This window comes from Desulfovibrio piger ATCC 29098 (genome assembly GCF_000156375.1).
Classification (GTDB): Bacteria; Desulfobacterota; Desulfovibrionia; order Desulfovibrionales; family Desulfovibrionaceae; genus Desulfovibrio; species Desulfovibrio piger.
In genome coordinates this window covers 79,039-121,186 of sequence record NZ_DS996353.1, presented here as the reverse complement: position 1 = coordinate 121,186, position 42,148 = coordinate 79,039, and the positions used below count along the sequence as shown (strand labels likewise).

Annotated in this window: 37 protein-coding genes and 1 other RNA gene (1 of these 38 cut by a window edge); 13 read left to right on the top strand and 25 right to left on the bottom strand. The window is 64.8% G+C overall.

Annotated elements, in window-relative coordinates:
- Positions 1 to 652: 652 nt before the first annotated feature.
- From rny to DESPIG_RS02020, 12 genes are all read right to left on the bottom strand, one after another.
- Positions 653 to 2,212 carry a ribonuclease Y gene (gene rny, locus DESPIG_RS02070; RefSeq protein ID WP_040369052.1) on the bottom strand — a complete coding sequence of 520 codons (1,560 nt, stop codon included), beginning with the start codon at positions 2,210 to 2,212 and terminating at the stop codon, positions 653 to 655.
- Positions 2,213 to 2,383: 171 nt separating this feature from the next.
- A non-coding RNA gene (ssrS, locus tag DESPIG_RS13105) (6S RNA) lies at positions 2,384 to 2,561 on the bottom strand.
- Positions 2,562 to 2,578: 17 nt separating this feature from the next.
- Positions 2,579 to 2,854 carry a cell division protein ZapA gene (gene zapA / locus DESPIG_RS02065; RefSeq protein ID WP_040369051.1) on the bottom strand — a complete coding sequence of 92 codons (276 nt, stop codon included), beginning with the start codon at positions 2,852 to 2,854 and terminating at the stop codon, positions 2,579 to 2,581.
- 8 nt (positions 2,855 to 2,862) lie between these two features.
- Positions 2,863 to 3,108 carry a DUF904 domain-containing protein gene (locus tag DESPIG_RS13100; RefSeq protein ID WP_081446796.1) on the bottom strand — a complete coding sequence of 82 codons (246 nt, stop codon included), beginning with the start codon at positions 3,106 to 3,108 and terminating at the stop codon, positions 2,863 to 2,865.
- A 317-nt stretch (positions 3,109 to 3,425) separates the two neighbouring features.
- The gene (glmU, locus tag DESPIG_RS02055) at positions 3,426 to 4,781 is read right to left on the bottom strand and encodes a bifunctional UDP-N-acetylglucosamine diphosphorylase/glucosamine-1-phosphate N-acetyltransferase GlmU (RefSeq protein WP_006004439.1); all 1,356 of its coding nucleotides are present in this window, start codon (positions 4,779 to 4,781) and stop codon (positions 3,426 to 3,428) included.
- Between the two features lie 386 nt (positions 4,782 to 5,167).
- Positions 5,168 to 7,768 (bottom strand): ATP-dependent chaperone ClpB, encoded by a 2,601-nt coding sequence (gene clpB, locus DESPIG_RS02050; RefSeq protein ID WP_006004437.1) that lies wholly within the window; start codon positions 7,766 to 7,768, stop codon positions 5,168 to 5,170.
- A 215-nt stretch (positions 7,769 to 7,983) separates the two neighbouring features.
- Complete coding sequence (locus DESPIG_RS02045; RefSeq protein ID WP_006004436.1) at positions 7,984 to 8,286, bottom strand: chaperone modulator CbpM; 303 nt, start codon at positions 8,284 to 8,286, stop codon at positions 7,984 to 7,986.
- A gap of 17 nt (positions 8,287 to 8,303) precedes the next feature.
- Complete coding sequence (locus tag DESPIG_RS02040; RefSeq protein WP_040369093.1) at positions 8,304 to 9,227, bottom strand: J domain-containing protein; 924 nt, start codon at positions 9,225 to 9,227, stop codon at positions 8,304 to 8,306.
- 291 nt (positions 9,228 to 9,518) lie between these two features.
- Positions 9,519 to 10,619 carry a protein translocase subunit SecF gene (secF, locus tag DESPIG_RS02035; RefSeq protein WP_006004432.1) on the bottom strand — a complete coding sequence of 367 codons (1,101 nt, stop codon included), beginning with the start codon at positions 10,617 to 10,619 and terminating at the stop codon, positions 9,519 to 9,521.
- Between the two features lie 18 nt (positions 10,620 to 10,637).
- The gene (gene secD / locus DESPIG_RS02030) at positions 10,638 to 12,218 is read right to left on the bottom strand and encodes a protein translocase subunit SecD (protein WP_006004430.1); all 1,581 of its coding nucleotides are present in this window, start codon (positions 12,216 to 12,218) and stop codon (positions 10,638 to 10,640) included.
- A 154-nt stretch (positions 12,219 to 12,372) separates the two neighbouring features.
- Positions 12,373 to 12,708: a preprotein translocase subunit YajC gene (gene yajC / locus DESPIG_RS02025; protein WP_006004428.1), complete on the bottom strand. Its 336-nt coding sequence runs from the start codon at positions 12,706 to 12,708 to the stop codon at positions 12,373 to 12,375.
- Between the two features lie 479 nt (positions 12,709 to 13,187).
- Positions 13,188 to 13,946, bottom strand: a complete 759-nt coding sequence (locus DESPIG_RS02020) for an alpha/beta hydrolase (RefSeq protein WP_006004423.1) — start codon at positions 13,944 to 13,946, stop codon at positions 13,188 to 13,190.
- 78 nt (positions 13,947 to 14,024) lie between these two features.
- Between DESPIG_RS02020 and DESPIG_RS02015 the strand changes: the two genes are divergently transcribed.
- The 10 genes from DESPIG_RS02015 (at position 14,025) to DESPIG_RS01965 (ending at position 25,343) form a co-directional block, all read left to right on the top strand.
- Positions 14,025 to 15,353: an amidohydrolase gene (locus tag DESPIG_RS02015; protein ID WP_006004421.1), complete on the top strand. Its 1,329-nt coding sequence runs from the start codon at positions 14,025 to 14,027 to the stop codon at positions 15,351 to 15,353.
- Between the two features lie 176 nt (positions 15,354 to 15,529).
- The gene (locus tag DESPIG_RS02010) at positions 15,530 to 15,793 is read left to right on the top strand and encodes a PxxKW family cysteine-rich protein (protein ID WP_006004419.1); all 264 of its coding nucleotides are present in this window, start codon (positions 15,530 to 15,532) and stop codon (positions 15,791 to 15,793) included.
- Between the two features lie 156 nt (positions 15,794 to 15,949).
- Positions 15,950 to 17,212 (top strand): M20 family metallo-hydrolase, encoded by a 1,263-nt coding sequence (locus DESPIG_RS02005; RefSeq protein ID WP_006004417.1) that lies wholly within the window; start codon positions 15,950 to 15,952, stop codon positions 17,210 to 17,212.
- Positions 17,193 to 19,124 (top strand): tRNA uridine-5-carboxymethylaminomethyl(34) synthesis enzyme MnmG, encoded by a 1,932-nt coding sequence (gene mnmG / locus DESPIG_RS02000; RefSeq protein WP_006004414.1) that lies wholly within the window; start codon positions 17,193 to 17,195, stop codon positions 19,122 to 19,124. The genes DESPIG_RS02005 and mnmG overlap by 20 nt, the downstream gene beginning before the upstream one ends.
- A 374-nt stretch (positions 19,125 to 19,498) precedes the next feature.
- Positions 19,499 to 20,362, top strand: a complete 864-nt coding sequence (locus DESPIG_RS01995; RefSeq protein ID WP_006004410.1) for a hemolysin family protein — start codon at positions 19,499 to 19,501, stop codon at positions 20,360 to 20,362.
- Between the two features lies 1 nt (position 20,363).
- Complete coding sequence (gene lnt, locus DESPIG_RS01990; RefSeq protein WP_006004408.1) at positions 20,364 to 21,908, top strand: apolipoprotein N-acyltransferase; 1,545 nt, start codon at positions 20,364 to 20,366, stop codon at positions 21,906 to 21,908.
- Between the two features lie 5 nt (positions 21,909 to 21,913).
- Positions 21,914 to 23,027, top strand: a protein-coding gene (prfB, locus tag DESPIG_RS01985; protein ID WP_187119504.1) for a peptide chain release factor 2 whose coding sequence is annotated in 2 segments (ribosomal slippage) — positions 21,914 to 21,988 and positions 21,990 to 23,027 — 1,113 coding nt in all. Because the reading frame shifts where the segments join, the coding sequence is not laid out codon by codon here.
- A gap of 189 nt (positions 23,028 to 23,216) precedes the next feature.
- Positions 23,217 to 23,492: an HU family DNA-binding protein gene (locus tag DESPIG_RS01980; protein WP_006004403.1), complete on the top strand. Its 276-nt coding sequence runs from the start codon at positions 23,217 to 23,219 to the stop codon at positions 23,490 to 23,492.
- 37 nt (positions 23,493 to 23,529) lie between these two features.
- Positions 23,530 to 24,411, top strand: a complete 882-nt coding sequence (gene dapA / locus DESPIG_RS01975; protein ID WP_006004401.1) for a 4-hydroxy-tetrahydrodipicolinate synthase — start codon at positions 23,530 to 23,532, stop codon at positions 24,409 to 24,411.
- Positions 24,412 to 24,641: 230 nt separating this feature from the next.
- Positions 24,642 to 25,343, top strand: a complete 702-nt coding sequence (locus tag DESPIG_RS01965; RefSeq protein WP_006004397.1) for a LexA family transcriptional regulator — start codon at positions 24,642 to 24,644, stop codon at positions 25,341 to 25,343.
- 546 nt (positions 25,344 to 25,889) lie between these two features.
- Here the strand turns inward: DESPIG_RS01965 and argF are convergent.
- The gene (gene argF / locus DESPIG_RS01960; RefSeq protein ID WP_006004392.1) at positions 25,890 to 26,921 is read right to left on the bottom strand and encodes an ornithine carbamoyltransferase; all 1,032 of its coding nucleotides are present in this window, start codon (positions 26,919 to 26,921) and stop codon (positions 25,890 to 25,892) included.
- A 256-nt stretch (positions 26,922 to 27,177) separates the two neighbouring features.
- Here argF and DESPIG_RS01955 point away from each other — a divergent pair, with 256 nt between their 5' ends.
- Both DESPIG_RS01955 and DESPIG_RS01950 read left to right on the top strand, forming a co-directional pair.
- Positions 27,178 to 28,542 (top strand): histidine-type phosphatase, encoded by a 1,365-nt coding sequence (locus tag DESPIG_RS01955; RefSeq protein ID WP_050760240.1) that lies wholly within the window; start codon positions 27,178 to 27,180, stop codon positions 28,540 to 28,542.
- Complete coding sequence (locus DESPIG_RS01950; RefSeq protein WP_006004387.1) at positions 28,539 to 28,922, top strand: hypothetical protein; 384 nt, start codon at positions 28,539 to 28,541, stop codon at positions 28,920 to 28,922. Before DESPIG_RS01955 ends, DESPIG_RS01950 begins: the two co-directional genes overlap by 4 nt.
- Before the next feature lie 234 nt (positions 28,923 to 29,156).
- Here the strand turns inward: DESPIG_RS01950 and DESPIG_RS01945 are convergent, their stop codons facing one another.
- The 6 genes from DESPIG_RS01945 to modA form a co-directional block, all read right to left on the bottom strand.
- On the bottom strand, positions 29,157 to 30,002 hold the full coding sequence (locus DESPIG_RS01945; protein WP_006004385.1) for a tetratricopeptide repeat protein: 846 nt from the start codon (positions 30,000 to 30,002) through the stop codon (positions 29,157 to 29,159).
- Positions 30,003 to 30,108: 106 nt separating this feature from the next.
- Positions 30,109 to 31,050: a DUF4037 domain-containing protein gene (locus DESPIG_RS01940; protein ID WP_246118384.1), complete on the bottom strand. Its 942-nt coding sequence runs from the start codon at positions 31,048 to 31,050 to the stop codon at positions 30,109 to 30,111.
- A 2-nt stretch (positions 31,051 to 31,052) separates the two neighbouring features.
- Positions 31,053 to 32,030 (bottom strand): DMT family transporter, encoded by a 978-nt coding sequence (locus DESPIG_RS01935; RefSeq protein ID WP_081446794.1) that lies wholly within the window; start codon positions 32,028 to 32,030, stop codon positions 31,053 to 31,055.
- Between the two features lie 342 nt (positions 32,031 to 32,372).
- Positions 32,373 to 33,152: an ATP-binding cassette domain-containing protein gene (locus tag DESPIG_RS01930; RefSeq protein ID WP_006004379.1), complete on the bottom strand. Its 780-nt coding sequence runs from the start codon at positions 33,150 to 33,152 to the stop codon at positions 32,373 to 32,375.
- Positions 33,149 to 33,838, bottom strand: coding sequence for a molybdate ABC transporter permease subunit (gene modB, locus DESPIG_RS01925; protein ID WP_006004377.1), 690 nt, complete (start codon positions 33,836 to 33,838; stop codon positions 33,149 to 33,151). The genes DESPIG_RS01930 and modB overlap by 4 nt, the downstream gene beginning before the upstream one ends.
- Before the next feature lie 199 nt (positions 33,839 to 34,037).
- Complete coding sequence (gene modA, locus DESPIG_RS01920; RefSeq protein WP_006004373.1) at positions 34,038 to 34,820, bottom strand: molybdate ABC transporter substrate-binding protein; 783 nt, start codon at positions 34,818 to 34,820, stop codon at positions 34,038 to 34,040.
- Positions 34,821 to 34,973: 153 nt separating this feature from the next.
- Here modA and DESPIG_RS01915 point away from each other — a divergent pair, with 153 nt between their 5' ends.
- Positions 34,974 to 36,080, top strand: a complete 1,107-nt coding sequence (locus tag DESPIG_RS01915; RefSeq protein ID WP_006004371.1) for a TOBE domain-containing protein — start codon at positions 34,974 to 34,976, stop codon at positions 36,078 to 36,080.
- Positions 36,081 to 36,431: 351 nt separating this feature from the next.
- On the opposite strand, the gene DESPIG_RS13095 is transcribed toward DESPIG_RS01915, so the two are convergent.
- The 6 genes in view from DESPIG_RS13095 to trsM are tightly spaced (at most 1 nt apart) and all read right to left on the bottom strand, a layout consistent with a single transcriptional unit that may run on beyond the window.
- A complete protein-coding gene (locus DESPIG_RS13095; protein WP_006004369.1) occupies positions 36,432 to 37,175 on the bottom strand; it encodes a histidine phosphatase family protein in 744 nt (247 codons plus the stop codon).
- Position 37,176: 1 nt separating this feature from the next.
- Complete coding sequence (locus tag DESPIG_RS01905) at positions 37,177 to 38,415, bottom strand: DVU_1551 family NTP transferase (protein WP_006004367.1); 1,239 nt, start codon at positions 38,413 to 38,415, stop codon at positions 37,177 to 37,179.
- Complete coding sequence (locus DESPIG_RS01900; protein WP_006004365.1) at positions 38,397 to 39,656, bottom strand: DVU_1553 family AMP-dependent CoA ligase; 1,260 nt, start codon at positions 39,654 to 39,656, stop codon at positions 38,397 to 38,399. The genes DESPIG_RS01905 and DESPIG_RS01900 overlap by 19 nt, the downstream gene beginning before the upstream one ends.
- On the bottom strand, positions 39,643 to 41,103 hold the full coding sequence (gene trsS / locus DESPIG_RS01895) for a radical SAM (seleno)protein TrsS (RefSeq protein WP_040369049.1): 1,461 nt from the start codon (positions 41,101 to 41,103) through the stop codon (positions 39,643 to 39,645). The genes DESPIG_RS01900 and trsS overlap by 14 nt, the downstream gene beginning before the upstream one ends.
- On the bottom strand, positions 41,096 to 41,560 hold the full coding sequence (locus tag DESPIG_RS01890; RefSeq protein WP_006004356.1) for a DVU_1555 family C-GCAxxG-C-C protein: 465 nt from the start codon (positions 41,558 to 41,560) through the stop codon (positions 41,096 to 41,098). The genes trsS and DESPIG_RS01890 overlap by 8 nt, the downstream gene beginning before the upstream one ends.
- Positions 41,557 to 42,148, bottom strand: partial view of a DVU_1556 family methyltransferase gene (gene trsM, locus DESPIG_RS01885; protein ID WP_006004354.1) — the 3' portion only. Its footprint extends 113 nt past the window's final position; 592 of the gene's 705 nt are visible here — the last part of the coding sequence; its start codon lies beyond the right edge, outside the window; it ends in the stop codon at positions 41,557 to 41,559. The genes DESPIG_RS01890 and trsM overlap by 4 nt, the downstream gene beginning before the upstream one ends.

The window sequence follows — 42,148 nt, the reverse complement described above, 5'->3', positions numbered from 1 at the left end:
GAGGTTTTGTTCCATATTGACTGATTATTCAATCAACATACCGGAAAGACAGGCAAAATTGCTTACATTTTTTTGCGCACTGCCATGCATCTTCCACAAGGACTTTTGCCGCAGGCGAGTATCAGCCGTATGATTCCCTTTGAGGGTACGCACTTCTTTCCGTTGTTTCTCAGTTTTCTTCAGCTTGCCGGAGCATGCCGGACCGCGCTCCCTCCTGACGCGCTCCCTCCTGACGCGGTCCCCCAATCAGAAGAAGACAAACGGCCATCCAGCTCTTCCCGGCTGGCCAGGATGCAGCTGGCTGCCAGGCATCAGGCAAGGTGATGGATTCCCCTCCCTGCCGCTTTCATGATCCGCGAGACCATCCATGCATGGTCTCCGAGTGTTGGAACCTTAGAGCGCAAGACGGTTTTAGGAGTTTCCCTTCCAGATTTTTCTGTTGAAGAAGAAAGCTTTTTCCCTGTCACCAGGATGATCGTGTCCGGCAGACATGAAAAATAAACGAGACGCAAGGCTGTTCTTGCTCTGGGAACGCAGGCCAGGCCCATCCCGAAAGTGAAAGACCGCATCACCTGCGACACAACGATGTCTCCGTAAAACAGAAAAGGCGGTCACCGAAGTGACCGCCTTGAATACGCCTTGTTCCCCTGCCCTATTTGGCAAAGCCCATGGCACGGCGTTCGCGGATGACCGTCACTCGGATCTGGCCCGGATAGGTCAGGTTCTTTTCGATCTTTTCCGCGATGTCCTTGCACAGTAGATAGGTGGCATCGTCATCCACATTGTCGGGGTTGACCATGACACGGATCTCGCGACCAGCCTGGATGGCGTACGCCTTGGACACGCCCTCGAAGCTGGTGGCGATGCCTTCCAGCTCTTCCAGACGTTTGACGTAGTTCTCCAGCAGTTCCTTGCGGGCGCCGGGACGGGCACCGGAGATGGAGTCCGCCGCCTGCACCAGCACGGCCAGTGCCGTCGAGGGACGCTGATCCTCGTGGTGCGCGGCGATGGCGTGGACGATGTCCTTGCCTTCGTTGTACTTTTTGGCGATGTCGGCGCCAATGAGGGCATGGGGCCCTTCGACCTCATGGTCGACGGCCTTGCCGATATCATGCAGCAGACCGGCACGCTTGGCCTTTTTGACATCCATGCCCAGTTCCGCGGCCATCATGCCGCACAGGGCAGAGACCTCCAGGGAGTGCTGCAGCACGTTCTGGGTAAAGGACGTGCGGTAGCGCAGCTGCCCCAGCAGACGGATGATCTCGGGATGGATGCCGTGGACCCCGGCATCGAAGGTGGCCTGTTCGCCCACTTCGCGCACCTGGGCATCCAGTTCCTGTTCGCATTTCTGGACGATGTCCTCGATGCGGGCGGGATGGATGCGGCCATCCTGGATCAGACGTTCCAGAGCCATTTTGGCCACCTGACGGCGCAGAGGGCTGTAGGCGGACAAAATGACGGTCTCCGGTGTGTCGTCGATGATGAGGTCCACGCCGGTCGCGGCTTCCAGGGCGCGGATGTTGCGTCCTTCGCGACCGATGATGCGTCCCTTCATATCTTCGCTGGGCAGGGACACCGCCGTGACGGTCTGTTCGTTGACGTAGTCACCGGCATAGCGCTGGATGACGTTACACAGGATCTCCTTGGCCTTGCGGTCGGCGGTCTCCTTGGCTTCCGTCTCGATTTGGCGGATCATCTTGGCCGATTCATGACGGGTCTTGGCCTCCACCTCGGCAAACAGACGGGCCTTGGCTTCTTCCGCCGTCAGACCGGCGATCTCGGAAAGGCGCTGCTCTTCTTCATCGATGCGCGTCTGCAGGAACTCTTCCGACTCGGCCAGCTGCCGTTCCTTGCGGGCCAGATCCTTTTCAGCGGCGAGGAGCTCATGCTCCTTGGCGGTGGCTTTTTCCAGCTTTTCTTCCAGCCGGCCGCCCATCTCTTCAAGCTTGCGCTCACGCAGTTTGACTTCGCGCTCGCGTTCCTTGAATTCGTTTTCCAGCTCGCGCTTTTGGTTGAAAAGGTCATCCTGTCCCTGGATGAGGATTTCCTTTTTCTGCGCCTGGGCCTCCTTGCGCGCTTCTTCCACAATGCGTTTGGCCAGCTCGTCAGCATCGCCGATGCGTTTGGTGGTCACACTTTTGTGCACCAGCGCACCGACCAGCAGGCCGATCACAGCGGCCAGGGCCAGCCATACAATATCCATAAAATCCATAACCATCCTCTATAATCAACGGGGATCACCCGGGTATCATAAATGGCGGAAGCCAGCCTCCGCACGAGGTCGACTGGCGGAGGGCTGGCTTCTGACCGCAAAAACGGCATAAGGATGGCTGCAGACAAAGACCACGCCGAAGCGTGCAAGGAGTACGGTGCAGGACAGAAAAAAATCCCCAGAGCGCCGTGTCATGACTTCGATGCAGAACCTGGTTTCCCAGGGGGGGCCGTGTACTTTTCTACAGGCTTCCCGTAAACGGGCGTGCTCACAAAAAGCAGGGACAGCTCCCGATTTTATGCTTGTAAGGTCAGCACCGAGTCATAAATCACGCACACTCCAGGGAAATATGCTGTCATTGATGACTTAAACGGACTCTTCTATCTTTGAAAGCATGGTCTCGATGCGATTCTGCACATCGTCCAGCTTTTTTTGCGATTGCAACAAATCATCCGCCAGACCAAGAGCCAGAACAGTCAGCAGAATATCTTTGTTACTCTGCATACCGTGTGACCTCAGTTTCTGGTCTGCAAACCGTTCTTCCACAAGAGCGATGGCCTCACGCACACGCTCCATATCGGCACTGTGGCGGAATGTGACCGCAGTACCAAGAACGGTAAGGTTAAAGTGTTCTTGACTCACTCGAAAACCTACTCGGCGCTTTCATGCTCCTGAATAAGTCTCAGCAGAGCATCCATGCGGTTGATGGCATCGCCCCGCACCTGCTCTTCTTTGTTCAGGTTCTCGCGCAGTTCGCGGTTTTCTTCTTCCAAAGACATCTTCGCGGCGATAGTGGCCTCAAGTTCGGAGTGGAGACGACGAGTCTCCGCCAGAAGCTGGGCTTTCTGCTCCAAAAGGGCCAGTACCTGCGTTTCAAGTTGCTCTAGTGCTTCCATGATTCTGGGTATAGCACTGCCCCATGCCGATGGCAAGGCGGCCCATGCGGCAAATCACGATTTCATGCAAAGATAATCAACTGTTTTTCCTTGCCATTCAACGAAATTTCCCTTTCTGGAAAAAGAAAAAACTTTTCCTGCGCACCAGAAAAAAAGGGGGAGGCACAGAGCCTCCCCCAAAGGATTTTTTGCCTGGAACTCTCCCGCCGGGCGGACAGCATCAGGCAGATAGAACCTGGCTGACGCCTCCGCATGACCGGGCAGCCTTGCCCATGGCGGAAAAGTCCCCGGCGGAGCTTCCAGAGCTCCGCAAAGGACTAGACGGATTTGCGCGGCAGGTTCTTCTGCCGGCCGCGGGCGATGCCCATCTCGCCATCGGGCACGTCCTTGGTGATGACCGACCCCGCACCGATCAGCGCGCCGTCGCCCACACGCACCGGAGCCACCAGAGCCGTATTGCTGCCGATGAAGGCGCCTTCGCCGATGGTGGTCTTGAACTTGTGCTTGCCGTCATAGTTACAGGTGATGGTGCCCGCGCCGATATTGGTGCCCGCGCCGATCTCGGAATCTCCCAGATAGGTCAGGTGATTGGCTTTGGCGCCCTTGCCCAGACGGGATTTCTTGAGCTCCACGAAATTGCCCACATGCGAGGACTCTTCCAGCACGGCGCCGGGGCGCAGGCGGGCATAGGGGCCCACCAGAGCGGCCTCGCCCACCTGGGCATCCTCGAAATGGCAGAAGGAGCGGATCTCCGCCCCGGATTCGATGACGGTATCACGCATCACGCAATGGGAGTCGATGCGGGCGCCCCGACGCACCACGCTGCGGCCGTAGATCTCGCACGGGCCCGTGATCTCCGCACCCGGATCCACCGTGGCCAGGGGGCTGATCCGCACCAGCGCGGGCGCATGCAGCATCACGCCGGAACGCAGCAGGCCGTCCACCACACGCTCACGCAAAAATTCTTCACTGCGGGAAAGTTCCAGAGGCGAATTGACGCCCATCAGGCTCTCGTCCCGGCCGCACTGCACGCCCTGCACGTTGCAGCCTTCGGCCACAGCCAGGGAGATGAGGTCGGTGATATAGTATTCGCCGCTCTTGTTGGCATTGCCGATGCGCGGCAGCAGGCGGGCAGCCAGGTCCAGGCGCACGCAGTACATGCCCGCATTGACTTCGTGCGGTTCGGGCCCGTACAGCGCAGGATCGTAGTCCTTGGCTTCCACGATGGCACGCACGCTGCCGTCGGCGGCACGCACCACACGGCCATAGGCGGCGGGATCGTCCAGCTCGATGGTGGCAAAGGCCAGGTCGGCCCCCTCCGAAGCCTCCACGAAATGACGCACCACGTCCTCGGAGAGCAGCGGCGTATCGCCGTTGACCACCAGCACGCGCTCGCACTGCCCTTCCAGCGCGGGCATGGCCTGCATCAGCGCATGGCCCGTGCCCAGCTGCTGTTCCTGGTGCACGAAGGAAGCGTCCGGGAAGGCGGCCTCCACCATGCCCGCCTGATGGCCCACCACCACCAGCGCACGCCCGTCGAACACGGGGCGGACGGCTTCCAGCACGTAGCGCAACATGGGTTCGCCCAGAACGGTCTGCAATACTTTGGGTTTGTCGGAATGCATGCGGGTGCCCTTGCCCGCGGCCAGAATAAGGGCGGCTGTCTGCAACATGGTGGCTCCTTGCAAAAAAGATGGGAAGAAAATAGCCCCTCAGCCCGCAAAGGGCAAGCTGATGGATACGAGGGGGAAGGCAAGGATGTTTTGAAAAAGGCTCTTCCCTCCTCCCTCGCGCCCCCCTTCCCTGCTCGAAAACTTTTGCTCCGGAGGATGACGGTCGGGATGGGGGCCAGGGCAGACATGCGGGCGCAGGTCCCCGGTGGGGAAATGACTCTGCGGGATCGCGTGGCTATGCGTTGCCGGGAAGCTCTGCCCGCTGTGGTCACTTCAACGGACCACAAAGACGGGCAGGGACACGAAAAAGGCGGCCCCGAAGGGCCGCCTTTGCTGTGCGGGATCATACCGGCAGGCCGGAGCCATGCCGGGACAGTTTTTCAGGATCAGGCGTTCTGGAAGACCAGTTCGCCATCGCGGACGTCGATCCGGACAGCCTGACCATCCAGGATGCGGCCGCTGACCAGCTCGCGGGCCAGAGGCGTTTCCACGTACTGCTGCACGTAACGCTTGAGCGGACGCGCACCGTACACGGGATCGTAGGCCTCGCCGGCGATGAACTCGCGGGCGGCATCCGTGATGTCCAGGGTGATCTTGCGTTCTTCCAGACGCTTGCGCAGGCGATCCATCTGCAGATCCACGATGCGCGTCACCTGGTCACGCCGCAGGGGCAGGAAGAGCACGGTCTCGTCCACACGGTTCAGGAATTCCGGCCGGAAGTGACGGCGCAGCTCTTCCATCACCGCATCACGGGCGCCTTCCTTCAGGCTGCCATCCTCTCCGATGCCGTCCAGCAGATGCGGCGAACCGATGTTGGACGTCATGATGACGATGCAGTTGCGGAAGTCCACGGTGCGGCCCTGGCTGTCGGTCAGACGACCATCGTCCAGCAGCTGCAGCAGGGTGTTGAAGACGTCGGGATGCGCCTTTTCGATCTCGTCGAACAGCACCACGGAGTACGGCTTGCGGCGCACGGCCTCGGTGAGCTGGCCGCCTTCGTCATAGCCCACATATCCTGGAGGCGCACCGATGAGGCGGGACACGGAGTGCTTTTCCATGTACTCGCTCATGTCCAGACGCACCATGTTGTCCTCGGTATCGAACAGGGCTTCGGCCAGGGTCTTGCACAGTTCGGTCTTGCCCACGCCCGTGGGGCCCAGGAAGATGAACGACCCCGTGGGACGCGAGGGGTCGGACAGACCTGCACGGGCACGCAGCACGGCATCGGCCACGGCCTGCACGGCCTCGTCCTGGCCCACCACACGCTTGTGCAGCTGGTCGGCCAGATGCAGCAGCTTTTCGCGTTCGGATTCCATGAGCCTGGTCACCGGGATGCCGGTCCACTTGGCCACGATCTCGGCCACGTCGTCGGGGCGCACCTCTTCCTTGAGCAGGCGCGGGCCGTCGGCACCGGCGGCAGCGGAAGCATCGGCCAGCTGCTTTTCCAGGGCCAGCAAGGTGGAGTATTTGAGCTCGGCGGCCTTGTTGAGGTCATAGGCCCGTTCGGCCTGCTCGATGGCCAGCTTGGTCTGCTCGATCTTTTCCTTGATGCCGCGCACGCTGTCGATGGCGTTCTTTTCCTTTTCCCACTGCTGGCGCAGTTCGCCCTGCTGCACCCGCAGCTCGCCCAGTTCGCTTTCCAGCTTTTCCAAACGGTCACGGGAGGCGGCGTCGGTCTCGCGGCGCAGGGCCTCGCGCTCGATCTCCAACTGCATGACCTTGCGGTTCACCTCGTCCAGATCGGACGGCAGGGAGTCGATCTCGGTACGGATCAGGGCCGCGGCCTCGTCGATGAGGTCGATGGCCTTGTCCGGCAGCTGACGGTCCGTGATGTAGCGGTGCGACAGGGTCACGGCCTCCACGATGGCGGAGTCGCTGATACGCACGCCGTGGTGGACCTCAAAGCGTTCCTTCAGGCCACGCAGGATGGAGATGGCGTCCTCCACCGTGGGCTCGTCCACCAGCACGGGCTGGAAACGGCGTTCCAGGGCCGGGTCCTTTTCGATGTACTTGCGGTACTCGTCCAAGGTGGTGGCGCCGATGCAGTGCAGCTCGCCACGGGCCAGCATGGGCTTGAGCAGGTTGCCCGCGTCCATGGAGCCCTCGGTCTTGCCCGCGCCCACGATGGTGTGCAGCTCGTCGATGAAGAGGATGATCTTGCCTTCGCTCTTCTCTACTTCATTGAGCACGGCCTTGAGGCGTTCCTCGAATTCGCCGCGGTACTTGGCACCGGCGATCAGCGCGCCCATGTCCAGGGCGTAGAGCTTGTGGCCGCGCAGGCCCTCGGGCACGTCGCCCTTGACGATACGGAAGGCCAGGCCTTCCACGATGGCCGTCTTGCCCACCCCGGCCTCACCGATGAGCACGGGGTTGTTCTTGGTACGGCGGGACAGGATGCGCACCACGCGGCGGATCTCGGCATCACGGCCGATGACCGGGTCCATCTTGCCCTGACGGGCGGCTTCCACCAGGTCACGGGCGTACTTGCTCAGGGCCTCCACCGTGTCTTCGGGGGTGGGGCTGGTCACCCGTGCGCCGCCGCGCAGGCTCTCCATGGCCTGGCCGAAGCTGGCACGGCTGATGTTGTATTCCTTGAAGACCTCGCCCAGCGGCGTGCCGGGCGCGTTCTCGGCCAGCGCGGCGAACAGATGGTCCACGCTGACGTATTCGTCCTTCATGCGCCGGGATTCGTTCTCGGCGTCGCCCAGCACCTTGGCCAGACGCTGGGTGATGGAGATGCGGTTGGGGTCCATGCCGCCGCCGGAGACGGAGGGACGCTTGCGCAGTTTTTCCTCCACGGCCACGGCCAGAGCGGCTGTCTGCACGCCCATCTGCTCCAGGATGCGGGGCACGATGCCCTGTTCCTGACGGATCAGGGCCAGCGCCAGATGCTCGCTGTCGATATCCTGATGGCCCATGCCCACGGCGATGCTTTGCGCCTGGGTCACGGCCTCGCGGGCTTTTTCCGTGAATTTGTTGATGTCCATATATCCTCCACGATGCCGCTATGGACGGGGCCCGTGCGTACACGGGCCGCCCCACGGCGGAAGGTAAGCAAAATCAGTTTTTTGTGCGCGGGCTGCGCTGGCGGACGGAGGCGGGCTCCAGAGGGCCCGGAGTGTCCGGGCGGCGGCACAAGGCCGGGTGGGGTCTGCGGGCCGCCGCGACGGATCCGAATCCGCGGGCTTCCCGGCACGGGGGATCAGTCTTCCAATCCCTGCAGTTCACGTACCTTGTGCTCCAGAGCGTCGATGCGCTCCAGAAGGTCCACGATGATGGTGCCGCCCACCACGGGCAGCTCGAAGTCGCAGCAGATGCGTTCCAGTTTGCGCACACGGTAGATGTCCGCATCCCGGAAGAACTGGTCGGTGCCTTCCGTACGGCTTTCCAGCCAGCCCAGGGCCAGCAGCTCACGCAACCGCTCGGGCGCGACGCCGGTGCTTGCCATGAATTCTTCGCAAGCCATGACCACGGTGGTCATGTCGTCTCTGTCAGACGTGCTCATATCTCACAACCTCCATCCTAGCCGCGGGCCCGGAAGGACGACTTGTCCGCCAGCTGCTGCCACAGCGCCTTCTCTTCATCCGAAAGCTGCTCGGGCACCCGGATCATGACGCGGGCCAGCAGGTCACCGCGATGCTGTGCCGAGCCAAGGCCCTTGCCGCGCAGGCGGAACTTGCGCCCCGAGGACGAACCGGCGGGAATGTTCATCTCCACCTGCCCTTCCAGGGTGGGCACGGGCACACGGGCGCCCAGGGCCGCCTCCCACGGGGCCAGGACCACGTCGCACTGCAGGTTGTCGCCATCCACCTTGAACACGGCATGCGGCAGATAGCGAACCCGCAGGAACAAATCGCCGGGCGCACCGCCGGGAGCGGGCTCGCCCTGTCCGCCCAGACGTAGTTTGGCGCCTTCGCGGATGCCGGAAGGCACGTTCACTTCCAGCGTCTTGGGGCCGAAGGCCGTCTGCAGGCTCACGCTGCGGCGGCCACCACGGGCCACCTCTTCCAGCGTCAGGGGCAGTTCGGCCTCCACGTCACGGCCGCGGCGGGGCTGCTGCTGGCGGAAACCACCGAACGGATCACCGCCGAAGCGGCTGCCGCGCCCGCCGAACAGGGTCTCGAAAAAGTCCGAGAAGCCCGCGCCGTCGAAGTTCTGGCCGTTGAAGTTGAAGTGCATATTTTCAAAGCCCGGAGCGCCCTGGAACTGCTGGCCATGCTGCCAGTTGGGGCCGAGCTGATCGTACATACGCCGCTTTTCAGGGTCTTTGAGCACTTCGTAGGCTTCGTTGATATCCTTGAATTTGTCTTCGGCCTGCTTGTTGCCCGGGTTCAGGTCCGGGTGGTACTTGCGGGCCAGCTTCTTGTAGGCTCTGGCGATCTCGTCCGCACCGGCGGAACGCTCCACGCCCAGAAGTTTGTAATAATCCTTGTATTCTACTGCCATGATGCTCTCCCCCAATCGGGTCTTCTTGCCAATAGGTAAGACGTTCTTGCCCGGCGTCAAGAAACCGTCACACAAAAAATATTTCCCGGCGGCGCACTCGGGCCAGCCGAAGCCCAGAATCCCTGCGGAGCGGCCCGCCAGCAGGCCTGGAACCGTATCCGTCACGGGCATCTCTGTGCAGTTCCCTGCTCTCGCGGGCGCAAACACCGGCAGGCCGGAGCGCACAAAAAAAGCCGGGAAGGACCAACGTCCCTCCCGGCCATGGATCACGATCCGGTATGCCCGAAGCGGCTAGACGATGCCGTGCTCACCGGGCTTTTCGTACACGGGGCGTTCCTGCTGGTGCACGTAGAAGTCCGTGTCGCCCAGGGCCAGCAGAACGGCCGAGGACACATAGATGGACGACGCCGTGCCCACGAACACGCCGATGAGCATGGTCAGGGCAAAGTCGTGGATCACGCCGCCACCCAGCAGGTACAGGGCCAGGGTAGCCACAAAGGTGGTACCACTGGTCAGGAGGGTACGGGACAGGGTCTGGTTGACGCTGCGGTTGATGAGGAAGTCCAGGGGCTGCTTGGGCGCGGCACGCAGGTTCTCGCGCAGACGGTCATAGACGATGATGGTGTCGTTGAGCGAATAACCCACCAGGGTCAGCAGGGCCGCCATGACGTTGAGGTCGATCTCCACGTTCATGAGCGACAGCAGGCCCACCGTGATGAACACGTCGTGGATGAGGCCCACCAGGGCGCCCAGAGCAAAGTTGAGCTTGAGGACGAAGCAGACCACCAGGGTGATGCCCAGGGCCACCAGCACCAGCCAGCCCATGCTCAGGCCCGTGAGACCGGCCAGGTACATGCCGCCCCAAAGGACGGCGGCCATGGCCACACCGGCCATCCAGCGCTGTTCGAAGCGGCCGGAGATGTACACGGCGATGAGCAGGGTCGCGTAGTACAGGGCGCCCAGAGCCTTGTTGGTCAGGTCGTCACCGACCTTGGGGCCCACTATCTCAAGGCGCTGGATCTCCACGTCATTGCCGGGGAAGGCCTTGGCCAGGGCGGCCAGCACGTTGGTGCGCAGGGCCGCGGCATCGGTGTTCTCGGCCGAGGAGAAGCGCAGCAGGTAATCGCGCGTGCCCTCACCGAAGCGCTGGGTGCTGATGCCCGGCAGTTCGGGCACGTCCAGGCTCTTCTTCAGCACTTCGTCTTCCACGGGCTGGGCGAACTGCACCTGCACGATGACGCCGCCGGCGAAGTCGATGCCCATGCGCAGGCCATTGCCCCACAGCGCCGAGCCCAGACCCACCAGAAGCAGGAGGATCGAGATGACATAGGCGATGTGGCGCTTGCCGATAAAATCTATCTTGGTGTCATGCTTGATGAATGCGAAAGCCATGATTCTCTCCCGGCCAGCCTAGATGCTGATGCCCTTGGGGCCGCACTTGCGCGCCCAGTATTCAAAGATGGCCCGCGACACAAAAATGGCCGTGAACATGGAGGCCACGATACCCAGCGACAGGGTGACCGCAAAACCGCGGATGGGGCCCGTGCCGAACTGGTACAGGAGCACCGTGGCGATGATGGTGGTCAGGTTCGAGTCGGTGATGGAGATGGTGGCGCGCTCGAAACCGGCCTTGACGGCCGCCAGGGGCGAGAGCCCCAGATGCAGTTCTTCGCGTATGCGTTCGTAGATCAGCACGTTGGCGTCCACGGCCATACCGATGGTCAGCACGATACCGGCGATGCCGGGCAGGGTCAGGGTGGCGCCGAAGCCGGCCATGCCCGCCATGACGATGAGCATGGTGAAGCAGAGCATGACGTCGGCGATGACGCCGCTCATGCCGTAGTAGATGGCCATGAACACGACCACGGCGGCGGCACCCACCAGAGCGGCGTTGATGCCGCTGTCGATGGATTCCTGGCCCAGGGAAGGACCGACGGTACGTTCTTCCAGCACGGAGACGGGCGCGGGCAGCGAACCGGCACGCAGCACGATGGCCAGGTCCGTGGCTTCCTGCGTGGTGAACTGGCCGGTGATGACGGCACGGCCACCGGCGATGCGCTGCTGGATCACAGGAGCGGAATAGACCTTGTCGTCCAGCACGATGGCCATGCGGCGGCCCACGTTTTCACCGGTGACGTTCTCGAACAGGGTGGCGCCGCGACTGTTGAAGTTCAGGCTGACGCTGGCGCGGTTCTTCTCGAAGGTGGGCTGGGCATCGGCCACGTCCTCACCGGAGAGCATGGCGTCCTTTTCCACAGCGATCAGGCGCGTGGCCACCTCGCTGCCGTCATGACCTTTTTCCAGCAGGGGCAGGGCCATGACGCCGCTGGGCAGCACGGCCTTGTTGGGATCCACGTCGTCGCGGACAAGGTGGAATTCCAGATGGGCGGTCTGGCCCAGGATCTGCACGGCGCGGCGCGGGTCGGAAAGACCGGGCAGCTGCACCTGGATGCGGTTGCCTTCCTGCTTGCGGATGTCAGGCTCGGCCACACCGAACTGGTCGATACGGTTGCGGATGGTCCGCAGGGCCTGGTCCAGCGCCATGTCTTCGATGCGGTTGATCTCTTCGGGACGGAACTCGGCCACATAGCGCAGACCGGCTTCCGTGCGACGGGGCTCGCCCACATTCAGCTGGGGGAAATTCTTTTGCAGGATCTCCTGCAGTTTGGCTTCATCCTCCACACGGGGCAGGGCAAATTCCAGTTTGTCATTGCCCACCACACGGGGATGCAGCACGACGATCTTCTCGTCCTTGGCAAGGCGGCGGATATCCTGCCCGGCCAGCGCCAGCGAGTTGCTGACAGCCTTGGCCACGTCAACGCCCAGGGTCAGGTGGATACCGCCCTTCAGGTCCAGGCCAAGGTTGATTTTTTTGGATGGTAGGACGTTTTCCAGCGCCGTCCCGATATAGGGCACGCTGGGCAACGCGTAGACAAGGCACAGGCCGAACACGAGCAGGGCCACGGCCAAGCGCGAGCGCAAACCAATCATTTGGGATACCTTCCGCACTTGATGGAGATGTCCGTAAAAACGGAAAGAGGCGGCCAGCCGGAGCCAGAACCGCCCGACACGGCCCGGCGCCCCCCTGCGGACAGGATGGCGCCGGAGCCGCAACCATTACCGATTCCGAAACAAGAACGGAATGTTACTTCTTTTCTTCGGCCTTGGCTTCAGCCTTTTCGGCGCTCTTGCCGATCAGGCCGCCGATGGCGCCGCGGCTCATGCGCAGCTTGGCGTCGCCACATTCGATGACCACTTCTTCTTCGCTGATTTCCATGATGCGACCGATCAGGCCGCTGCTGGTCATCACGTGGTCGCCGCGCTTCAGTTCGGCCAGCATCTGCTTGTGGGCCTTGGCGCGCTTCTGCTGGGGACGGATCAGCAGGAACCAGAAGATGGCGAACATCAGGATCAGGGGAACAAACTGCATCAGCATGTCGCCGCCGCTGGGGGCGGCGCCGCCGGCCTGGGGGGTACCCATGGCGAAAGCAACGGATTCAAACAACAAGACGAACCTCCAAAGGGATGCTGTAGGCAGGCCGCTCACTATGCGCGGATGCCCGGGGTAACAAATTTTCAGCGCGCAAGCATATCCTGCCGCAAAAAAACTTGCAAGCCCTTCTCCTGAGCGAAAAAAGAGCCCTCCGTATGGCGGATGCGCCGGCAAGGGACATGCAACGACGTTCTTTTCAAAAAAGAGCTCTGGCCGATAGCGCTTGGCCCGTAAGGCAGGCCGCATCTTTATAAGGGAGCCCTGATGCCGGGAACTTGGTCACTTCCGGGAGCCACCTGCACAGGAGGACGACCCGGAACCGTTTTCCCGCGCGCAGCGGAAAGCCACGTGAAGACAGGCCCCTCCCCTGCCCCACCCACTGGGAAAAGGTTCGGCATCCCTGCGCTCTCTTCAGAGAGATGCCGCTTCCGGCCTCGCAAAAAACGCGATCAGGGGGAAACGGTCCTTCAGTTCTCCCGCACGGCCCGGACGAAATTGCAGGCGATGCGCACCATCTCGTCCCGGCTTTCCCTGTGCGACAGGGGCAGATGACCGCCGTGGCGGCTGACCGTGCGCAGCACATGGGTCTCGGCCCTGCGGGACGCCGTGCAGATCCACTCCACGGCATTGCGGCGCGGGCAGCTGCTGTCATGCCAGAGCTGGGCATAGCAGACCGGGACATCGCAGGCGGGCAGCAGGGCCCGCAGTCGGGGCTGTTCATGGGCTATCTCGGCCATGTGACGCCAGCAGACCACCCGCTCATGCCCTTGCCAGGGCGCGGTCTCCCGGGCGGCCTCGCTACGCGGGGAGCAGATCTCCACAGGCTGGCGCCAGGCTTTCCAGGCAAGCCGCCAGCGCAAGGCCCGTTCGCCCAGACGGCCGGGACGGGAGGCCCAGTAGAGCGGCGCGGCAAACACCAGCAGGCAGCGGGGCGCGGGCAGGCCTTTTTCCCGGGCCCAGCAGAGCGTGTCCAGCGCCAGCAGGCCGCCCAGGGAATAGCCCGCCAGCAGGGGCGGCTCCGGGCTTTGGCCGGCAAGGGCGGCATAGGCCTCATGGGCCGCCGCGCTCCATTGGCTCCAGTGGCTGTGCACGAAATCCTCCCAGCCGGCGCCATGTCCCGGCAGGCAGGGCGCGTGGCACGCCACTCCCAATGTCGCCAGCCCTTGCGCCAGCGAATCCATATCAGCGGGCCCTCCCCCCAGACCGTGCAGCAGCAGCGCGTCCATTCTTGCCCTCCCCGAAGCATGAGGATACAACTACGCCTGTTTTTCCTGTCCGCAGACCTTAACCCGTCAGGAGCATCCATGCAAACCTGCGACACGCTTCTCCACGCCGGTGTCCTGCTGACCCAGGACGATGACCGGCGCGTCCTCGAAAACGCCGCCCTGGCCATCGATGACGGGCGCATCGTCGCCCTAGGCTACAGCCGGGACGTGACAGCCGCATGGCAGGCACGTGAAATCCTCGACCTTTCCGGCATGCTCGTCATGCCCGGCCTTGTCAACGCCCATACCCACGCGGCCATGACCTTCCTGCGGGGCCTGGCCGACGACATGCCGCTCATGGACTGGCTGCAGCAGAAGATCTTTCCCGTGGAACAGGGCCTGACGCCCGATCTTGTGCGCCTGGGCAGTCTGCTGGGTTTTGCCGAGATGCTGCGCACCGGGACCACCGCCTGCGTGGACATGTACATCTTCGAAGCCGCCGTCATGGAAGCGGCGGACAAGGCCGGCCTGCGCTGCCTGGCCGGTGAGGGCGTGTTCAATTTCCCCTCCGCCTGCTGCCCCGATGCCGATGCTGCCCTGGCCCGCACCCGGGAGATGGCGCAACGCTGGGCCGGACATGAGCGCCTGCAGGTGGCCGTCATGCCCCACAGCGTCTACACCACCACGGCGGCGCAACTCACGGCCTGCCGCGAACTGGCCGACGAGCTGGGCCTGCCGTTGCACATCCATCTGGCCGAGACCCGCCAGGAAACGGCCCTGAGCCTGGAGCAGCACGGCCTGCGCCCCGTGGCCCTTGCCGACCGTCTGGGACTGCTGCGTCCCGGGACCATCCTGGCCCATGTGGTGGACGTGGACGCTGACGAGATCGCCCTGCTGGCCCGACGCGGCGTGAGCGTGGTCCACAATCCCTCTTCCAACATGAAGCTGGCCTCCGGGGTGGCCCCGGTGCCCGCCATGCTTGACGCCGGGGTACGGCTGGCCCTGGGCAGCGACGGTGCCGCCAGCAACAACCGCCTCAACATGTTCACGGAGATGGGCCGCGCTGCCCTGCTGCACAAGGCGGCGGGCGATCCCGAGACCATGCCCGCCCGGACGGTGCTCGACATGGCCACCCGCGGCGGTGCGGCGGCCATGGGCGGTGACGGCGGCGTCCTTGCCGTGGGACGTCCCGCGGACTGCATCGCGCTGGATCTTTCCGCGCCCAACATGCAGCCCCTGTTCAATGCAGCCTCCCACGCCGTCTATGCGGCCACGGGCATGGAGGTGGCCCTGACCATGGTGGCGGGCGAGGTCCTGTATCGTGACGGCCGCTTCAGCCGCTTCGATTATGCGGCCCTGTGTGCGGAAGTGCGCGATATGCGGCGCTTCGTCCTGCGTCGTCTGGGCCTGCCCGAACAGGTGGCCTGAGGCGGAGGCTTCCCGTGGCGCCCCTGCCTGCCGGGGCCGGAACGGCTCCTTGCGGCAGCGGAAAAGCCGCCCGGCCGGGGTTCCCTTGCACGGGGGGACTTGACACCATTGTTTTTTGGTCTATAGTGCCCCATTCAGACTGAAACGAAAGCGCTTCGGCGCATGGAGGTATCGTTATGGCTGCTCTGCTTAATGCCGTGAAAACCGCCGAAGGCGTGGTTGTGAACGGTTTTGTGGTTTCCCCCATCATTGACAAGTGCGAAGGCTGTGACCGCATTCGCGAGTTTGAAGGCGAAAACTTCTGCTCCAGCTACGCCAGCCCCGCCAGCAAGTGGTCCGGTGGCCGCTGCAACTTCGCTACCCATGTGAAGGTGCAGGTCGCCGCCGCTGCCAAGGTCAACCCCCTGAAGGCGTCCAAGCGCGCCGCCAAGGGTCGCTAGACCATACGCGGCATGCGGGACGCGCCCGGCGCGAACATCCCGCACCGATTGCAATTTTCTGGCACATTGCACAGGGGAGGCTGTCGCGACAGCCTCCCTTTTGTCATTTGTCCGCAGGGGCACGCGAGGCCCCGGGCGGCTTCAAGGAAAAACAGCATGAACACAAGTTCGCAGGACAGCGCCCTGTCCCCCCTCCTGCGCTGGCTGGACCAGCGCCAGGACCGTGTGGCGGCCCTTCAGGGCGACCTGACCGCCTTCCGTGCCCTGGGCCCGGAAAACGGCGGCGAGGGCGAGCTGGCCAAGGCCCTGTATATCGAAGACTGCCTGCGCGCCTGCGGGGTGAGCGACATCCGCCGTCTGGATGCCGCCGACCCGCGCGTGCCCTCCGGGCTGCGCCCCAACGTGGTGGCCCGCATCCCCGGCCGCTCCTCCCGGACGCTCTGGCTTTTTGCCCACATGGACGTGGTGCCGCCCGGTGACCCGGCCCTGTGGCATTCCGATCCCTGGCAGGTGGTCCGGCAGGGCGACATGCTCGTCGGACGCGGTGTGGAGGACAACCAGCAGGGCCTGGTGAGCATGCTGCTGCTGGCCGAAGCCCTGCATGCCTGCGGCATCACGCCCGAACTCAGCCTGGGCCTGGTGTTCATGGCCGACGAAGAATGCGGCAACGACTACGGTCTGGCCCATGTGCTGGAGCGCCACGCCGCCCTGCCCGAAGAGCAGCGCTTCCTGCGTGCCGACGACCTGTACATCGTACCGGACTCCGGCTCCCCCACGGGCGCGGACATCGAGGTGGCCGAAAAGTGCCTGTGCTGGCTCAAGGTCGACATCAGCGGCGTGCAGTGCCATGCCTCCACGCCCCACAAGGGCCGCAACGCGTTCGTGGCCGGAGCGGCCGCCGTGCTGGCCTGCATGGAGCTGCACAAGGATTTTCCCCGCCGCGATGCCCTGTTCGATCCGCCCTGCTCCACCTTCGTGCCCAGCCGCCACGACGGCAACGTGCCCAGCGTCAACATCCTGCCCGGGCATGACTGCTTTTATGTGGACTGCCGCCTGCTGCCCGGCGTGGAGCCCGAGCATGTGCTGGACGCCGCCCGCCGTCGCCTGACGGCCGTGGCTGAGCATCACGGCGTGCGCATCGACGTGGCCATCGACCACTGCCAGCGCGCTTCGGAAACGGCTGTGGACAGCCTCGTGGTCGCGGCCCTGCGCCGTGCCGTCACGGACATCTATCAGGTGGAGGCCCGTCCCGTGGGCATCGGCGGCGCCACCGTGGCCGCCCTGCTGCGCCAGCAGGGCCTTCCCGCCGCCGTGTGGAGCTGCATCGACAGCACCTGCCACCAGCCCGACGAACATTCTTCCATCACCGCCACCCTCAAGGACGCCCAGGTGTTTGCCCATGTGCTCATGCAGCGCTGAGAACCGTTTTGACTGTATCGTGACCGGCGGCGGCCATGCCGGTTCCGAAGCCGCCGTGGCCCTGGCCCGTCTGGGCCTGAGCGTGCTGCTGATCTCCGGCAATGTGGACCGTCTGGGCTATCTGTCCTGCAACCCGGCCATCGGTGGCCTGGCCAAGGGCCACATGGTGCGCGAGATCGACGCCCTGGGCGGCATGATGGGCCTGTGGGCCGATGCCGGGGGCATCCAGTTCCGCACCCTCAATATGAGCAAGGGCCCGGCCGTGCGCGCCACCCGCGCCCAGATCGACCGCGAGGCCTATCAGAAGGTCCTCAAGAAGACCCTGTTCTCCACGCCCGGCCTGCGCATCTGGCAGGACTCCGTGACCGAGGTGCTGGAAGAGAACGGCCATGCCTCCGGCGTGCGTACGGCCCAGGGCCTGACCTTCCATGCCCGGCATGTGCTGCTCACCACCGGCACGTTCCTGGCCGGCCTCATCCACATCGGCCTCACGCATCTGCCCGGCGGCCGTCTGGGCGATGCCCCGGCCACGGGCCTTTCCGACAGCCTGCGCCGTCTGGGCCTCACGCTGGGCCGTCTCAAGACCGGTACCACGCCGCGCCTGCTGCGGGCGTCCATCGACTTTTCCAAGCTGGAGGAACAGCCCGGCGATACCCCGCCGCCGCGCTTCAGCTTCCGCGGTCCCGGCCCGGTGCTGCCGCAGGTGCCCTGCCACATCACCTGGACCAACGAGGCCGCCCATGCGGCCATCCGTTCCGGCTTCGACCGCTCGCCCCTGTTCACCGGGGTCATCCAGGGCACGGGCGCCCGCTACTGTCCTTCCATCGAGGACAAGGTGGCCCGCTTTCCCGAGCGCGAACGGCACCAGATCTTCCTGGAGCCCGAAGGTCTGGACAGCCCGGAGGTCTACGCCAACGGCATCTCCACCAGTCTGCCGCTGGACGTGCAGCAGGCCATGATCCATGCCATCCCCGGTCTGGAGCATGCCGTCATGGTGCGCCCCGGCTACGCCATCGAATACGATTATGCCAACCCGGTGCAGCTGCACGGCACGCTGGAGACCAAGGCCCTGCCCGGTCTGTGGCTGGCGGGCCAGATCAACGGCACGTCCGGCTATGAAGAAGCCGCGGCCCAGGGACTGTGGGCGGCCCTGAACATCGCCTGCCGGGAAAAGGAGCTCGATCCCTTCGTGCCCGGACGCGATTCCTCGTACATGGCCGTGCTGGTGGACGACCTGGTCACCTCCGGCACCGAGGAGCCCTACCGCATGTTCACCTCGCGGGCGGAGCATCGCCTGCTGCTGCGCGAGGACAACGCCGACGTGCGCCTGACCCCGCTGGGCCGCAGGATCGGTCTGGTGGGCGAGGAGCAGTGGCGTCTTTTCAACGACAAGATGGAACACGGCCATGCGGTGCGACGCCTGCTGCAGCAGGTGCGCGTCCAGCTGACCGACGGCGACGATGCGACGCAGACAGCTCCGGCAACTCCGGAAGAGACGGAACTGCGCGCCGCGCTGCGCGGCCGGACGCTGGAGGAGGCCCTGCGCCGTCCCGACATGGATCTGGAGCGCCTGGCCCGCATCTCGGCCCCGCTGGCCGAAGCCCTGGCCGATCGCGACCTGCGCGATCTGGAGACCGTCCAGGTGGACGTCAAATACGCGGGCTATCTGGAACGTCAGCGCGAGCTCATCGCCCGTGCCGCGCGTCTGGAATCCGTGGAGCTGCCCGCCGATCTGGATTACCGGCAGGTGGCGGGCCTTTCCCGCGAGGTGGAGGAAAAGCTGGACCGCGTGCGGCCCCGCAACCTCGGCCAGGCCGGGCGCATCTCCGGTGTGACCCCGGCGGCCGTGGGCTGTCTGGAGATCCATCTGCACAAGCTGGGCCTGCTACGCGGCAAGCGGCAGTCCCTCTGATGCCTTTCCCGGGACCTGCGGCCCAGCCGCGGGTCCCCTTTTTGTGCCGCGCACCTTTGCCTGACAAAAGGAGGATGCGCTGTTGACGTTGGGGAATGTTCCCCGTTATCCTGAGAGGACGGGTGCCTTTTGTACGCATGTGCCTTGAGGCCGCGCTGCACACACACCGGCAGGGCTCGTTTCCCTGCCCCGGGCGCGGCATCCGTTCCCGCGTCCGCCCGGACGCATCCACGGTACGGCGGGACATCCCGCCGCCTTCGTGACCTGTGTTCCCGGCGGCGTTCCCCCTCACCCCAGCCCGTGCCCCAGCACGGCGACATGCCTTTGCCCGGCGCCGGTGCGGCGCGCAGGCAAAGCCCTTCTAGGAGGCTGTTTTGGACGGTGGTTCCGACTGTCATAGTAGCAATGGCACCATCTGGTCGCGTCTGACCCGCTTTTTCGGACGCGAAGACGATGAATCCCTGGAAAAAGCCATCATCGAAGCCCGTGCCGACGGCGAGGTGGAGCCCGACGAGGAGTCCATGCTCCTGGGCATCCTGCGCTTCAACGACCTGCAGGTGCAGGACACCATGACGCCCCGCACCGACATCGACTGTGTCCCCGAAGACATGCTCCTGCCCGAAGTGGCCAGGGTCATCGTGGAGTCGGGCCATTCCCGCATCCCTGTCTTCCGCGACACCCGGGACAACATGGTCGGCATGCTCCACGCCAAGGATATCCTGAGCTGCCTGCTGGACCCCAAGATGGCCGACCAGCCTGCCAGTGCCATCATGCGCGAACCGTTCTTCGTGCCCGAGACCAAGCCCATCCGCAACCTCCTGCAGGAATTCCGCGCCAGCAAGCAGCACATCGCCATCGCGCTGGATGAATACGGCGGCACCTCGGGCCTGATCACCATCGAAGACCTGCTGGAAGAGATCGTGGGCGACATCGAGGACGAACACGACGCCCCCCGCGAGGAGGACATCCGTCCCCTGGGGGCCCATGTCTACGAACTCACGGGCCGTGCCCTGCTGGAAGACCTTGAAGAACTGGGCGTGGACCTCAGCTCCGACGAAGTGGACACCATCGGCGGCTATCTGAGCATGGAAGCCGGCCATGTGCCCGCCCCCGGCGAGGTCTTCATCCTGCGTGGCTGGCGTTTCGAAGTGCTGGATGCGGACAAAAAGCTCATCCGCCACCTGCGCATGGAACCGGCCCGGGAAAACACGCCCGAGGCCTCTGAAACGGAAGACTGAGATGCGTGACGCCTGGTTGCGTTCCACCCCCCTGGGCCTCGGCCTGGCGGGGGCTGCCGCGTTGTGGCTGTCGTTCCCCAACGGCTGGATCTCCCTGCCGCCGCTGGCCTTGTTGCTGCCCCTGTGCCTGGCCCTGCTGGGCAGTTCGGCGCCCTCGGCGGGCGCGGCCCTACGTCGCGGCTGGCTGAGCTCCATCGTGGGCATGGCGGCCGTGCTCTACTGGCTGACCATCCCCATGGCCACTGTGGGCAACCTGCCCATGGCTCTGGCGGCGGTCTGCGCCGTGCTGGTGGCCACCTGCCTGGCCAGCGCCGGCGGCCTGTTCAGCCTGCTGGCCCATGCCCTGCGCGGGCGCGGCCCTCTGGCACAGGCCTGGTTGCTGGGCCTTGCCTGGTATTTTCTGGAATACGCCTATGCGCTGGTGGCGGGCTTTCCCTGGCTGCCCCTGGGCGGCGCCCTGGCGGCCTGGCCCCTGTGGATACAGGCTGCCGACGTGACGGGCGCCTACCTGCTGGCCGGTCTGTGGGTCACGGTGATCCTTTGCCTGCGGCACTGGCGCCGTCCTGCCTGCGTAGGCACCGGCCTGCTACTGGCCGCCCTGCTGCTGGGGTACGGTGCCTGGCGCCTGCACACCACGCCGCTGGAAGCCGATCCCCGTGGGGACGACAGCGTGGCCGTCCTCTTTGCCGAAGGCAACATCGACCAGAACCAGAAGTGGGTGCCCGTCTACCAGCGCCGCACGGTGGAGACCTATCTGCGCCTGACGCAGGCGGAACTGGCGCGCCACCCCGGCGAAAATCCCCTCATCGTCTGGCCCGAAACGGCCCTGCCCTTCAATTTCGACAACAACGGCATCCTGTCCGCGCTGGTGCGCAACCTGGCCCGCCAGGCCCAAAGCCCCCTGCTGACCGGCGTGCCCGGCTTCCAGTATGACGCCGCGGGCAACATGCAGGTCTTCAACCGGGCCCTGCTCCTCGATCCCTCGGGCAATACCGCGGGCCATTATGACAAGGAGCACCTCGTGCCCTTCGGCGAATACGTGCCGGAGTGGCTCAACTGGAACTTCCTTGCCGACCTGCTCCAGGAGGTGGGCGTCTACACGCCCGGCCATTCCGCCGCGCCCTTGATGCACGGGGACCTCCGCCTGGGCATGCTCATCTGCTACGAAGCCGTCTTCCCCTGGCTGGCGCAGGCCCGTGTGGAACACGGTGCCAACGTGCTGGTGGACATCAGCAACGACGGCTGGTTCGGCCGCTCTCCGGCGGCGCTCCAGCATCTGTACCTCGCCTCCCTGCGCGCCGTGGAACAGGGGCGCTGGCTGCTGCGGGGCACCAATACCGGCATTTCCGCCATCATCGACGCCCGTGGCCGCGTGACCGTCCGCGGGGGCCAGTTCGAAGAAAACACCCTCTGGGGGCGTGTGCGCCTGCAACAGGGGGCCACCGTCTATCACAAGCTCGGGCTCTGGCTGCCGCTGGCCGCCGGACTGCTCTGGCTCGGCATCTTCTGGGGCACGCGTCGCCCCTCACCTTCAACCCTTCGATAGTTCCCATGTTGCAACTCAGTGATCTTCGTGCCCGTTGCCAGCCTCTCGACCAGCGTTTCGACAACCTTTGGGGGCGTCTTTGACGTCGCTGCCAGCGAACAGCGTCTTGCCGCCATCGAAACGGAACTTTCCCGCCCCAATGCCTGGGACAATCCTGAAGCCCTGACCCCTCTGCTGCGCGAAAAGCGCCAGCTGGAGGATGAGGTCGCCCGCCTCAACGCCCTCAAGACCTGCCATGACGACATGCACGAATGGCTGGAACTGGCCGTGGAAAGCGGCGAGGACGAGGCCCTGGAATCTCTGGCGAAGCAGCAGGACAGTCTGGACGCCCTGCTGGACGAGACGGAACTGGTCATGCTGCTCTCCGGCGAGGAGGACAACCAGGACGCCATCCTGGAGATCCATCCCGGTGCCGGCGGCACGGAATCCCAGGACTGGGCGGAGATGCTGCTGCGCATGTACACCCGCTGGGCTGCCCGGCGCCACTTCACCGTGGAAGAGCTGGACTACCTTCCCGGCGATGAAGCCGGCATCAAGAGCGTGACCCTGCGCATCTCGGGCCCGCACGCCTTCGGTTTCCTGAAGAGCGAGCGTGGCATCCACCGCCTGATCCGCATCTCGCCTTTCGACGCTTCCGGCCGCCGCCACACGTCCTTTGCTTCCGTGGACGTCATGCCCGACGTGGGCGACGACATCCAGCTGGACATCAAGGAAACGGACCTGCGTTTCGACACCTTCCGCTCCAGCGGCCCCGGCGGCCAGAGCGTGAACACCACCAGTTCCGCCGTGCGTGTGACCCACATCCCCACGGGCATCTCGGCCCAGTGCCAGAACGAGAAGTCCCAGCATCACAACAAGGAAGCGGCCCTGTGCATCCTCAAGGCGCGCCTGTACAACCTTGAGCTGCAAAAGCGCGAAGCCGAGCGTGCCGCCCAGTACGCGGGCAAGGACGCCATCGCCTTCGGCAGCCAGATCCGCACCTACACCCTCCAGCCGTACCGCCTGGTCAAGGACCACCGCACCAACAGCGAATGCGGCGACGTGGAAGCCGTCCTGGACGGCCAGATCGACCAGTTCCAGCACGACTACCTGCTCTACAGGCACGAACAGCAGCGCTGATAGCGCCTTTATGGCCCGGAAAAGTGCGCCTGCCCGCAAAACAGGCATTTTCCGCACTTTTCCGGGCATATTTCCCTGCCATTTTCTGCCCTGCAACTTTACCTCGTCCGGCAAAAAGGATAGGATTCCTTATCATAACGACTGGCATCCTTTTTACCAACGCTCTCCTTTCACCGACGAGGAGGAACGATGAACAAGAGCGAACTCATCAAGGCCCTGGCAGAAGAAAGCAATCTTCCGTTCGATGATGCGTCCTTGGTGGTGAACACTTTCATTGATGCGATGAAGGATTCGCTCATCGCTGGCGACCGTATCGAGATCAGGGGATTCGGGAGCTTCAAGATCAAGGAATACAGCGGCTATGCCGGGCGCAATCCCAAAACCGGCGAAAGTGTCTCTGTCGTGCCCAAACGCCTGCCCTTCTTCCGTGCCGGGAAGGAGCTCAAGGAATATATCAACCAGTAACCGCAGTCCCATTTAGCCCAGTTCCAAGGAGTGGACCATGCAATTTTTCGGTGCCCTGACCGCCCTCGTCACGCCGTTCAAAAACGGCGCCGTTGATGAAGCCGCCTATCGCGAATTCATTGAATTCCAGATCAGTGAGGGAATCCACGGCCTTGTGCCTTGCGGCACCACCGGCGAATCGGCCACGCTCTCCCACGAAGAGCATGAACGTGTCATCGAGATCTGTATCGACCAGGTCAAGGGTCGCGTGCCCGTCCTGGCCGGTGCCGGCTCCAACAATACCATCGAAGCCATCCGCCTGACCCGCTTCGCCCAAAAGGCCGGGGCCGACGGTGCGCTGCTGATCACCCCCTACTACAACAAGCCCACCCAGGAAGGTCTGTACCGCCACTTCAAGGCCATCGCCGAAGCTGTCGACATGCCTCTGGTCCCCTACAACGTTCCCGGCCGTACCGGCACCAACCTGCTGCCTGCCACCCTCAGCCGCCTGGCCCATGAATTCCCCAATATCGTGGGCGTGAAGGAAGCCACCGGCGACATGAGCCAGTGCAGCCTGATCATGGAACAGTGCCCCAAGGGCTTCAGCCTGCTTTCCGGTGACGACTTCACCGCCCTGCCCCTGATGTCCATCGGCGGCAGCGGCGTCATCTCCGTGACATCCAATATCGTCCCCGGCAAGGTGGCCGCCATGTACAATGCTTTCGCCAAGGGCGACATCGCCACCGCCATGGGCATCCATCATGACCTCTTCGTCCTGCATCAGGCCATGTTCATGGAAAGCAACCCCATCCCGGTCAAGACCGCCCTGGCTCTCATGGGCCGCATGACCGACGAGATGCGCCTGCCGCTCTGTCCGCTGACCGACGAACATCTGGAACGCCTCAAGGGCGTCCTGGCTTCCAAGGGACTGCTTGCCTAGTCCGGCACATCGTCTTGAAGCCCCGCTCCGGCGGGGCTTTTTTCTTGCCCACTGACCGGAAACCATACCGGGCAGCCCCTTTCCAGCCTGCCGGTACCTGCGCCCCCCAAAAAGCGGCCCGCATGGGTGAGCGCCCGCATCCCGCCTGTCCGGTCTTGCCGCGGCTTGCCTTCCCCCTGCCCTGCTGCTAGCATGATGACGTTTTCCATACTGTGCCGAGGAGATCATCCATGACCGATTCCCGTTCCGATCCGACAATCGTGCAACGCCTCATGCAGGCGCTGGAGGCGGATACCGCTGTTGAACTGGCCCGGGCCCTGGGCCTGCCCGTGACGGATGTGGAACAGGCACTGGCCAAAGGCCAGGTCCCGGACGAATGGGTCCGCATCTGCGCCGCGGAAACAGGCTGCAATGCCGACTGGCTCTTCTTCGGCCGTGGCCCCATGCGCCTCCCGCTGGTGGAGTCCGGCGCCATGCCCGCCTGCCTCATGCTGGAAGATGTGGATGACGATGTGGACATGATCACCGTGCCCCTGGTGGTGGCCCGCCTGTCCGCAGGTTCCGGCAGTCTGGAAGTCAGCAACGAGCAGGAGGGCGGCTATGCCTTCCGCAGCGACTTTTTGCACCGCAAGGGCAATCCCCGCCGCATGGTGCTGATGCGTGTCTCGGGCGACAGCATGGTGCCCGAGATCCAGGACAACGACCTTGTCCTGCTGGATCAGGGCCAGACCGAGATCGTCTCCGGGCGACTCTATGCCATCGGCTTTGAGGATGCCATCTACATCAAGCGCATCGACCTGCTGCCCGGCCAGATCGTCCTGCACAGCACCAACCCCGCCTACCCTCCCGTGACCCTCGATCTGAGCGGCGACTGCGCCGAACAGTTCCGCGTCATCGGCCGCGTGCTCTGGTCCGGCCGCGAATACCGCTAGCCGCGTATCGCGCATCCATATTTTTCAAGGGGAGAGGGGGACTTTTTCCAGCGGAAAAAAGTCCCCCTCTCCCCCTTCCCCCTCACCCTTCAAAAACCGCTGTCACGATCCCTGTGACGCTGGTGTCACGCACAGGACGGCCCCGCCTTCCCATCCCCGTGTGCAGATGAAAAAAGCGCTTTGCGCGGCAAACGGCCAGACTTCCTGACCCGAAACGCGCACGGCCCTTGCGGGCAGAAAGAATCCGCGAGGGGCCGCCATGATGTGTCCGGCAAAACGTCCTGCAGGCTGTGGCGATGAGTATGGGAAGGGATGCGGTGTCAGTTTGCGGAACCACATGCAAGGGCTGCTGTACCATCCCGGTACGGGACAGCCGCTGCCGTATGCCGCATAAAAAATAAAAGAGCGTGCATCCATTGCGGATGCACGCTCTTTTATTCATGAAGTTGTTGTCCGGTCGCCGGCCGGCCCGCCATCCATGCCCTCCCGGAAAAGAGAGGCGCCGTCACAGGGCGGGAAAAGGCTGCGGGCCGGTCACGGCACGGCTTACAGGCTGCCCTGCTTCACAAAATCGTCCGGCACGTCGGCCAGCGTGGCCACCATGACGGCCTTGATGGTGTGCATGCGGTTGGCGGCTTCGGCAAACACGAGGCTGTTGGGCGATTCGAAGACTTCGTCGCTCACTTCCATGCATTCCAGACCGAAACGCTGGTACATCTTCTCGCCGATGATGGTGTCGCGGTTATGGAAGCTGGGCAGGCAGTGCAGGAAAGCACAGCGCTCATTGCCGGTCTTGCGCATCATCTCGCTGTCGATACGATAGGGGGTCAGCAGGTTGATGCGTTCCTGCCAGACATCTTCCGGCTCGCCCATGGAGACCCAGACGTCGGAATACAGGAAGTCGCAGCCCTTGACGCCGCTGTCCACATCTTCCGTGCGGGTGATGCGGGCACCGGTCCGTTCGGCGATGGCGCAGGCCTGTTCGTAGACCTCGTCGGAGGTCCACAGGGCCCGGGGCGCCACGCTGCGGAAATCCAGGCCCAGCATGGCCGAGGCGATCATCAGGGAGTTGCCCATATTGTAGCGGGCATCACCGATATACGCCATGGTCTGGTCCTTGTAGGGCTTGTCGCAATGCTCGCGCATGGTCAAAAAGTCCGCCAGGATCTGGGTGGGGTGCCATTCGTTGGTCAGGCCGTTCCACACCGGCACGCTGGCATAGCGGGCCAGCTCTTCCACGATGCTCTGCCCGAAGCCGCGATATTCGATGCCGTCATAGAAACCGGACAGCACGCGGGCCGTATCGGCCATGGATTCCTTTTTGCCGATCTGGGAGCCGGAGGGGCCCAGATAGGTGGTATGGGCACCCTGGTCATGGGCCGCCACTTCAAAAGAGCAACGGGTCCGGGTGGAATCCTTTTCAAACAGCAGCACGATATTCTTGTCCAGCAGGAACTTGGGCTCGCGCTTTTCCTGCTTGGCTTTTTTCAGTGCGGCGGCCAGATCCAGCAAGTAGATCAGGTCTTCGGAAGTAAAGTCCGTTTCCTTCAAAAAATCTCGATTGGTCAGTCTGCTCATGCCATGCTCCACCCTTTCGGGTCGTTGCTGAAACTCTCTCCGCCTGCGCCGCCCGGCGGCTTTCGGCCTGTCCGCAGGCCGTTTTCCTCTACAGGTGGAAAGCAGGAATCTAGCAGCGCCGGGCCGCTTTGTCCATGCCCGAACGCCTGTAACATGAACGTCACATCCTCGTTCGGAAGAGATGCGGACACCTTCGCGCAAGACATTGCCCCCGGCATCGTTTGCGCTTATGCTACCATCAAGAAAGGAGATCCTCATGCGAACCTGGACATGCCTCGCCGGACTGCTCGCCCTGCTCCTGGGCCTGATGCCCTGTCCGGTGTCTGCTGCCCCCTCCGCCTACCACCTCAGCAAGGTCGTCATGCTGACACGTCACGGTGTCGCGGCCCCTGCCGACGACAACCAGCTGCCCCGAATCACCGGCAAAGCCTGGCCGCAATGGCCTGTGGGGCCCGGCCAGATCTCGCCGCGCGGCGCCCAGCTGCTGACGGCCCAATGGGCCTCCCTGCGTGCCCTGTACCTCCAGGCCGACCTGCTGCCGGCGCAAAAGACCGAATCCCGGGTGTTCGTGCGTGCGGACAACACCCCGCGCAGCCGCGGCACTGCCGAGGCCCTGTTGCAGGGCCTGACGCCGGGCACCCTGCCCGCCTATGCCGTGGTGAATCTGGATCCCGATCCTCTCTTCGAGCCCGTCCAGGCCGGTCTTGCCATCTTCGATCCGGCCGAAACCGCCCTGGCCATCCTGGATCACATCAACGGGGACTTCTCCCAGTTCTGGGAAAGCCTGGGCGAGCCCATGTCCCTGCTGGACCAGCTCGCAGGTCCCCTGTCCGCCGAAGCCTGCAACAGCATCAACCTGCCCGGCGGCTGTCGCCTGTCCGACATGGTCCCCACCATCTCCATCATGGACATGGGGCGCCGTGTGGAGATACGGGGCGGCCTCGGTCTGGGATCGACCCTGGTGGACCTGCTGGTGCAGGAGTACGCCCAGTGGCCGCAGCAGGAGGCCGCCTGGGGCCAGGCCAATGCCGCGGCCCTGCGCAAGCTCCTGCCCATCCGCAGCGAGATCTTCAATGCCCTGCACCGCACGCCGCTGATCGCCGGCATCTACGGCGGCCCCCTGCTGCGGGACATGGCCCTGGCCCTTTACAGCCAGCATGCCGACCCGCGCCTCAACGAGGCCAAGTGCGCCGTTTTTGTAGGCAACGACAACAATCTGGCCGCCATCGGCGCCCTGCTGGGCATCGACTGGCAGGCTTCGGGCTTCCCTCCCAATGCCCTGCCGCCCGGCACCATCCTGGCCATGGAACTGTGGGAAGGCCCCGGCAACGACAGTGAAGTGCGTTTCCGGGTCTTCATGCAGAGCCTCGATTTCATGCATGCGCCGCTGAGCGTCACCACGGCCAGCGGCTATCAGACCGCCCCGGAAAGCTACGGCCCGGCCCTGCTGGAAGCCCATGTCACGCTCGATGGCCAGAAGGACGGCCCGGTCATGAGCAGGGAGCTTTTTGAACAGCGTGTCCGCGGTGCGCTGGAAGGCCGTGGCCTGCCGCGCATCACCTTCCTGCCGGAAATGGTCTCTCCGCAGGCCCCGGCACCTTCCCTTCCCGTACAGCCATGACGAACGACGAAAAAAAGACCTTGCTGCAACAGCGCTATGCCGAACTGGATGATGAGAGCCTGTGCGCGCTGGAACGCCACAAGCTGACCGAACAGGCCCGCGAGCTCTTTGATGCGGAACTGGCCCGCCGCGGCCTCGATCTGGCCGCCTACGAGGCACGCCATGGCGACAGCCTGTACCGGAGCCGGACGGCCCTGCGCCGGAGGCAATGGCGTGGTGTGGGCCTCAAGGCCATCCTTGCCGGGATCATTTTTGCCGGGGCCGCGTTGGTCCGGCAACAGTATGGTGCCAGTCTGGATGCCATGGAGGCCCTGCCCGTAGCCGCCGGTGGCCTGGCCCTGGTCATCCTTGTGCTGGCCTTTGCCCTGCGTCGCCGCTGAGGCGCCTGTCCCAGTCGGCCAGGGGTGCATCAAGGCTCCGGGGCCCCTGAGCCGCCTGTGTCCTGTCTGCGCTCCGGATCGCTGACCTGACCCCGCGCCCAGATAATCCTGCCGCCAGGCGCAACGAGCAGCCCTACCGCAGGCAACTTTCCTTCCCGTACAAAAAAACGGGGGAATGCCGTGAGGCACTTCCCCGTTTTTATTTTTTGTCGGTCGCAGAAAATATATGGCCGGCTAGTCGTCGCTGACCTGGGGAGCTGTCCCCGGCGCCACCATCTTCAGGGCATGGCGGCAGATCTCAAGATTCTTGCGGTAGCCTTCGATGTCCGGTCCGGTGGTATGTCCGGCACGGGCATAGCAGTCCAGGGCCTCCTGCAGGGTATCCACGGCTTCCTGCCACTGGCCAGCCGTTGCCAGGGCCACGCCCAGGTTGCCCAGGGAGAAGGCCGTTTCCGTATGATCGCCCAGCAGTTCCTTGCGGATGGCCACGGCCTGACGGTGCAGGGCGATGCCCTGTTCCAGATCACCACGCTCTTCGTGGATGCGTCCCAGATTGTTCAGGCAGGTGGAGACATCCATACGAGACTCGTCGCCGCTCTGCTTCTCGAACACGTCCCGGGCCTTGAGCAGCAGCGCCTCGGCCCCGTCCAGATCCCGTTGCATGTACAGGCAGGCCGAAAGACGCAGCATGGCCCCGGCCACCAGAGGATGATCTTCCCCAAAGGCGGCACTCAGGCCGTCCACGGCTTCGCGGCTCACGGCGATGCTCTTTTCCACCTGTCCGGCAGCAAGGTACAGGCGCCCCAGGTTCTGCAGAGCACCGCACGTGGCGGGATCCTGCACGCCCTGCCGCTCACGCAGCAGGCTCACGGCCGCCTCGATGGCCTCGATGGCTTCGTCCTGGCGGCCCTGCTCGAAGACCGCACGCCCCAGCCCGTCCAGGGCCAGAGCCTTATGCAGGGGATTGTCCGTCCCCTTGTCCAGCAATTGACGATACCGGCTCTCGGCACCGGCAAGGTCACCGGCAGCCATCAGCTTGCCAGCGGCACGGATCTCCTGGATCCAGCTTTTCGCATCCATGTTTGCACTCCTGAAAATATCTCTTCTGCCGGGCTGTGTGCGCAGACGTCCGGCCATGCTGGCCCCATGTTGCCAAAACGGGCAGCCGGTCGCAACCGTCTGCCCGTCAATCCCGCAGCAGATCCATGCGCAGGATCTCCACCGTGCGCACCTGCCGCATCACTATCGGCCCGTGCAGCCACAGCCAGCTGTCCTGCTCGTCGCTCAGCCCCTGACGCCGCAGCTCTTCGGCCACAAGGGCACAGATGTCTTCCACGGCCGCCACGGCTTTCTGTCCTCCGGCCTCGGTCGTCAAGGGAGCCGCTGCGGCCTCTTGCAGGGCCGCACACATGTCGGCACCCAGCCGCGGCAGGCCCTGCACGGTGCGCCAGGCCCATTTGTAGAACGGCAGGTAGCGCCGGTTCAGCAGACAGGCCAGGGAAAGGGCCGCCTCGCTGAAGCGCCCCAGGGCCAGCATGGCGCCGATACTGTCCCCGCGCTCAAGGCAGCGCGGCAGGTTGTACTGACCGGCCTGCGCCATCTGCATGCAGCGCGTGGCCATTTTTTTCAGGTGCAGGTCCCGGGGAAAATAGTCCAGCAGGGTCGTACGCCAGGCACTGAAACGACCGGACCCGTCGAAAAAGACCTCGCCATTGGTGCAGGTGGCCAGACCCCACTCCTGCATGCCCAGCCAGTGACGCCAGTCGGACGGCGGCGTATCGCGGCCGGTGAAGCGGGCATAAAAAGCCTCCATGGCCAGGGGCCCTGTCCGTCCCATGCGCCGTTCCGGTGCCATGCGGCAGGGAAAGCCCTCGAAGGTCCCGGGCAGCAGGCGCAGGACGTCTTCCAGCCGCTGCCCGTGCCGGGCCAGGTCTTCCCGTGAAAGCCAGATGCAGAAGCCAGGCCCCCAGTCGTGATCCCGTGACGTGGCATCGTCAAAGCCCAGACATTCCGAGCCCTCCCCTGCCAGCCCCACGGCGCACAGGGGCAGGATATCGCCCGCCTGCTCCTGCAACAGGGGCAGACAGGCCTCGAAATAGCGCCGGGAAAGTTCCAGTCCTTGCATCATGATCATCTCCTTGAGGCGGTATCCGCCGACTGTCCGCATCCCTTGCCGTCAGGCCGGGGCACAGCATGCCGCTGCCCCCACAAGGCCACGATGAAGATACCGCCGAGGATGGCGGCCGAACACAGCACAAGACGCAGGGTGATGGGCTCGCCCACGAAGACCACCGCCCCCAGGGCCGTGATGACGGGCACGCTCAGCTGGGCGGCGGCAGCGGCAGCGATACTGTAACAGGGCACCAGTGCATACCAGAGGATATAGCCCAGGGCGGAGGCCAGGGCCCCGGCGCACAGGGCCAGCACCACCCCTTGCGGCGGCAGGGAAAGCCGCCACCATAGGGCCAGCATCAGCACCAGGACCAGGGGGACGCAGCGGATGAAATTGTCGGTGGTGGCCTCCGCCGCATGGCGGAATTTGCGGCCGCACAGGCTGTAGGCCCCCCAGGCGGAACCGGACACGAACATCACACAGGCCGCCGGCAGCGGCGGCGCTTCCAGACCGGGCAGCAGCAGGACCACGAGCCCGGCCATGGCCATGCCTATCCCCAGCGTCTGCCCCAGATTGGGCCGCTGTCCCGCGTGGATGCCGTAGCCGATCATGCTGGTCTGCACGGCCACGGCGATGACCAGGGCCCCGGCCGCGGTGGGCATGCTCACATAGGCGACGGAGAACGCCAGCATATAAGTGAACAGCGCCAGCGCCGCGCCCCAGCTGCCCTGCCCCCGCCAGTCCGGCACCTGTCCGTGACGCCGCTGGCGCCACCTGTGCAGGACAAAAAGCATCAGGGCGCCGGACGTCATGCGGATGGCCGTATAACTGACCGGATCCATGCCGTGATGCAGCATGGCAAGACGGCACAGGATGGAGTTGAGGGCAAAAAGGGTCATGCACAGCAACGTCAGGAGTGCCAGCGGCAGGCCTTTCTGCCAGACGCGGCGTGCTGCGGGCCCCGTACCCGGTATGGATCGTTCCGAATCCGTCATCTTTTCCCCCTGGCGCCACGAGCTGACGCCACGGCTATTCAAAAGAAATCTTTCATAAATGACAAGCAAAATCCGTACCTTCTGCAAAACCATGCGACAGGATTGGAGAAATTTTTCCATCTCTTCTTCCCGTGGCGCAGCGATGCATCCTTCCGCCTCTCTCCGGGTGCAGGACTGCAACAAAAAAGCCTCCCGAAGGAGGCTTTCCGACAAGGGCCTATCCCTTAAGGGATGACGGCAAACAAAGATCCACATGCGGGCATGCGCCTGCCGGACAGCAAAGTCCCCTGGCGGCATGACGCACAGGCGTCCTGCCGTCCGGGAAGACGGCCCCGGTCCGGGCTACTGCCCTGCGGCCCGGGCGCTCTCCGCCTGCATCTCCTGTTGTAGATGGCGCAGGCAGTCGCCCGCCGATGCATACCCCCGGCGCAGGGAAGCATAATCCGCTATCATGCGGGCCCGTCCCCGGTGATAGGTGACCAGGGTCCCGGCAAAGGCATCCACATCTTCCGGGTCATGGCTGATAATGACGGCGGGGATGGCGAATGCGGCAAGGATCTCCTGGATCTCGCCGCGCAGGCGCTCGCGCAACAGGGGGTCGAGCGCGGAAAAGGGCTCGTCCAGCAAAAGGAGCGACGGACGTGTCCCCAGGGCCCGCGCCAGCGCCACACGCTGCTTCTGCCCGCCGGATAGATTGCCGGGATACAGGCGGGCCAGATGAGCGATGCCCAGACGCTCCAGCAGGTCCATGGCCCAGGCGTGCTGCTCCCTGTTCAGGCGCCAGGGCAGCAGGCCCGTGCCGGCATAGGCCACGTTGTGCAGCACGCTCAGATGCGGGAACAGGGCGTAATCCTGGAACATGTAGCCGATGCGCCGCCGCCGGGCAGGCACACAGATGCCCTGCTCGCTGTCATAGAGGACGTTCCCGTCCACTACGATGCGGCCGGCATCGGGCCGGACCAGACCGGCAAGGCAATGCAGGGTCAGGGTCTTGCCCGAACCGGACGCGCCGAACAGGACGAGGGTACGGCTGTCCTCCGGCATTTCCAGATGGATGCCCAGATGGAAGGGCGCTTCCCTGCCGGGATCATCGAACGATTTTTTTATATCCAGAAAGATCATGCGCTGCGCCGCCTTCTTTTGTATTTGACCAGCACTTCGGCGGCCATGAGCAGGGTCACGCACAGCCCGGACGTCACCAGCACCAGCAGGGTCGCCAGGGCGTCGTTGCCCGCCTGGAAGGCATCGTAGATGGCCAGGGCCAGGGTCTGCGTCTTGCCGGGGATGTTGCCCGCCACCATCAGGGTTGCGCCGAATTCGCCCATACCGCGGGCGAAGGCCAGCATGAGCCCGGCAAAGATGCCCTTCCAGGCCAGCGGCAGGGAAACGGTCAGCAGGATGCGCAGCTCCGAGGCCCCCAGAGTGCGCGCGGCGTTCTCCAGATGCGGGTCCACCTGTTCCAGGGCCGCGCGTGCGGATTTGTAGAGCAGCGGAAAGACCACCACGGTGGCGGCCACCACCGCCCCCTGCCAGGAAAAGATGAGCTGCAGGCCAAGATCCCGAAACGCCGGGCCCAGCAGACCGTTACGGCCCACGACGAGGATCAGGTAATAGCCCAGCACCGTGGGCGGCAGAACGAGGGGAAGCGTGCACAGGGCATCCAGCAGGGCCGGCAGGGGGCCGCGGCGACGGGCCAGACGCCAGGCCACGAAAAGCGCGGCCAGAAAGGAAAGCGCGGTCGCGATGCCCGCCACCCGCAGCGAGAGCAGGAGCGGTCGGGCAAGATCGGTAGGGACAAGGTATTCCATGCGGTATCCGGACAACGATACCGGCGAAGGGGCAGGCCCGGCCGCCGGCAGGGAGAAGCAATCCGCGCTCCGGCCACAGGCGGTATTACCGGACCGGAGGCATGCAGCGCAACATGCCGGACCCGGACATGCAGGAGTCGGGACATGTCCGGGCCCGGTGTGAACAGGACGGCAGCGCCCGCAACGCCGCCATCAGAATCTACGGCTTGGAGAAGCCGTAACGGGCCAGGATCGCCTGTCCTTCGGGGGAAAGGGCGAAGTCCACGAAAGCCTGGCCCATGGCAGCATTGCTGCCGGTGGTGGCTACGGCAATGGGATAGGTGACAGGCTTGTGGCCCGTGAGCGTCAGGCAGACATCGACCTTGTCGGCGCGCTGCTTGGCATCGGTGGCGTAGACGATGCCGGCATCGACTTCACCACGGGCCACGTAATCCAGGACCTGCCGCACACTGTTGCCGTAGATGAAGGAGGGCTGGAGGGTCTCCCAGAGTCCGGCGTTCTTCAGGGCATCACGCGTATACCGGCCCACCGGCACGCTTTCGGGCGAACCCACGGCGATGCGCTGGGCCTTTTTGAGTTCGGCAAGGCTGCCGAACTTCTTGCCCTGGGCGGGCACGATGAGGACGACAGTGTTGCTGACGAAATTCTTGCGGCTTTCAGGCTTGATGAGCTGGGCTTTCTGGGCCTTGTCCATGGTCTCCTGGTCGGCGGAAGCGAACACGTCCACCGGCGCCCCTTCCTGCATCTGCTTGAGCAGCGGGTTGGAGGCGGCAAAATTGGTGTGCACGGTCAGGCCCTGATGGGACTTTTCAAACGCGGTCTTGAGTTCCGCAAAGGCATTGGTCAGGCTGGCCGCCGCGGAAACGGTCATCTCCCCGGCGGACACCGTCACGGCCTGCCCGCAGCTGAGGGCCAGGACAAGGGCGGCCACGGCCAGGGACACGCTTTTGGTACAGGCGGAAAGCACTCGTTCAAACAACATACAAGCCTCCTTGGCTTTTTTATGTTCTTGTCATGATGCACTTTACGCGCCTTCAGGAGCAGGGCAAGGCAGGCACGGATTATACGAAAAGCGCGACAACTTGTAACATCTTATGATACAAGTTATTTTAAGGAAGCTTCAGGGAGGTTTTCTATGGTTTCCACGCAAAAACGTGAAAAACTTAGTACTTTACTGCACAGTCTGGAGACGGAAGACAGGAAATGGCTGCAACAGAAGCTCATGCGCCAGGACAACGCCAGCCTGCTGCGTGACGAAAAAGGCCTGAGCGACCAGGAATTGCTGGCCGCCGAATCCTGGTACTGGCAACAGTACGCCGAATCGACCAGCATGCGGGCACGCCGGGCCCATGCCCGCTTGTGGTGCATCTTCATGCTCTTGCGCTATGGCGGCCTGCGCCTGGTGGAAGCCCTTGCCCTGGAACTGGGGCACATGGACTGGGGCGCCGGGCTCATCCACATCCAGGGGGAACATGCCCGGCAGGTCCCCCTGCCCGCCACCCATTGCCGCCGCCTGCGCCAGATGATGGAAGACCCCGCCCTGTTCACGCCCAGCGGCGCCCTGCTCCACTGCGATGCCAGCTATGTGCGCCGCAGCCTGCAGCAGTGCGGCAACGCCTGTGGCCTGCCCGCGGGCCTGCTCAGCGCCCGCAGCCTGCGCCAGAGCCGCATCCTCGAGCTTGTCCGCCAAGGCCTGCCCGCCCCTGTGGCCGACATGTTCGCCGGGCGCAACCGGCGCCAGCAGTCCGGCAGCATCCGCTACAACCTCAAGGCCGCGCAGACCCTGCTGCGTGAGCATGTCCAGCGTACCAGCGGCCTGCGCACCAGCGCCCGAAACGTCTTCCATGGCCGCATCGAACAGCTGCGGGCCTCGGGCATCATCGTCACCGTGGTCCTGTGCACGGCGGGCGGCCTGCGCGTCACGGCCATGATCACGGACGAGAGCTGCAAGAGCCTAGGGCTTTCCAAGGACATGCTGGTCACCGCCAGCATCAAGGCCCCCTGGATCATCATCGAGCCCGACCAGGGCCAGGACAAGCCCCCCGTGGCCACACGCAACTGCTTCCGGGGCACGGTGGAACGTGTGCGCCAGGACGAGATGCTGGCCGAGATCCTGGTCAACCTGCCTGACGGCAGCCAGGCCTGCGCTCTGCATGTGCGCGGTGAAAGCCCCATCCCGCCGGTGGGCAGCAGCGTTTGGGTCATCTTCAAGGCCCTGTCCGTCATCCTGACCCTGGATTAGGAACGACGGCCGGGGCTTCCGGCAGGAGGCCCCACCGCTCTGCGCCCCTGTCATGGGACAGCGTCACAGGCTTGCCCTGTGGCGTCCTCCTGTTGCGCAGACGCAAAGCTCTTTTCCTTCAAACGTCTTCCCCTACGCTCCGCCATCCAGAGCGTCTCCACCTGACAGCGGCATCAGCGCAGCCAAACAACGTCTTGTGAAAATTTCCCTGCCAGGCGCCCATATCCGGCAGCCCACCTCACAACTCTTTTACCAAGAGCCCACAGGGACGGGCGCAGGTCTGCATACGCCTTGTTCTGTCATCCTCCCGAGCGAAGAGCCCTGGGAAAGACGGGTGGGGGACGCACGCTTTCAGCGCCAGCTGAAGGAAGTCTCTTCCCCCAAAAATTCCTTTCCCGGCAGCCAGATACGGCAGGCATAGTGCTGGGGGACGCGCATCACCTCGGCCAGCGGCAGGGCCAGCCAGTGGCACAGCAGGGTACGCAGCACGCCCGCATGGCTGACCAGCAGCAAACATTCTCCGGGATAACGGGCCTGCCAGCGTTCCACACAAGCCATGGCGCGCGCCTGCACTGCGGCAAAGCTCTCTCCCTGCGGCGGCACGAAGCCCGCCATGTCAGTCCCCCTGGCCGCATGGCTGCCCGGCCAGCGGGCTTCCACTTCGGCTATGGTCAGGCCCTCCCACAACCCCAGCGAGATCTCGCGCAGTCCCGCATCGGGAAAAACATCTACGGCATGGCCCCGGGCACGAAAGACGTCCTGCACCAGCCGCGCACTTTCCCGGCAGCGGCCCAGATCCGAACAGATGATGTGTTGCGGCACACAGGGGCCATACTGGCCGGTCCTCCCTTCTCGTAACGCCCCTCTCTCCGCTGCCTCTGCAACCGCCGTTTGCGCATGTCTGCCCTGCCCGGTGGCTGCGGCAGCAGAGGGCGGCAGCCCGTTTGCCGCATCGCATTCCGCCAGCAGGGCCCGGGCGGCCTGCCGTATCTGTCCCCGTCCCGCCTCGGTCAGGGCGATGTCGCGCGCGCCCACAAAGCGCCGCTCCGGGTTGGGCAGCAAAGAACCGTGACGCAGCAGCCAGAGCCCCTCCATGCTATACCTCTTCCGCCAGCGGGCACGGCGGTGTCCAGAGAGACCGCCGGGCATCCAGCATCTGCGCGCGCGTATTGATGTCCGCCGCATCCAGCACTTTCCGCGCCAGCTGTGCGGGGTCACGCCCCAGCTCCACGGCCAGCCGCCGTTCCAGGGCCAATGCCCGGTCGCGCCGCCCTTCGATACCGGCCCGGGCGCCCGGATCAGCGCCGAACTCTTCCAGTTTCTGGGCAAAACGTTGGGCCACCGGCACCCAGATACCGCCCCGGCAGTATTTGTCCGCCAGATAGACCAGCTCGTGCGCACCCAGCTTTTTTTCCGCCGGGACGCTCTGGTCCCTGTGGGCCGCCACGATGGCGGCCATGCGGGAAAACCCGAGACGGGCCAGCAACCGCCCCCCGGCGGCCTCATGGCCATGCACGCCCTTGCAGATATCGTGCGTCAGGCCGGAGGCCAGCGCCAAAGCCGTCTCCACGGGATCCTCCTCCCCACGGGCCTCCGCCAGGGCTCCGCACAGGGCTTCCGCCACCCGGCCTACGGCCAGCGCATGGCGCAGGCCCCGCTCCGGCACACCGGCCTGGAGCAGCAGGCCCTCGGCCTCGTCCCGCGTCAGGGCATCGTGGCCGGCGGCCATGGTCTGCAGGATCGCGTACTGTTCGGGAGTATCCATATCCGGCAGCATGGCGGCATCGGCCACCGGTACCTGACGACAGGGAACAACCGCCAGCGCACCGCGCAGGCCATCATGTCCGTCATGGGCAAGGATGGCGGGCACAAGGGAAAGGGGCAGGAACACGGGATGCCCCGGCTCGCCACAGAACGCCGCCTGCAGGGCCGTCCCCGGCAGGACGTCCGCGGCCCGCAGCAGGGCCAGCAGCGTCAGGCGCCGGGTCAGGGGCACGTCCACAGGATGGACGAACACGCCGCCCTGCTCCGGCTCCACGCCCTCCGCCCGGGCCTGTTCCAGCACGGCACGGAGCCCCGCACGGATGGAGGAGAACATGCCGTCTTCCGGGCGGGGATTGCGGACAGCGCGCAGGCCCCAGCCGGGTGCCGCCGGCTCCAGCAGCCCCGCATGATGCCCGGTGACCACGAAGCGCTGCCCGCAAAAAGCGTACATCCGGGCCAGCCGCTCCAGAGCACAGCACTCCCCGTCCGGGAAGGGCAGCGGCAGCAGGGCCTTGCACCGTCCCATGCGGGACGCCGCACCGGCAGCCAGTATCAAAGCGTAATGGCGCATGACCTCCTCTCCTCGCTCCCCCCTTTGCGGGGATGCGTCACTCGAAATCCCTGTCCATCATACTCGATGCGCCCCAGCACCGGCCCCAGCCGCGGCAACGGACTGCCGCAGGCACAGGGCCCGTCCAGCAGGCTGGCCATATCCCCCGTACGGTAGCGCAACAAGGGCATGGCCCGCCGCTGCAATGTGGTGATGACCAGTTCCCCGGTCTCGCCCGCAGGCAGGACCTTGCCCGTCACAGGATGGACTATCTCCAGCAGCAGGTCCAGGGCCCGCACATGCCGCCCCTCACGGCAGCGGCACTGCACGGCCCCGGCAAAGGCGCTCTCCGTGGAGCCGTAATGATCCAGCACAAGGCAGTCCCAGCTCTGCTCCACCTGAAGGCGCAGGCCGGGATCCAGCCAGTCGGCGGCGCACAGGGCGGCGCACAGGCCCGGCGGCGTCTGGGGAAAGGCACGCCACAGGCACTCCATCTGGCGGGGCAGGAGCACGAGCCCCAGACCGGCGGGCGCCGTGGCCGCAAGCGCCCGCCAGGCGGCACGCACAGCCGCCAGACGGGCCGCCGTCCCTTCCGGGGCCTGATCCGGCACGCACAGCAGCAGGTCGGCCAGTTCCATGCAGGCCGTCACGCGCACCCCCTGCGGCGCCAAGCTCCCGGCCAGCAGATCCGTGATACCCCGCGGACGGTGGGCGCCCGGCAACAGCACGGCCACATGCTGCCCTGCCGATACCATCTGGGCCATGCCCACGGCAAAGAAATCCCGCGTGCGCGCCAGCTCGGCATCACTGAAGGCCAGCCGCTTGGGTGCGCCCGTACTGCCGGAGGTGCTCACCGTGACCATGCGTGCCACCTCGTCACGCGAGACACAGAGCAGCGCCTCGCCGGGACGCAGGTCGTCGGCCGTGGTGAACGGCAGCTCCGCCAGCTCGGAAAGATCGCGCAAAGGACGCAAGCCCGCCGCGGACCAGCGCCCGACCCCCATCAGGCGCTGCCGGTACAGGGAGCTGTGCTTCGCCATATGGCACAGATCGGCATTGAGCAGCTCCAGCTGGCGTGCCCGCACCGCGGCGGCCAGCTCTTCGGGGTGCGTCGCGCCGCACTCCGCCGCCAGCCAGGCATCCAGCCCCAGCGCGAAAGGGCCGGGGTGTTCCAGGGCCTGCCGGACGGCCGGGGGCAGGAGCGACAGCGCCTGTGCCCTGCTCTGCGCTTTCGTCGCGGGATTCGGACTAGATGCTGTCATCTTTCCTCTCCCCGCAAGCCAGACGCTGCGAATAGAGCATCCGGCCTTCCGTGGACGTGAGGTTGTGGAGGCAGAAAGGGATCATGCGGCCATCGGGGCGCACCACATGGATGCAGCAGCCGCGCACCCGCTCCACGTCCAGAGAGAGCGCGTCCTGAAAGGCCATGCAGGAAAGGGTGAAACGCTGTTCGGCCCCGGCACGGGCCAGGAAACGGCCGAAGTCATCGGCCAGCGCCGCCTTGCCCTCGTCCCGGGGCCTGTCGTCACCGCGCCAGTGGCTGGCCACGAACTGCCGGGACTTGCGCGCCCCTTCGGCCGCCGGGATCGGTAGCTTGTCCACGGCAGGGCCGCAGCAGGAACGGGCCGCATCAGGCAGCCAGCGCAGAGAGGGGCTGCCGTCCGCCGCCTTTTCCCGCGCATAGAGCGAACTGAAAGAACAAAGCGAATGTTCGCAGCCCGGCGGATGGAAATGCTCCATGCGCAGCCACTGCGGGGCCTGACGGCACAGGGCCGTCATCACATCGCTGAGGGTGAAGCGAAGGCCGTCTTCCAGCCGCCCGGGATAGCGGCCGAAGCGAGCCACGGGCTGGATATGCAGCCCGCGCACGCCGGGGCCCAGCTCCAGCGCCAGACGCAGCAGGGCCCCCAGACGGTCGTCATTGACGCCCCGGGCCACGGTGGCCACCAGCACCACGCCCAGACCGGCGGCCGTGCACCGCTCCACGGCCCGGCGCTTGACCGCCAGCAGATCCAGTCCCCCCGGCAGGGCCACGGCCCCCCGCAAAGGCAGACACCCCTCCAGATCGGGGCTGTCCCATTGCAGATAGACGGAATCCAGCCCGGCCTCGCGCAGCTTTCGGGCATAGCCCTCTTCCAGTCCCAGCCGCAGGCCGTTGCTGTTGACCTGCAACAGACCGAAGTCTCGCTCCCGGGCCATGCGGATGATGGCGGGCAGATCGTCGCGCACGGTGGGCTCGCCGCCGGAAAGCTGGACATTGCAGCCCGGCGAGGCCCGGCGCAGACTGTCCAGCTGAAAGCCCACGGTCTCCAGGGAAGGATCGTCAGGTACAGCGCCGCCGGCCGCCGCATAGCAGATGGGGCAGGCCATATTGCAGCGCAGGGTCACTTCCACCAGTCCCGTGCAGGTATGCTGAGCATGGACCGGGCACAAACCGCAATCATAGGGACAGCCGTGCCGGACCGCCGTGCGCGGCTCACGCGGATACGAGGGCGTTTTGGGCCGTGGCCAACCGTCGAAACGCGGCGGGGTGACGCCCCCTTCCGTCCGGTCGTGCCAGATGTCCACGGCAAAGGTACCGTGTTCCGGGCAGGTACGCTCCAGAAGGATGTTCTGCCCCCGCCGCACATAGCGGGCATCCAGCCGTCGCAGGCAGACAGGGCACAGGCTCTGGGTCTCGTGCAATATCTCCACATCTACCTCAGGCATGGGCCATGAAATCCAGATCGTAGGTCTGGATCAGTTCCAGGATCTTTTCCCAGCATTCGGCCAGCAGGTCGCCGCAGGCCACGGGATCGGGCTCCGCGCTCTCCCCCGTACGCGCTCCCAGTCCTAGCGCCACCTGTTCGCAGGAATGGCCGCCATAGGCCGCCGTACGCTCGTAGAACCAGCCGGCATAGTCATTGAGCAGAGGAGCCAGCATGGGATGGGGCTCCTCGCCTTCCGCGCCCTTGCCCGCCAGCAGGGCCAGCACACAAGCCCCGCCCGTGAGCAGGCCGCAAGGCCCGCCGGACTGGCCGATGCCGTGACAAAGGCCGTGCAGGGCCCGCACCAGATCCGGCACTTCCCTGCCCTGGGCCTGCACCAGCAACTGCACCAGCAGCTGGCTGCAACAATAGCCCTGCCGCACCAGCGGCAAAAGATCCATCATCAGGGGATGCATCATTCCTCCTTTTGCGCGATCCAGAGCGCATAACCGGGCCGGGCCGCCGCGCCGCCGCAGTCGGGACCGCACAGGCCCCATTCCTGCAGGCTCTGCCTGTCGCCATACCAGACCAGCGCCGCGGCCAGACGGGCCAGGGCCGGGCTGGCATCCTCGAAATGTCGGACAGTGAAGCCCGCCCCTTCGCACAGCGCCGTCCACTCCGTACGGGAGCGGGCCCCGGCCGCACAGCCGGCGGGCTGCGGTACAAGGATGCCCTCTTCCCCACGTCGGTACAGATCGCTGCACGCCAGCAGGCCGCCCGGCCGTAAGACGCGCCGGGCCTCCCGCAGGAAGGCCGCCGTGTCCGGCAACACGGACAGCACGCATTCGCACAAAATCATGTCCAGCACGCTGTCCCGCAGGGGCAAGCCGGCGCAGGCATCGGCCACCAGATACGGCAGTCCCCCGGCCTCTGCCGGTGTTTCCGCCCGCCACTGGGGGCGCAGCACGGTATCCAGGCCCCAGACCTGCCTCCCCTGCTGCCGCAGATGGCGCACGCTGCCGCCGGGCCCGCAGCCCACGTCCAGGATGCGGCCCTCCGGCCCGGCA

Excerpts from the sequence above, each read along its gene's own strand:
- glmU (WP_006004439.1), bottom strand. The coding sequence starts at position 4,781 with ATGTTGCAGACAGCCGCCCTTATTCTGGCCGCGGGCAAGGGCACCCGC.
- DESPIG_RS02005 (WP_006004417.1), top strand. The coding sequence starts at position 15,950 with ATGAACACAAGTTCGCAGGACAGCGCCCTGTCCCCCCTCCTGCGCTGG.
- DESPIG_RS01935 (WP_081446794.1), bottom strand. The coding sequence starts at position 32,030 with ATGACGGATTCGGAACGATCCATACCGGGTACGGGGCCCGCAGCACGC.
- DESPIG_RS01905 (WP_006004367.1), bottom strand. The coding sequence starts at position 38,415 with ATGCGCCATTACGCTTTGATACTGGCTGCCGGTGCGGCGTCCCGCATG.
- DESPIG_RS01955 (WP_050760240.1), top strand. The coding sequence starts at position 27,178 with ATGCGAACCTGGACATGCCTCGCCGGACTGCTCGCCCTGCTCCTGGGC.
- modB (WP_006004377.1), bottom strand. The coding sequence starts at position 33,838 with ATGGAATACCTTGTCCCTACCGATCTTGCCCGACCGCTCCTGCTCTCG.
- DESPIG_RS01950 (WP_006004387.1), top strand. The coding sequence starts at position 28,539 with ATGACGAACGACGAAAAAAAGACCTTGCTGCAACAGCGCTATGCCGAA.
- lnt (WP_006004408.1), top strand. The coding sequence starts at position 20,364 with ATGCGTGACGCCTGGTTGCGTTCCACCCCCCTGGGCCTCGGCCTGGCG.
- DESPIG_RS02010 (WP_006004419.1), top strand. The coding sequence starts at position 15,530 with ATGGCTGCTCTGCTTAATGCCGTGAAAACCGCCGAAGGCGTGGTTGTG.
- DESPIG_RS13100 (WP_081446796.1), bottom strand. The coding sequence starts at position 3,108 with ATGGAAGCACTAGAGCAACTTGAAACGCAGGTACTGGCCCTTTTGGAG.
- trsS (WP_040369049.1), bottom strand. The coding sequence starts at position 41,103 with ATGCCTGAGGTAGATGTGGAGATATTGCACGAGACCCAGAGCCTGTGC.
- DESPIG_RS01940 (WP_246118384.1), bottom strand. The coding sequence starts at position 31,050 with ATGATGCAAGGACTGGAACTTTCCCGGCGCTATTTCGAGGCCTGTCTG.
- DESPIG_RS01980 (WP_006004403.1), top strand. The coding sequence starts at position 23,217 with ATGAACAAGAGCGAACTCATCAAGGCCCTGGCAGAAGAAAGCAATCTT.
- DESPIG_RS01965 (WP_006004397.1), top strand. The coding sequence starts at position 24,642 with ATGACCGATTCCCGTTCCGATCCGACAATCGTGCAACGCCTCATGCAG.
- DESPIG_RS02040 (WP_040369093.1), bottom strand. The coding sequence starts at position 9,227 with ATGGCAGTAGAATACAAGGATTATTACAAACTTCTGGGCGTGGAGCGT.
- secF (WP_006004432.1), bottom strand. The coding sequence starts at position 10,619 with ATGGCTTTCGCATTCATCAAGCATGACACCAAGATAGATTTTATCGGC.
- clpB (WP_006004437.1), bottom strand. The coding sequence starts at position 7,768 with ATGGACATCAACAAATTCACGGAAAAAGCCCGCGAGGCCGTGACCCAG.
- DESPIG_RS02020 (WP_006004423.1), bottom strand. The coding sequence starts at position 13,946 with ATGGACGCGCTGCTGCTGCACGGTCTGGGGGGAGGGCCCGCTGATATG.
- rny (WP_040369052.1), bottom strand. The coding sequence starts at position 2,212 with ATGGATTTTATGGATATTGTATGGCTGGCCCTGGCCGCTGTGATCGGC.
- modA (WP_006004373.1), bottom strand. The coding sequence starts at position 34,820 with ATGTTGTTTGAACGAGTGCTTTCCGCCTGTACCAAAAGCGTGTCCCTG.
- DESPIG_RS02015 (WP_006004421.1), top strand. The coding sequence starts at position 14,025 with ATGCAAACCTGCGACACGCTTCTCCACGCCGGTGTCCTGCTGACCCAG.
- secD (WP_006004430.1), bottom strand. The coding sequence starts at position 12,218 with ATGATTGGTTTGCGCTCGCGCTTGGCCGTGGCCCTGCTCGTGTTCGGC.
- yajC (WP_006004428.1), bottom strand. The coding sequence starts at position 12,708 with ATGGGTACCCCCCAGGCCGGCGGCGCCGCCCCCAGCGGCGGCGACATG.
- DESPIG_RS02045 (WP_006004436.1), bottom strand. The coding sequence starts at position 8,286 with ATGAGCACGTCTGACAGAGACGACATGACCACCGTGGTCATGGCTTGC.
- DESPIG_RS01900 (WP_006004365.1), bottom strand. The coding sequence starts at position 39,656 with ATGACAGCATCTAGTCCGAATCCCGCGACGAAAGCGCAGAGCAGGGCA.
- mnmG (WP_006004414.1), top strand. The coding sequence starts at position 17,193 with ATGTGCTCATGCAGCGCTGAGAACCGTTTTGACTGTATCGTGACCGGC.
- argF (WP_006004392.1), bottom strand. The coding sequence starts at position 26,921 with ATGAGCAGACTGACCAATCGAGATTTTTTGAAGGAAACGGACTTTACT.
- DESPIG_RS01930 (WP_006004379.1), bottom strand. The coding sequence starts at position 33,152 with ATGATCTTTCTGGATATAAAAAAATCGTTCGATGATCCCGGCAGGGAA.
- dapA (WP_006004401.1), top strand. The coding sequence starts at position 23,530 with ATGCAATTTTTCGGTGCCCTGACCGCCCTCGTCACGCCGTTCAAAAAC.
- DESPIG_RS01945 (WP_006004385.1), bottom strand. The coding sequence starts at position 30,002 with ATGGATGCGAAAAGCTGGATCCAGGAGATCCGTGCCGCTGGCAAGCTG.
- DESPIG_RS01915 (WP_006004371.1), top strand. The coding sequence starts at position 34,974 with ATGGTTTCCACGCAAAAACGTGAAAAACTTAGTACTTTACTGCACAGT.
- DESPIG_RS13095 (WP_006004369.1), bottom strand. The coding sequence starts at position 37,175 with ATGGAGGGGCTCTGGCTGCTGCGTCACGGTTCTTTGCTGCCCAACCCG.
- DESPIG_RS01890 (WP_006004356.1), bottom strand. The coding sequence starts at position 41,560 with ATGATGCATCCCCTGATGATGGATCTTTTGCCGCTGGTGCGGCAGGGC.